Origin of the sequence: Scopulibacillus cellulosilyticus, from assembly GCF_042665295.1 — a bacterium.
Taxonomy (GTDB): Bacteria; Bacillota; Bacilli; order Bacillales; family Sporolactobacillaceae; genus Scopulibacillus_A; species Scopulibacillus_A cellulosilyticus.
On the sequence record NZ_JBHTCO010000045.1, the window covers coordinates 1 to 57,671 of the forward strand.

Here is a 57,671-nt window from a genome sequence, read left to right on the forward strand (position 1 = left end):
AGAGATCTGTTTGCTTCCCGCGCTCGACTTGCATGTATTAGGCACGCCGCCAGCGTTCGTCCTGAGCCAGGATCAAACTCTCAATAAAGTTTGGATGCGAACATCCTTATTAAAGCTGTTAAACAGCAATACTTTTAATCGTTATGATCCTTAGCTTTTATTGAAAAGTTGCCCTTTCAATCACGCTTGGCTTTTGTTTAGTTTTCAAGGTACAATCTCTTAACTCTTTAAGTTCGCCGTTCGGCAGCGACCTTTTTATTATATCAAGTTGAGAACATCTTGTCAACAACTTTTTTTGCTGTGCTTTTTTCTTTCAAAAGCGACGCTATTAATATTAACATCGTAGTTTCATAATGTCAACATCTTTTTATGTCAATTTCGTGAAGAACAATATGAAATCGACAAGATTTATAATATCACTTGTTACAAACTTCGTCAACACTTTTTATATGAATAAATAGTTGCGTCCATCCCATTATCTGAAACTCTTTTGAGTTTATCATAGTTCAAATCGCTTTATCTTATTTAGAAATTTGATGATAATGTTCTGTAAGGTTAAATTTTCCTTTAATAAATTCATTTGATCAAAGGTGTCTTATTTTGTCATAATAGTGATGTTGGTAAAATTTAAGTACGATGCTTTCATTATTTAACTGCGTACTGCTTTTAATGAAAAGAGTGAAGGGAGATATGATATGAAAATAAAGACAGCCAAATTACCCGGCATTGGCTATAAAATATCTATGATAACCGCCGAAGACAGTATGTTGGTTCTTATTGTCCACCATAACGGCAAACGCGATCTGTATATGTTCGAAGATGCCGATAATGATGAACCTGATTTCTATATTAATTTAACAGCGGATGAAACCCGGGAAATTGGGGCTCAATTACTTGGTGCTATTTATCAGCCCGTTGATGTTGATAAAGCCAAGATGTTTAGAAAACAAATTCAAATTGAATGGATTGAACTGTCTAAAGAGTCCCAGCTTGTCGGCAAAACAATTGGAGATTCAGAAATTCGCCCGCTTACAGGTGCAACTGTTATAGGAATTGTAAAAGGAGAAGATCTCATCGCAACACCAGACATCGATGTTGTTTTGCAAGCAGGCGATGTCATTATCGCAATTGGAAAACAAGAACAAATCGAAGAACTGGCGCTGTTATGCGGTGAAGGGGAACATCATTAATGCATGATACTCCATTTTACCTCGTATCAGGAATCATTATTCTTCTCCTTTTCCTTTTTGGCTTTATAGGGAGAAAAATTCATATACCAGGGGTTATTCTTTATATTGTTTTAGGGATTATCCTGGGTGGATTCATTTCCGACAACGCTATTCTTGAAATCGCAAGTAAAATCGGAATCATTCTTATGTTCTTCCTCCTTGGTTTGGAATTTCCAATAAGCAAACTTGGGGAAACAGCTAAAAAAGTTTGGTCAAGCGGATTATTAGATATCGCTTTGAATTTTGGTATCCCTTTTCTCATTTGTTCCTTATTCGGACTTAACTTTTTAATATCGTTTCTCATTAGCGGTGCAGTATATGCAACAAGCTCATCTATTACCGCGAAGTTGCTGGAGAGCACCAAAAGAATGGCAAACGTTGAAGGTGAGTATATTCTCGGACTCCTTATATTTGAAGATTTAGTTTCCCCTATTTTAGTAGCAATTCTGATCGGTTTAACGTCCGGTCAAAAAGTGACAGCCGGAGAGCTTGGGCTGCTTGTTTTAAAAATAGCCGTTTTGGCGCTTGTTGCTATCCTAATTGGCAGATTTGTTTTCAGTAAACTAAGTAATTTTATTGAGCGTATTAATGATGAAGATATTTTTATATTGTTTACGGTGGGTATTGCTGTCGCCTACGGCGGTTTAGCCGTATATCTTGGTTTATCAGAAGTTCTCGGCGCTTTTCTTGCCGGGATGATGCTGGCAGAAACAAATGAAATTCAAGAAATTGAAATAACAACCATTCCAGTCAGGGATTTGCTTCTCCCGCTGTTCTTCCTTTCATTCGGTTCAACTATTGATTTAAGCCACGGTGTACCAATGATCGGTCTATTGATTGTTATGGTTATCTGGAGCCTGATCGCCAAAATACTTGTCGGTGTTATCGGGGGCAGATTATATGGACTTTCAAAACGTGTCTCGTTGAGGGCAGGTCTTTCAATAACATCACGAGGGGAGTTCTCCGTTGTTATCGCAAGCCTTGCGACAGGTACAACAAAAGTATTTTCAGGCATATATATTTTGATTGCCGCTGTGATTGGCATTGTCCTCTTTATATTCGCACCAAAAATCACACGAAAGATTTACGGCAGTCCAAAAAAACCGAAGAAAAACATCAAAGTTCCAGGGGTCTAACTCAGCAAGTGCCGAAACGGCACTTGCTTTTGTTTTTATACATAAATGATACTGAAACCACAAATGATAAGGATAAGGATAATTATAGGTAAGGAGTAGATAAAATGCCGAAGCAAACAAACAGCCGTGAAAAAATCGAAGCGCTTGAAGATAGAATTGAAAACACTGAACAAGCCATTCAAGACAGTCAGCAAGTATTAGAATCAGCACCAGATGCTGAACAGCGCGGTGCTATTGAAGCAAAAAACAAACGGAGAATGGAAGCAATTAATACGGCCAAACAAAGAATTGAGGATGAATGAAGGAATCCTGCATTGCTTTAATAAGCGATGCAGGATTTTTAGTCTCAATTTTAATAAGACCCAAGTCTTATTCCAAAATGCACCTCTGGTGCGTTTTGGAAAATATTTATTTTCCGTAAACTGTAGATAACAAAGGAAGGAGGGAAAAACATGAGCTTAAATTTTAAAAGTCTTGTCGGGATTATTTTACTTTTAATAGGCGCTGTTGCTTTCTTAGGGATGCTTGGCATCCATATCGGCGGATTAATCCCCTTCGCACTTTCGGTCATTCTTATCTATTACGGAGGAAAAAAATTAAAAACTTCATCAACAGGCGGTCAAAAAGCTATTGGTGTTACGGCATTGATTATCGGCATTTTAATGTTTGTCGGTCTTCTGCCGTTACTCGTTACACTAGCAATCTCAGCCGTACTTATCTATTTCGGCTGGAAACTTATTAAAGACACCAAAGAACCCGCTCCAACGTTATCTGGAGAAACGGTTAATAACTATAAAAATGTTAAATTTGAAAGCAGTTTTGATACTGAATGGAAAGATTTTTTAAAACGGCACAAAGATAATTAATAAAGAGGAGGCATTCTTATGGTATTAAAAAGAATAAAAAATATGATCACTGCAACTATTAATGAAGGTTTGGATAAAATGGAAAACCCGCAGGTCATGCTTAAGCAATATTTGCGGGATATGGATGGGGAAATTGCTAAGGCAAAACATACAATAATCAAACAGCAAGCGATTGAAAAAAGCTTTTACATGAAAAAAGAAGAAGCGGAAAAATTAGCAAACAAGCGTAAAGAACAAGCACAACTTGCATTTGATGCCGGTGAAGAGGATTTGGCCCGTAAAGCTCTTCAAGAAATGAAACATTTCGAGGCAAAAGCAGAAAAATATTGCGAGCTATACGAAAAAGCAGGCGAACAAGTTAAAGATCTTAAGATACAACTAAGCCAACTTGAGGAAAAATTTCAAGATCTGAAAGATAAAAAGAATGCCTTAATTGCCCGGGCTAATGCTGCAAAGGCAAAGGAACACATTCACACTTCTATCAACCGGATTGATTCAGAAAGCACATATAAAGAATTTAAGCGTCTTGAAGAACGTATTAATGAAATGGAAATCAAAGCTGACACCTATGCCAGTGCCAGTTTTATAAGTGATGCTAATCAGTGGAGAAAATTTGAATATGCTGATGAAGCCGAAAAAGAACTTGAAAAAATGCGCCAAGCCAAACTTGGCTAACGCCAAATGAATGATCAGCATCTTAAATTAAGGTGGGTGCCAATAAGGCGCCCTATCTTAATAGTTGTTTTATAATAAAGTGAAACTTCCATCAGTGGGGGTTTTGTTCATCCCCACTGATGGTTAGTTGAACTTATCGGGGTGTTAGCGTCCGTTAACTCCCGCCTAAACTTTAATGATGATTTACTTAAGTTATGAGGCGGGAGTCTTACGGACGGTTGCACCGGGATAAAGTGAGACTTCATTATAAGGGGCGATCCGATGAAAAAAATGATCGGTATTCTGTTTATCTTTTTCGGTGTTTTAATACTTCTTGGCTTATTTGTAAACAGTAACATCGGCAACCGCTTTACATCATCTAATCAGCATGAATCCGCTGATTTATCAGGAATAAAAACAATAGATGTAGACTCATCAAGCGCGTATGTTCATGTCATCCCTTCTAAAAGAAATGATTTGGAAGCTGCATTAAATGGACACAAATTCCGTATGACTGTTAACCATGAGGGTGACACAATTAAGGTAGACATTAAACACAAATGGTTGAACTTTTTGCCATTCTGGAAACCTTCGACTTTGAACATATATATTCCAGAAGATTACAATAAAAATATGGACCTTTCAACCGGCTCAGGAAATGTAAAATTCAACGGTGAAACAATGAATTTAAATAGATTAAAGTTAAATGTTCATTCTGGAAATATCGTTCTTAAAAATTTGCATATCAGCCATTTATATAACAATACATTATCCGGCAATTTTAATGGTGATCACTTAATAACAAAAACAACATCATTGGATATAAAATCAGGTAATATCAATTTATCCAGCTTTACAGGCGAATTAAATGGTAAAGTATTATCAGGGCATTTGAGTGCTCAATTTGATCAATTAAATGATCCGATTCATTTGGATGTTAAATCAGGTGACGCAACACTGAAGTTTCCTAAGAACGCCGATTTCACTCTTAACGCGCACACCATCAGCGGCAAAGTTAATTGCGATATACCGCTTCAAAAAGCTAAAGTGAATGACGATAACATTGTTAACGGTTCTTACGGTACTGGAAAATATCCAGTAAAACTTAATGTCACCAGCGGAAAGATTAATATATACTAACAGTTTCAAATGTCTTATAAAGGAGGCGAACCTCATTGAAGCAGTTAATCGGATACGGTGCAGTCCTTATCGGTATTATCATACTTTTAGGGATTATTGGTCTCGACCTCCTTGTTGGCCCTTTAATCTTTGCAGCAGCCGGTATTTATTTTCTTAAAAAAAGGCATCGATGGATTGCGTATATTTGTTTTACTTTCGCGGTAATCGTGCTGTTTGAGTCTGTTTTGCATATTCATATTGCCGGTATTTTAATTGCATTGCTGTTTATTTACATTGGTTATCGATTGTTTAACAACGGCAAAAAAACTGCGAAAAGCAAAAAGACATCGGTTAATAAAAAAGATAACGTTGACGATTGGATCAATGAGGAAATTGACCATTTAGAAAAAGAAAGATATCAAACGGGACAACAAAAAGGAACTGAACAAGATGACGAACCCGTTATTATCGAAAAAACACCCGAATTCCGCGGTTCACTAATCGGTGATTTACGCCTGATTAACCATAGATATGAATTAAAAGACATGAATTTGTCTTATGGTATCGGCGATAACAAAATCGATTTATCGAAGGCAATCATTCATGAGGGTGAAAACACGATTGTTATCAGCGGACTGATTGGCGATGTCGATATTTATATTCCATACGATTTGGATGTATCAATAGCAGCATCGGTCACTATCGGAAATCTCGAGGTATTAGGATACAAAATGGGCGGTTTAAACCGGCAAATTAATCTTGAAACAAAGGGATACAAGAACGCCACCAGAAAAGTGAAAATATCCATCTCTAATTTTATCGGTGATATTGATGTGAGGTATTTATGAGAAAAAGGAGATTAACAAACATACAGTGGCGGATGACACAGTTTACCCTTTGGATTTGCCTGTTTACAGCACTTGCTTTACTTGCGATATTTTTCTTCTATTATAAATTGGATTTTCGTGTTTTATTAACCGCCGGATGGTTCCATATCCCTTTTATATTGCTGATATTAATTTTTGCCATTGTCCTCGGCATATTAACCGGTTTTATTTACGGTAATATGTTGAAAAAGAGACTGGAACTTTTGGTTGAGTCCATTTTAAAGTATGAACGCGGCAACTATGCCCACCGGGTCCCCTATCTTGGCGATGATGAAATCGGGCTGATGGCCGATCACTTAAATCAAATGGCAGATACTATTGAAAAACAGGTTGCCTCCCTGCAAAAGTTGTCAACAGAAAAAGCCGAGTGGAACGACCAATTAAAAAAATCGGTGATTTCCGAGGAACGTCAACGCCTTGCCAGAGAATTGCACGACGCTGTCAGCCAACAGCTTTTTGCTATTTCTATGATGGCTTCAGCTATTCAAGAAAATCTTGACCCTGCCAATCAGAAGCTAAAACAACAAATGGCCATGGTAGAAAAGATGGCCGGAAACGCTCAAAATGAAATGCGTGCCCTTCTTATGCATTTAAGGCCTGCCACACTTGAAGGAAAAGGGCTTAAAGAAGGGCTTGAGGAACTATTCGTGGAATTTAAAGCAAAGCAGCCTGTCGATATCCGCTGGGATATTAAAGAAATTCCCAGTCTGCCCAAAGGTATCGAGGACCATCTTTTTCGTATCGTTCAAGAAGCGATGTCTAATGTTTTTCGCCATTCACAAGCCACATCAGTCGCTGTTCGTCTTGGCGTCATGAATCGGCAGCTTCTCCTTAGAATTTTAGATAACGGCATTGGTTTTGATATGGACAAACCAAAAACATCTTCTTACGGTCTTGAGTCCATAAAAGAACGGGCTAACGAAATCGGCGGCGTCGCTGAAATCATTTCTTTCCCCGGCAAAGGTGTACAAATTGAAGTCAAGGTTCCAATTATTGATATAGAAAGGGAGCGAGAACAGTGATACGCGTATTGCTCGTAGATGATCATGAAATGGTGCGAATTGGACTATCCGCCTATCTTGAATCGCAGAAAGATATTGAAATTGTCGGGGAAGCCTCTGACGGCGAAAAAGGCATTCGCCTGGCTATTGAGAAAAAGCCGGATGTCATATTGATGGATTTGGTCATGGACGGGGTTGACGGCGTTGAAGCCACGAGGGAAATATGCAAAGCACTCACTGATCCAAAGATCATTATTCTAACCAGCTTCATTGATGATGATAAAGTGTACCCGGTTATTGAAGCCGGGGCATTAAGTTACTTATTGAAAACATCGAAAGCAAGTGAAATCGCTGACGCTATCCGGGCTGCAATGAAAGGAGAATCAGTCCTTGAAGCCAAGGTAACCGGCAAGGTTCTGTCAAAAATGCGTCATTCCGAACAGCCTAAACCCCACGAATCATTAACCTCCAGGGAATTTGAAATTCTTAGATTGATCGCTGACGGGAAGAGCAACCAAGAAATTGCCGATGAATTATTTATTGCCGTCAAAACTGTCAAAACCCATATTACAAATATCCTCTCAAAACTCGGCGTCGACGATCGAACTCAAGCCGCAATCTATGCTCACCGCAATAAGCTGGTTCGTTGACTTATCCACAGCCGGGGGTCAGACCCCCGGCTGTGGATAAGTAAAAAGCAGTTTAAAAAGTTAGAATTTGTGTAATAGTATATTAACATCTAATTTTAACTTGGGGGAATGGAAATGAAGCCGGTAATTCGTGAATATGATAACGAGCAAATTTTAATGAATGATATTAAAGATTTGAAAGGATCAGGTGTATATAGAAAAGACATCTACTTGCTATCCAGTGACAACAGCCGTACGAAACGCCTGGCAAAGCAAGCAGATGTCAATACCATTGGCTTGGAGGAACTTGGTTTTAACGGTACTTTAGGAAACTTGCTGAATGATAAAAATAACGAACTTATTAAAAAGATGATAGAAGTCGGCCTTTCAAAAGAAGAAACAAAAACGTATAAAGAAAAATTAAATCAAGGTAAAGTACTGTTAATTATAAACGACCATAAAGAGGTAAGAAATCTGCATCCGTAATACCGTAACTATGCACATAATTTGTACATAGGGGTCCTTCCCCTATGTTATAGTCTTTAGAATTAAGCTAATACTTATTTCTGCCTTATCTGGGGTCAGACCCTGATCTGTGGAAAGCTATGCGCCTTTAAGTTTAAAATCCACTACAATCTTTCCTATTGCATCTTTTCGCATGTTTGTGACAGCAGGTTCCTCGTATGATTTAAGATCATCCGGCCAAGATTTATTTTGATCAGCAAAACCAATATCTTTAAGTACTTTTAATCCTATGGCACTTGTTGCCCTTGCGTTACCATCCTCTACTTTTATCGCTATTCCAAGACCTTGGTCAACAAGGCCAATACATAAAACCCCTTCTGCGCCGCCTTTTGCAATAAGTTTCCCACCAAAAATCCGCATCACATCGGTATCAAAACGTTCCTTGCCGCCGATCATTTCTGGGTGTTTCATCATTGAATCACGTATTGTCTTTAATGGTAATTGATATTGTTCCTCAACATGGTGGGGTTGAGCAACTTTAGCATATCCAAATGCAACATTATAAAGCGGAATGCGATGAACTGGAACCCCGCAGCCATCTACCCCTAGTTCAATCCCCTCTTTAGCAACCTTGCACACTTCGGCAATCACCTTTAGTATCCGTTGCTGAACAGGATGCTCTATATCACGGTATGTAATTGGATCCTCCCCCATATGAACTGCTGTCGCCAACATGCCTGAGTGCTTGCCGGAACAATTGCTGAAAACTGGAGTTAATTCTTTCCCATCCCGAATCAAAGCCTTATAAATTTCCTGGTCACGCGGCGGATGTGTACCGCATTGAAGCGCATCTTCCCCTAAATTAATTTTATCTAATATATGTAATACAGTATGTCGATGAATGTCTTCACCACTATGAGAAGCACAACTGATTGCTACTTCTTTAGGTTGATAATTGAAAGCCTTCGCTGCACCTGTTTGAATAAGCGGTACTGCTTGGAATGGTTTCATTGATGAACGAGCAAAGGTTGGACGCATGGGATCTCCGTAATAATGTAACAAATTCCCTTTTGTATCAACAACCGCAATATGCACCTCATGTGTACTCTCAATATAGTTTCCTCTATAAACATAGACTGGTTTTTCGTTAACTTCCATCTTTATAATCCCCCCTTATATTTTTGTTATTTCACTATAGGATGATAAAAACTTTTCACCCTTTTGAGATATTGTTGTACCCGCCCTTCCTAAGCGAACATTAATAAGTTCTAAGTCATTCAATATCTCGAGTCTCATTCGAAGCTGTTGTTCAGAAAGATGAATACCTTTGCTTTCCAATATTTTTTTTAGTGTTACCCTGCCGTACGATACTTGTTGTTTCTTACCATCTAAAAAAACTTTTAAAATCATAATGTTTTCTTCCAAGAACCCATGCTGCTCAATCTTTTCAATAATGTCTTTAATAGGTATAGGATGTTTTTCATTAGATTGTTCTCGTACGTAATGGGGCAAAGATTCAAGAGTTATAGTCTTTTCTCCTAAACATGCACAAAATGATAGAACATTATATAACTCTCTAACATTACCAGGCCAATGATAGTTTGTTAGCGCCTCCCATGCTTCAGATGAAAAGTCAAGGTGATGATAATTAAGGTTATTTATAAACTGATGTAGCAAATGATTAAAATCAGAGCTTCGCTTTCTTAATGGCGGCATCTCTATAAAGGAAGCTGTTAATCGGAAATAAAGATCTCTCCGAAAGTTACCCTTATTTACTTGTTCATACAAATCAGTCAGGCTTGTTGTTATTAAACGCGGTTTTACAAACACCGGGTTATTACTATATTTCCTGACTACTTTATTTTTTTCTAATAAGTCTAGGAGCCTGCCTTGTAATGTCATCGGCAGCTTTGTAATCTCTTTTAATAAAACTGTCCCGTTGCCTGCAGCTTCGAATACACCTGTAATGTTCTCTATACCCTTATCAACACCAAACAATTCCTCTTCCAATAATTCTGGGGATGAGGCAGTACAATTTATGGATAAAAATTTTTCATGTCCCCGATTAGACGCTTTATGAATGGCTTCAGATATCATACTTTTACCCGTTCCAGTTTCACCCTTAATATATACTGGAAGATCATTCGAAGCTATTTTTTTTGCAATAGAAACAACCTTGGACATTGCCTGGCTTTGGGCAACAACTTCATCAAAAGTAAATAATGTTTCTTCCTTTTTATTTTCCAGATCTATTGAAGCAATATGATTTCGTTCTTGGGTCATAGAAACAAGTGATTTAATATATCTTGTTGTTAATATGTCTTGGCTTTCCCTTAATTTAAAGGCATCAGCAACATCATATAATGTTTCAATTGATAAAATTCTAGGCCCAATATCTATGACATTCGGCATCTCCAATGGAACAAGATGTTTTTCGCCAGGGGTTACAACATACTTGATATGATCAGGGAATTCCATATCTGGATAATAAGGAATAAAATGATGCTCAAACATTGTTTGGTTCAAATGTTCCACCGTTTGATCTGTGTTAATTTTATTATCATTAACAACTAAGATCTCCTGCCCCTTAGGTAAATCAATTAAAAGCTTTAAATTAACAATATTAACCGCCCTTTTACCAATAATAATTCTTACATTATTCGGTAAGAAGTTTTTAACCAATTGAATAATATAATTCCCGGATAATAGAATCGTACCGCCTGAAGGAATAATATTCCTTTTTAAATTTTTAATTGTAATAGATTGTATTTCAAGACGATCACCAAAAATATCTTCCATTTGCTTGGATATTATTGAAAGATATTCTTCTTCAATAGCTAAGATAGTTAAATGACCGTCCTTTTGACTCCCTTTTTTAATCATATAAATGACAGGCAACGACATGATCCGGATAAACTTTTTTCATTATTGGAACCTCAATTTTACAGCGATTAAATGCTTTAGGGCATCTTGTATGGAACGGACAACCAGATGGCGGATTGGCAGGACTTGGAATATCACCTTTCAATACAATCCTTTCCCTCTTTAGACGGGGGTTAGGAATAGGTACTGCTGAAATTAACGCTTGAGTATATGGATGGAGCGGTTTTTCATATAATGAATCTTTATTAGCAACCTCAACCAATTTTCCTAGATACATCACACCGATTCGATGGCTAATATGTTCAATGACACTAAGGTCATGTGCAATAAACAAATATGTCAATCCAAATTCATCTTGTAAATCCTGAAGCAAATTAACAACTTGTGACTGAATAGATACATCCAATGCTGAAACCGGTTCATCCGCAACAATCAATTTTGGATTTAACGCGAGCGCTCTGGCGATACCAATTCTTTGCCTTTGCCCCCCGCTAAATTCATGAGGGTAGCGGTCTGCATATTCCGAATGAAGCCCGACCGTCTCTAGCAGCTCACTGATACGGTGAATACGTTCTTCCTTTTTAATACCATGAATCACCATTGGTTCTTGAATAATATCGCTTACTTTTAATCTTGGGTTAAGTGACGCATACGGATCTTGAAAAACCATTTGAAAATCACGTCGTTTTTTTCGTAATTGTTCTGGAGATAATTCTGTTAAATTTATACCATTAAACCAAACTTCCCCTTCAGTCGGTTGTATTAAATTCATAATCATTCGGCCTGTTGTAGACTTTCCACAGCCGCTTTCGCCAACCAAACCAAATGTTTCTCCTTCTTTTATAGAAAATGATACCCCGTCAACTGCCTTTACAAATTGTTTACTTCTAAACCATCCCTTCTTAAAGGGAAAAAACTTTTTAACATTTTTAACTTCAACTAAGGGAGCTGCTGTCATTTTTGACTCCCTCCTTTTCTGAATCTGATTGGTAAAGCCAACATCGGCACTGGCCGTCGTTCAGCTTTTTAAGTACCGGTTCTTGTTCTAGGCAAGCCTCCATTACTTGAGAACACCGCGGTGCAAATTTGCAGCCTTTAGGTAAATTGGCGGGGCTAGGAACATTACCTGGAATAGATCCTAATCGATCTCTTTTCTCATGGAGTTTTGGTGTTGATTTTAATAACCCCCTGGTATAAGGATGTTTCGGATTCTCGAAGATGGTGTAAATATCACCCTCTTCAACTACCTTACCTGCATACATGACAACAACACGGTCACACATTTCCGCAACAACACCCAGGTCATGAGTAATTAACATAATAGCGGTTTCTTTTTTGGCCTTTAGATCCTTCATGAGTTCCAAAATTTGTGCTTGAATAGTTACATCCAAAGCTGTTGTCGGTTCGTCAGCAATCAAAAGCTTTGGCTCACAAGCCATCGCCATCGCAATCATAACCCTTTGTCGCATCCCTCCGGACAGTTGATATGGATATTCATTTACAATCTCTTCAGCTCTGGGAATACCAACAAGCTTTAACATATCTATTGTTCGTTCCATTGACTTCTTCTTAGAATATTTTAAATGCCATTCAATAGCTTCTTGAATTTGCCTGCCAATTTTATGAACCGGGTTTAAAGAGGTCATCGGTTCTTGGAAAATCATAGCGATGTCATTTCCGCGAATCTTTCTCATTTCCCGTTCAGAAAGGGACAAAAGATCCTTCCCTTCAAAGGATATAGAACCGTCTACCACTTTTCCTGAAGTATGTTTTAAAAGCCTCATGATTGATAAAGACGTAACACTTTTACCACAGCCTGATTCTCCGACTATTCCAACTGTTTCACCTTTATTGATCGTTATTGTTACACCATCAACTGCAGGTACAACATTCTCATCACCAAAAAAATATGTTTTTAATTGATTAATTTCTAATAGATGCTTACTCATGGCAAAACTCCCTTTAAACGCTTATTCTTTTATTTTAGGGTCGAGTGCGTCCCGCAATCCATCACCAAGAAGGTTAAAAACAAGAACTGTAATAAATATAGCTATCCCTGGAAAAATAGCAACTTGCGGCGCGGTACTTAAGTAATCCCTTCCATCACTAAGCATAGCGCCCCATTCTGGAGATGGCGGTTGAGCACCAAGTCCTAAAAAGCTTAAACTAGCTGCTGTTAGAATGGCGTTTCCAATTCGCATCGTAAAATACACGATAATACTTGATAAAGTGCCAGGAAAAATATGTTTCCAGATTAGCCGGCGACTTTTTGCACCCATCGATCGAGTAGCTTCTACATATAACGTCGTCTTAACTGAAAGTGTTGTACTTCGAACTATCCGCGCAAATGATGGGATACTAAAAACAGAAACTGCAATGATTACATTTCCTAAGCCGGGTCCTAAAATAGCAATAATACCAATTGCTAAAATAATTCCAGGAAACGCAAACAAAATATCACAAATTCTCATAATTAAGCTATCTATCCATTTACCATAAAAACCGCTGATTAATCCAAGAATTGTACCACCTGCCGCGCCAATAAAGACTGAAATAAAGCCAACAAATAAGGAAATTCTCGTTCCAACAATAATCCGGCTGAAAATGTCGCGCCCATAAGCGTCTGTTCCCGCCCAATGTTTGGCTGAAGGTCCTTCCAGTACCGACGAATAATCAAAAGCAGTCGGTTTATATGGAGCAATAATCGGCCCAAAAATAGCCACTAAGATTAATAAAATGACAAAGACCCCTGCAACCAATGCTAATTTTTGCTTGCGAAATTTTCTCCAAAAGTCATAAAGCGGTGAGTGGACCTTGACCTTTGCCGCTGTTTTGTTAGGGTTTGCTTGGGGCGTTATTTCTATCTGGGACATCCCGCTTCCCTCCTTTATTCATAACGAATTTGCGGATTTAAGTAACCATAAATCAGGTCTACACCTAGATTGATAATGAGAAACTTTAAGGAAAATAATAACATCTCTGCCTGGATAACTGGATAATCCCTGTATGAAACAGAATCAACTAATAAACGCCCCAGTCCCGGCCAGCTAAAAACCGTTTCAACAACAACTGAGCCGCCGAGCAAAAAACCAAACTGCAGACCAGTCATTGTGACAACCGGGATCATTGCATTTTTTAAAGCATGGTTCCAGACGACTCGTCTTTCTTTTAGCCCTTTCGCTCTTCCCGTTCGAACATAATCCTCTTTTAAAATATCCATTAAGGAAGATCTGGTAAACCTGGCTATGACCGCTGCAATACCGGCGCCTAAAGTTAGAGATGGAAGAATATAGCTTTTCCAAGAATCAAGTCCACCGGTCGGCAGCCACCCTAACTGCACAGAAAAAATTTGGATTAACATTAACCCTAACCAAAATGATGGCAGAGATATCCCTGAAACTGCGGCAAACATACCTGAATAATCTTGCCACTTATTACGTTTAGTTGCTGAGATAACGCCAATCAACAGACCAAAAACCAGCGCCCATAACAAACTCCATACACTTAACCAAAAGGTCGGCATGAATCTTTGAGCTAACATCACACTAACGGGGTCTTTCGTTCTTAACGAAGTCCCTAAATTACCATGTAATAGATTAGTCATATAAGAAATATATTGTTCAGGAAGCGGTTTATCTAACCCCAGCTCTTGGCGTACAAGTTTGATGTCTGCCATTGTTGCATCCTTCCCGGCAACAAGACGTGCCGGATCACCAGGGATTAGATGAACAAATAAAAATATAATAATTGAAATAACAAATAAAATAGGAATCATGCCTATTAATCTCTTAATAAAGTAACTAAACACTCTCATCTCCGCCCTTTAAGATATGTTATGAAGCGCCATTTTCACAGCGCTTCATGACATATCATTAATTCTAATTCTTAATTTCAGCTTGATTCACATCAAGCGAGCCATCCGGAAGTAAGTAAATGCCTTTTAAGTAACTTTGCTTGGCAAACATTGTGTTAGCTGTAGCTAGAAAAGCCCATGGTGCATCTTTCCAAATATCAGCTTGTGCCTTTTTATATGCCTCACCGCGAACTTTTGGATCCGCTGTTTGCAAAGCCTGATTAATCAATTGGTCGACTTTATCATTCTTATAATAGGCTGTGTTATAAGAATTCGGCGGGAATGATTCACCGCCCAATAAAGGTCTTATACCCCAGTCCGCATCACCGGTTGACGGTGACCAGCCGCCGTAGTAGAGTTGAATGTCGGCATCTTTAGGGTTTTGTACCGACCAAATTTTATTGTCCATTGTTCCAGATTCCATTGGGGTAACCTTTACTTTAATATTCACTAAACCTAATTGCTGTTGAATAAATTGCATTGCCTTCATTGCTTGTGAATTGTTGTCTCCCCAAAGGGTTGCGGTAAATCCATCCCCGTAGCCTGCTTCTTTTAATAGTTTCTTAGCCTTTTCAGGATCATATTTATAGACATTTTGTTTTGAATAGAATTGAACTTGTGGGGCTAGAACAGAATCTAATGGTTGTCCATAACCATTCAATACTACTTTTAGAAATGCCGGTTTATTTATCGCGTAGTTGATTGCTTGCCGGACCTTCAGATTGTTGAATGGTTTCTTCATCGTATTCATTGACATATAATCAACGACAATCGATGGTTTGCTGATCATTTCAATACCATTTTTTCCATTGATTTTTTTAGCTTCTTCAGTAGGTACAGGGTAAATAAAATCAGCTTCTCCAGTTTTTAGCATATCAATTCGCGAACCATTTTCGGGAACTGGTTTAAATGTGATGCTATTAAGCTTTGGATAACCTTTTCTCCAGTAATGAGGGTTCTTTTTAACAGTGAGGTGGTCACCTTGTTTCCAGTCGACAAATTCATAAGGACCCGTTCCAACCGGATGACGCCCAATGTCTTTTCCGTATTTTTTTATTGCTTTAGGGCTCATCATCATACCTGCTGGATGAGCAAAATTATTGATCATAGCACCGAACGGCTTCTTCAAAATCACTTCAACTGTGTAATCGTTAATAACCTTTGTTTCTTTTACAAGAGAAAATAAGCTGTAACGTTTTAATTTGTTAGCCGGATTTGATACACGATCAATGTTCACCTTAACAGCCTCTGCATTAAATGGTGTGCCATCCTGAAACTTAATCCCTTTACGAAGATAAAAGGTAAATTCTTTAGCATCATCGCTAACTTTATAACTCTTTGCCAGAACAGGAATAACCTTCATGTTCTTATCAAAGCCAAGCAAGCCCTCCATCATTGTTTTTTGTGCAGAGTAGCCCTGGGTATCGTTAGTATCTTGGGGATCCATGCTAATAAAGTTGCTCTGGACCGCTATAGTAATATCCTTTCCTTTCTTCTTAACCGAAGTGCCTGACCCTTCCTTACTGCCTGAAGCTCCCTTCGAACCGCAACCGGCCAAAACCAAACTCAAAATAATCAGAATACTAAAGATGATGAATAACCGCCTTTTCATATTTCTCCTCCCTTATTTTAAAAGACGTCATTCAAAACGGCTGAAAAATTGTCTATGTAAAAGCCCATTATTGCACTATTCCAACCTATTTCAACCTATTTTGAATTTTAATAAAAATATACACAATTTGGTGCAATTCGTCAATATTTTTTTAATATACAGAAAAAGGCTATCTCTCATACTTTGAGAGACAGCCTTTTTCTTTTTATTAAAATATTTGTTTTTTTAACTGGAATTATTTCTAGCAACTCCATCCTAAATTCTAAAAATGACCGCGATCAACTGCTGCTTCGTCAACCAAACCGCGGAACAGGCCCAGAAATTGTTTGTGACTCCGCCATAAATTCTCGGGATGCCATTGTACGGCAAGGCAGAATGAATCTCCTGTGTGCTCTATCGCTTCAGCTAACCCTTCCTCATCCCAGGCAACAGCCGTCATATTGGGTGCGATATTTTTTACTGATTGGTGGTGAAAGGAGTTAACCCTGAGACGGTCTTGATCGCCTAGTAAACCATATAGTTGACTGCCGGGTTTGATATGTACTGTATGACTTAAATGATTTCTTGGTGCCCGCTGTGCATGTTGAATCGTTCCATTCCATTCATGCGCTAAATCTTGATAGATTGTACCTCCCAGCGCTATGTTAATCACTTGCATCCCCCGGCAGATACCAAGCACCGGCTTCCCTTGTGCGCGGACAGCTTTCAGCAGCTCAATATCAATCCAGTCCCGTTCCGGGATAACCGTTCCTAATCCAAGACGGGGTTCATCATCAAAAATAGAAGGATCTACATCTACACCCCCGCTTAACAATAATCCATCGATACAATTAGCGACCTCCTGAATATTGTCTATCGTATCCAGAAAAGGGATCACAAATGGGAGGCCGCCTGCTTCAGCAATGGCGTGAGCATAATCATCAGATAAATAAACACCTTGCAAAGGGTTTCCCGGTAAAGTCATTGGAAGTTTATGACGCATTCCGGTAACGCCGATTATCGGTTTCATCATTTATCATTCCTCTATCAAATTTTATTTTCAATCACTCTTAAACCATTGACTATGTTTCCATATAAATAAGTGATTTTCCTGCCATCAACGAAAACTTGCAGAGGATCAAGCTCACAGCTGCCAAAGCAACCAAAACAATAACCTGATATACATCCTTTAAGTTTTACGACGAGAAGCGGCGCCGCTTCCTTGACTAAGCTTAGGCTTATATATTTATTCTTCCTTAAGTTTGATTTGCTGTAATTCCTTTTTCATTTCTTCAGCTTGTATTTCAAGTTCATCTGCCATTTTACTTAACTGTTCCATGGATGCTGTTTGCTCTTCGATGGAAGCCGTTATCTCTTCAGTTCCCGCCGCGGTCTCTTGACTTATTGCGGTTATGTTTTCGATATTTTTCTTTACTTTATCATTTTGATCAATCATTTCATTAATTGAAGCGGTAATCTGATCAATGAGAGAACTGTTTTTCTCTATTGTCTGATGAATAATCTTAAACGCTTTTTCAGTGTTGTTCACCATTTCATATTGCTCTTCAATAATACGGCTCGTGTCACCCGCTAATGTTACTGTTTGGTTCGTGCCATCCTGAATTTGTTTTATTAACTTAGCCACTTGTTTTAACGCATCATCTGATTGTTCCGCAAGTTTATGAACTTCGTCCGCAACAACAGCGAATCCTCTGCCATGCTCGCCTGCTCTTGCTGCTTCAATTGCTGCATTAAGTGCGAGTAAATTGGTTTGGCTTGCGATCTCAGAAATAGTTTTAACAATATCACTAACGGCATCAGAGCGTTTATTCAGTTCAAAAATACTTTCAATAATTTCGGCTGTAATCCCTGTTGTCCGTTCCGATTGACTGCGGAGCATTTTAATAGCTTCGATTCCCCGATTCGAAGCATCATTCATTTCATCCGCTTCTTTTTGCATTTGTTCGCTTTGATTTTCAATCATTAACATTTTATCCGAAAGAATATTTGATGCTTTCATGTTTTCTTCCATAAGCTCTGACTGATTAAGGACGCCAGCAGAAATCTCTTCCATCGTTGTCGCAATATCGCTGGCAGCTGCCGTATGTTCCTCCGTACTGGAGGCTAATGTTTGCGACGCATCCGTTACCGCATTGGAAACATCGACGATTTTTTTCGTCGTTTGTTGATTGTTACGGATCATAAGATTAAAGCTATTCGCCAAATCTCCAATTTCATCATGGCGATTGATATTCGTCCGAACCGTAAAATCGCCGTCTTCAACCCTTTTCATAGCCTTTTGAAGTTGTCCAATGGGTTTGGTCATCCGCCGCGTGACAATATAAGAAATAAAGATTGCTATCATCAATACAATGATAAGCGTTATAGTACTCGGGAATATCAATCCCTTAGCCTTATCGGTAAATTCCTTTACAGGAATCGTACCTGCAACTTTCCAACCTGTTGTCTTATTCGTCACAAAGGCCATGACTTTGTCCTGTCCCTTAAAGGCATAATGAACAATGCCGCTGTTACCGGCTTTCTTCATTTTTTTATAATAATCTGTATGGGATGCATTTTTTCCAAGCAGGTCTTTATGCGGTGTCGCTAAATAATCACCGCTTTGATCAAATAATACAGCGTAACCATTCTTACCAATCTTTATATCCTTTACCTGGTTAACAAGAGTTTGTATCGACAGGTCAATAGAAAATACGCCTATTAACTTATTACCTTTATAAATGGCACGACCAACACTGATAACCGGTTGACCTGTTGCTTCATCCTTATACGGTTTTGTCCATGCAACCTTGCCTTTATTTTCTACAGCATTTTTATACCATGGCTGCTTTCGGGTATCATAATGAGGCGGAAACGTGTCCCCTGTTATATCATATATTTTTCCCTTTGCTTGATCTCCCATATAAGCATATAAAATGCTTTTATCTGATTTTACAAGGTCTTTAAATTCACTTAATATTAATGACTTATTTGATTTGTAGTTTTTCAGCTCGTTTTTATTTGAAAAGAGGTTAACCGTATTTTCAGCATTCTGGAAAAAGTAATTAAAACCATCATTGACACTGACCATTTTATCGAGCATTGAATCAGTAAGTTCTTTTTTTGTTAATTGGGCGCTGAATTCGTACCCTAAAAAGGAAATGACTAATCCGGATAATATGATCAATAAAAGAAAAGGAACGAGAATCTGACCTTGAATGCCTAATCTCCTTTTTTGCTTTTTAACGTGTGTCTTTTCAGATAATTGCGTTTCACTCATTTCATCCCCTACCTCGCATTCACTAAAATACCTTATAATTGAGTAAATCTATATTAAATATCGGCCAGTGAATAAGGGATGTTTATGAAATAACTGCAATTAAATATTCATCAAGGCTTTGAAAAAGCGGGAATTCAGCGGGGGGTATAAAAGGAATTCTAAGCCGTTTTTGCTTGAATCCCTTGAAACCATTTTTGAAGTAATGAAAAATATAATTTTAACCGTCCATAGATCTCGTTTGCCAGTGTTTCATCATAGGTCAGGCCTGTCAGATTACGGTCTACAACCATTTGCAAGGCTTGTCTATTTTCGGCCACATCAAATAAACCGACTTCAAAACATGAACGAACAACACCTTTAGGTGAAAAAACATTAAGGCCTTCCACCTCATATAACATGAGCCGCGCTGCCTTACAAACGGCATCAAAGGTAAATGCAAATCGGTGAATGGATGCATCCCTTTCAATAGCAGTCGGTTCATTAATCTCCATAACTTCTTCTAATGCAAGCAGCGCTTGCCTGGCCAGACTTACTCGTTCATATAACCTCTCCATATAATACCTTCCTTCTATATTTTTTTAAGATCTTGTCTTAAATATATGATCACTTTTTAAGAAATGAGAATCCAAATTATTCATTTATGTTGCTGCTGCTTATATTTTACTCGAAAAAATAAGAAAACGGCAATAATTATTTGAAAATAACAAAAATAAAAACCGTAATGATGGAAAAATTTAATTATCACATCTTTATAAATTAATGTAATAATTAAATTAGCAAAAAAATTAATTCAGGTGATGATCATGGATAAAAACATACATCCTTCAGAAGTAGAACTTGATGCCATTTTAAAGGCATCCAATGATAATATTGTGATAACCGATGGAGACGGACAAGTATTAAAAGCCAGTCCAAACTGTGAAGAAATTTATGGCTGCAGCCGGTCATATTTGATTGGGAAGTCAGTCTTTGAATTAGAAAAAGAAAAAGTCTTTACGCCATCAGTGTCTTTAAGAGTTTTAAAAGAGAAAAAAGAAGTACAGATCATGCAAAAAACACTGACGGGCAGGGTCGTCATGGCCACCGGTATTCCGGTTTTTGATGTCAATAAAAAAATCATCAGAATCATTAGTTTTTCCCATAACCTGACCGAGATTCAAAAATTGCGGGAAGACTACGAGCAGCTGCAAACAAAAATGAAACAGTATGAATTTAAAATAAAAGAATTGCAAGAGAAGCAGTTTGGCAATGAAAATATTATTATTAACAGTAAAAAAATGCAGAAAACATGGGATTTGGTTCATCGTGTCGCTAATTCAGACGCTACGGTCCTTTTGCTCGGTGAATCAGGCGTTGGAAAAACAGTTTTTGCGCATGCTCTGCATGATATGAGCGATCGAAAAAATGAAAGCTTTGTAGAAGTCAATTGCGGTGCCATTCCCCAAAACCTTTTTGAGTCAGAGATGTTCGGCTATGAAGCAGGGGCATTTACAGGGGCCAACAAAAAAGGAAAAAAAGGTATGATTGAACTCGCAAATAACGGGACTCTATTCCTGGATGAAATCGGTGAGCTTTCACTCGATATTCAAGTGAAATTGCTTCAAGTTTTACAAAGTAAAAAGGTAACGAGAATTGGCGGAAATGGCATGAAACAAGTGAACTTCCGTTTGGTGGCAGCCACCAATCAAAATCTGGAGAATCTTGTTATGGAGAAAAAATTCCGGCAGGACCTTTATTACCGTTTGAACGTTGTTCCGATTGCAATTCCTTCTTTGCGTGAAAGAAAAGAAGATATCTATAAACTTGTTCATCATTACGTTTTAAAATTCAATGAAAAATATCAATCTCATAAAGTTTTACATTCAGCAACAATTGATGCCCTTCTCAAATATGACTGGCCGGGTAATGTACGGGAGCTGGAAAATTTAATTGAAAGGCTCGTCATTACAAGCGATACGGATACCATCTATCCAAATAGCCTGCCATTTTATGAAACAAACGATGATAATCAGTATACAAATTGGACCGAATTGGAGAGGTTTGACAGCCAGCATTTAACTCTGCAAGAAGCTTTGCAAAAAGTTGAAAAAAGTTGGCTTGAGCGCGCCTACCGTCAATATAAATCAACCTATGAAATGGCTAAATATCTTGGATTAAGCCAACCGACAGTTGTTCGCCGTCTAAAAAAATATCATATTCATTAACTCATTTTGAATCATTTCATTCAAAATGAATTAAATCTCCCCTCCTCGATTCAATTTTGAATCAAGAATCGCCTTATTACACGTCTTTTACAATAAAAAAATGTTGGCATAATGTTTGCAATGTTTACTGTTGAAAGATATTTTTTAGGAGGCTGCAACGATGTATAAACCAAAAGATTCATCTAAATCGCCACGCTTTTGCGGAACACGGACTTTTATGAGATTAGAACAAGTGAGAACTACTGATAATGTCGACTTTGTTATTGCTGGTGTTCCTTTTGATACAGCTGCTTCGAATAGAACAGGTCAACGGTACGCCCCTCAGCATATCCGGGACTTTTCTGTACTGTTACGCCCTTATAATCCTGATCAGGATATCAATATTTTCGATTATTGCTCCGGTGTGGACTACGGGGACATCGACGTTATACCAGGCAATATCCATAGAACCTATGAAAACATTGTAAGCGAGCTCGATAAAATCCTTGAAAAATCCGTCACACCTATTTTAATGGGCGGGGATCATTCGATTACGCTTGGTCATTTGCGGGCATTCGCTAAAAAGTACGGCCCTGTAGCCCTTGTTCACTTTGATTCGCATGGTGATACTTGGGATAACTATTTCGGAGAGAAGTACATGCACGGCACGCCGTTCCGAAGAGCTGTTGAAGAGGGACTTCTTGATGTCGATCATTCCATTCAAGTTGGGATGCGAGGTCCTTTATACGGTCCGGAAGATATTCAGGAGCAGAGGGATCTTGGCTTTAAAGTGATTACAATGAAGGAAGTTCGAAAGCTCGGTTATGAAAATGTTATGAAACAAATTCATGAAAGAGTCGGTGATAAACCGGTATTTGTTTCTTATGACATTGACTTTCTTGACCCGGCCTATGCTCCTGGTACGGGAACGCCTGAAGTTGGCGGTCCGACAAGCTATGAAGGTCTAGAATATGCCAGAGGATTAGACGGTTTGAACCTTGTCGGGTTTGATTTAGTTGAGGTCCTTCCTTCTTATGACAGCGGTGAAATAACCGCCATAGCTGCATCGTCTATTATATTTGAAATGATCACATTAGTAGCCTTAAAGAAACGCCGGGAACAAGAAAAAGATATCAAAACAAATAAAGAAAACTTGCCGATTGGCAAGCATTAAAAAGGCGAAGACAGAGGCCTAGTACTCCAGAGCACAAGTTTCGCTAACTCACTGCGTTCGAAGTCTCTCTTTGTTGCGTTTATACTATCAACCTTATCTTGGTAACTGCGCCGAACCGGCATCTATGTTGCCAAGATATACTTTCTGATAGTATGAAAAATTAATTAAGCACAAAGAACCTTTTCGATTGGTATCTTAACGATACCAATCGAAGAATAAGTATGCCCTCTTTGAAAGTATCTGATATTTGGGCAAATTTGTTTTTGATTTAACTTGGTGAGATTTTATTCATCGAATAAAAGGAGTCATTTATTATGAAAAAGGTAAATATCGCATTGGCACAACTCATTTGTGAAGACGGGAAGGTTGAAAACAATCTTAATCGTTTGGATAATGTCGTTGATAAATATGGTCATTCTCATGATCTCATTTTATTTCCTGAAGCATTTATTGCGGGATTTCCTTCTTCAGAGGCTTGCCGCACATTAGCCGAGCCATTAAATGGTCCTATTGTTAAACATTTAGAACGTAAAGCGAGAGAAGCTAATACCTCAATTGTTGTTGGTTTATATGAAAAAGACGGAGAAAACATTTATAACACAACTGTTCTGGTAGGACCGGCAGGATTGCTGCTCTCTTATCGCAAAACCCATTTGTGGGTAGACGAAGCTGACGCAGTTAAAGCCGGAAATTGTTTTCGGAGCTGCAGCTGGCAAGACACAAAAGTCGGACTGCTCATTTGCTACGATATAGAATTTCCGGAAACAGCACGTGCAGTTGCCAGTATGGGAACAGAGATATTGTTGGTGACAGATGGAAATATGGATGGTCCGGTACACCGTGTTGCCATTCAAGCAAGAGCCCAAGAGAATCAAATATTTGTCGCGATGGCAAATAGACTTGGACAGATAGAGGACACTACGTTCGTTGGAGAGAGCGTTGTTGTTGATCCATATGGCCGGATCATTGCTGAAGCGGGGCATGAAGAAGAGGTGTTATCAGCATCGATAGATTTGTCGCTTGTTCAGGAGAGCAGACAGCATTATCACTATCTGAAGGATCGCAGAGTGCTAATTCATACTCCTTCAAAGGAAATTGGTAAGGAAGTTTGGGAGATTAAAATCTAAATAAGCCAGAATAAAAAACTAATTCTGAGATAAAAACTGTAAAAGTATGGGCATGGAGGAATGGGTATGAATAATAAAAAATCACCATCTCTTAAACGGTCCCTTTCTTTAAAATATGTCGTATTTTTTGGTTTAACCTTTATGGCTCCTACAACTTTGTATTCAACATATGGCGTAGCTGTTCATGAAACGAACGGGATGATTTCATCTGCTTATATCGTTGCTCTAGTCGTTATGTTATTCACAGCCTTTAGTTATGCACAAATGGTAAAGGCATTTCCAAATGCGGGTGCTGCCTATACGTTTACACAAAAATCACTAAGTCCGCACATGGGTTTTCTCGTTGGTTGGACAATATTACTGGATTATGTGTTCAGTCCAATGATCAGCTCTTTATTTTTAGGAATAGCAATGAAGGCATATTTTCCTTCGATTCCTATGTACATTGGGATTATTCTTTTTATCATTACGATTACCGTCATAAATATACTTGGCATAACTGTAGCAGCTAAGTTTAATACAGCCATCCTGCTTCTTCAATTTGGGACGTTCACACTCTTCACTGTCTTTTCAATTAAGGGGCTTCTCAATGGTCAAGGTGCAGCTACACTTTTTTCTGCACTGCCGTTTTTGGATTCAAATGTAAAAATGTCAAATTTCATATCTGTGATCCCTGTTTTATGCTTCTCCTTTTTAGGATTTGATGCGGTAACAACCCTTTCTGAAGAAACGAAAAACCCTCGAAGGACATTACCAAGGGCTATATATCTTATTACAATGATTGGCGGGGCATTATATATTATCGGTTCGTATTTTTTACAGCTTGACTGGCCAAACTACCAATCTTTTAAAGAACCTGATTCTGCATATATGGAAATAGCAAAGTATATCGGAGGTAACTTTTTGACAAGTTATGTTCTTGCCGAAGGAACCATGACCTGTATTGCATCAGCTATTGCATCGGGGGCCAGTGCTTCACGTATTTTATATGCCATGGGAAGAGAAAATGTATTGCCGAAAAAAATCTTTGGCTATCTGTCTCCGAAATTCCGTACGCCGGTCATCAATATTTTAATTATTGGTGCCGTTGCATTATGCGCCCTTTTCTTAAATCTGGATACAGCCGTATCTTTTATTAACTTTGGAGCGTTGTTTGCCTTTTTCTTTGTGAATCTTTCGGTTATTTCTTACTTCTATATCCGAAAGAAGCAAAGGTCCATGACTGGGACAATCAAATATTTTGTTATTCCATTAATAGGTGCCCTGCTTGTAGGATTATTTTGGGTAAAGCTTGACATTCATTCACTTATACTTGGAGGGGTTTGGCTTGGATTGGGATTTTTGTACCTTTTAAACCTTACAAAAATGTTTAGACAAGCTCCTCCTGAATTTAGCATTGAAGAAACTCATTGAAAAAAAGTTAATAAAAATAAAGAAAGATTTGATTGATAATGAGTCAACAAATGACTGGAGGTGTCTGATATTTTAACAGATTTTGATTTCGTCATTATTTTTGCTTATTTTGCGGTACTCATTGGCGTGGGTGTGTTTAGTTCCAGAAGAATTAAGAGCAAGTCAGACTTTCTAGTGGCCGGGAAAAGGCTTGGATACGGCCTTTACGTCCCTGCTATGTCCGCTGTCGTTCTCGGTGGTGCTTCTACATTCGGAAGTACAGCGTTAGGCTACCAATACGGTATTTCCGGTATGTGGTTAGTTGGCATGATCGGACTGGGAATTTTAGGAATGGGCATATTCTTTTCAAAAAAGCTCAGTGATTTAAATGTTTTTAGTGTCAGCGAATTATTAGCTACACGGTTTGGAAAAAGCAGCCGTCTATATAGCGCGCTGATCATGGCCGTTTACGATATGATGGTCGCTGTCGTTGCCATTATCGCAATGGGAGAAATGTTTTCATCAATGTTCCATTGGAATAAAGTGATTTCAATCATCATTGGCGGCGCTATCGTCATATTTTACACAATGCTGGGCGGCATGTGGGCAGTCACATTAACGGATGTTATCCAATTCTGGGTGATGACCATTGGACTCTTGCTGATCTTATTGCCTCTGAGCATTTTTCACGCAGGCGGCATTGAAAGCGCTGTCCATCATCTCAAACCAGGTGCTCTTGATGTGACAAGGATTGGCGGCAAAGCGGTTTTCTCATATTTCTTACTGTACTTCTTTGGCATGATGATCGGTCAAGACGTTTGGCAGCGGGCTTTCACAAGCAAAAACAAATCTGTCATGAGAAATGGGACAGTTATGGCCGGTCTGTATTGCATTATTTACGGCATTGCCGGAGCTGTTATCGGTATGATGGCAAGTCTTTTGCTCCCGCACTTGCATGATCCGCAAAAAGCCCTCCCTGATCTTATTTTAAATATTTTACCGACAGGGCTGATAGGGTTAGTGATTGCCGCTATCGCCTCGGCTATTATGTCAACAGCTTCAGGAACGATCATGGCCTCGTCTACGATCATCGTCAACGATTTTATTTTGCCATTCAGAAAATCAAAAACAGGTGATTTAAAAGAAGTTAAATTAGTTCGTTTAATGAACTTAATCGTTGGTGCCGTTGCTATTTTAATAGCTGCTGCATTGCAAAATGTTGTCGATGCCTTAAACGTTGCTTATGCCTTATTAACAGGCAGTATCCTTCTCCCGGTAATTGCTGCTCTATTTTGGAAAAGTGTTTCTAAAAAGGTCATTATGGCTTCTATGGTTATTAGTTCTTTGATCGTTGTTTTAGATTTAATTATTGAAGGTATCTCATCTTTAAATCCTATTATTTATGGATTAATCTCAGGAATAATTGTGATGATTATAGGCGTGCTTTTCGTTAAAAAAGATGTTAAAGAGGATGCCATTCAAGAAGCTAATGTCCAGGATAAAAAAATAATGTAAAAGGTCAAAAAGCAGCCGTTGATGATAAAATCAACGGCTTGTTTTTTGCTTAATTATGCTATAACCTTTTCATCTTTAACAACGGCTTCCCCGTCAACGCTAAGCTCCGGTTTTAATACAACACAGTCAATATGAACGCCCGCTTCAACCGTTCCTCCGAAAGTAATATTTGTGCCAAAGGCAACATGAATCGTTCCATAGACTTTTTCATCTTCTAAAATGTTGCCGGTGACTCGTGCAGCAGGGTTTGTGCCGATGCCAAGTTCTCCGACAGAACGGCCAAGACCTGATCCAAGCATCTCAAGCAGCTTTTTACCCTCTTCCCCGGTCGCATCTTCAAGACGGCCATCCTTAACCGTAAGCAATACCGGTTCAGAAAGCTTGCCGATACCAGAAATAGATCCGTTAATCAAGATTTGACCATTCGTTGTTCCCTCTACAGGGGCCAGATAGCTTTCTCCGGAAGGCAGGTTTCCGGATTCGCCCGGGTTTTGGAAGATCCCTGTGCTGTCAATGCTTTTCCTTCCGTCAATACTTAATTCCAGTTGATATTCTTTATTTTCGCCGGTGAGTATCGTTACAGATTTACCCGGATTAAGCTTTTCAGAAACGGTTTGGCATAAGTGTTTAACTTCTGCATAATCGGCTGTTAAAGCGCCTTCTGTTAACATATCCATCGTCACGCCCGGCATTGTTGCTACTCTTGCGCCGCGTTTAGATGCCTCTTTTCTTGCATTCGTATGAGTCAGTGAATGCTCAGTGATACAAAGAACAATATCAGCATGCTTCATGGCTTCTGAAACAAGTACCGGCGGTTCTTCACCTGACTTTGTCCGCGGCGCCATCACTAGCAGCTGTGCTTCACTTGCAAGTGCTTGTCCCGCTTCAAAGAAAACTTGGGCAATGTCTGTTCTCGTTGTATCCGTTACAACAAGCACAGTTTCTTGTGATTGAAGGTTAAGATTTGTTTTTAATAACTGTTTCGCAATTTCAACTAATTCTTGAAAGTTTTCCATGGATAAACCCCTTTCAAAGATCTTTTTATAATATTCCTTTTGACGGGAAAAAGCATGAAAGACATCCCTTTCATGCTTAAAATAATCAAAATAATCACCCGGCGGCCAGTTCTCCCGCTACCTTGGCCACAATGCTGCGGGATAAGATGACCGGCACCCCGCTTACTTTGCGGACAAGTGATTGATGGTCAAAAGTATAGCCCATGCAATCCAGCACAATAAGGTCGGCTTGTTGTTCCCTTAGTTCCTTGGCTGCTTCGGAAAAATCAGCCGGTTCATACGGCGAGGCTGAAGCAAATTTGATATCTAAGCCGGATCCTCCCCATTTCTCTTTTGTTAGATCTAACTGTTCCGCTAACGGCATAATAATTCCTAATGTTCCTTTTTGCAAAACTGCTTGGACAACAGATGCTAACACCTTATCAGGAAACAACAACGGTTTTTCATGTTGAAATGGCGGAAAGCTTCCTGTACAAGCCAAGATTGTAGAAGAAACGCCAGCTGCCTCTAATTGTTTAATTTTATCTTGAAGCTTTGGAAGCAAGGCTTGTTTTGAAAGCTTAATGGAACCGCCGTCCTTAAGACGGGAGACATAGGTTAAGTCCCCGGGAACAGGCGCAAGTTCCTTAAGCTCTTCACCAGACATCCCGTCAATCGCTCCCATTTCAACCAGTTCAATTTGTTCTCCCAAAAACATTTTCATTTCAGGAGTCATATCGACCCGCGGAGACTGTCCAATTGTTAATAAGCCGACTTTCTGTTTCATATTATTCTTCCTTACCTTTTGTTTGCAAAACGTTCATTGGTCCATATAAAGATAAAAGTCTTTCAAATTCTTGTTCATCATAGAACTTTGTGATGCCAGCTGTAAATTCTTTAGCAACCTCTACTGAATAACGTGCCGCATCAGCAATATCAACTTCATGGCTTGCACCTGTGCCGCAGCCGGGAACGATAGATTCAGAGGTAATGGCAAGCCCAACGACTGGTGCATCCGTTGCAACCGCAGGCTGTAAAATGCTGTTAATATGGTAAACATCATTTCCATAAGGTGTAATATCCTGCATGGTAACCGGGAAAGTCGCCGGCAGTTTGCCTGTCGTCATTTCCATGATGCGAAGCAAATCATCATTGACCCTTAAAATATACCCTTCTTTAACAGTTGGCGAAATGGCGATGCCTTTATGGTTGATGACGCGATTGCCTTTTGTTGTATCAATAGATAAAATAGCTTCCATTTCTGAATAAACTTCGTTTTGGTTCATTGTTAAAATATCTACCGGCGATCCCATAAATTCTACAGGTTCATGAGGGATAGTAGGAGCGGTCGGGCAAATATGCGTTGAGACAATGACATCCCCTTTTAAACGGTCGCCTCTTTGGCTGCTTTCTGCCAATTTAATCGCTGCAGCCAATGCCGCCGCTGCGCCGTCGCCGTCAGATACCATGCCGATACGCTTTGGACGGGCACCGACACCTCCCAAACGGCCGACAATGCCAAAGGTTGGTGCATCTCCGCCATTGCTTTTCCCTTCGGTACCGGAGATGACAATTTTCACGAAATCTGTTGAGCCTTTTTCACCTTCTACTGTCTTAGAGGTTGCTTCAACATGAGGATAATCAGAAAAAAGTGCAATAATTTTTTCACCTGTTGCATTAGCATCATCCAGCAAATCTATTACAGTTAATGTTTGTTTTAATGTCATGATAATCTCTCCTTTAATATTATAACAAAGTTAGATGCAGACAGACGTGCTACAATGACACGACTTTCTTTTCAATAATAGGTTCAATGGCTTTGAGAAGCTTTGAATTTTTCATTGTCGTACTTAGTAATAAATGTTCTTTTGGCACATGAATAACAGTCAGATGCTGCCCTTTCTGAACTTCAGCGGTCACCACCGGTTTTCCTGTTCTTGTATCTAATGTCATAATCAAGTCCGGGAATGTGCCTAACCTTTCCTCGTCTTTTTCTGCCGTCATATATTCATTCCAAAACGATAGTTCATAATCTGATAATCGGACCGTGCCTACATCAAATCCGCCCTTTGTTTCTAAGCGGGCATCTGTCACCTCTTCAGACGTTAATATACGCCCGTTTAATTTGGAAACAACCTCTTGAATGATCGACTCCCCGCTTGCATGAGAAAGATAAGACCGGCCGATTTCAATCGCCTGTTGAATCGCTCCCGGTGCCCCGTTTTCTTTGACATGTCCTACAGAGACAGGGTTACGGGCAACAGCAACGACGCCGCCGGCTTGAATGGAGAGATAGCGAACAACCGAGGATACTTTATCAAGGTTTCCTGAAACAACACTTTCTACATAGCGATCGCCTTTTCCGCCAACAGCAGCTTGATGAGACACATAGTCATCTAATTCTGTTAGATTCAAAGAACCCATTGTTCCGGTTGGATGAGCACGGCCGTTGCAAGGCGCATCAACGACCGTAAGCCCCGTCAATGCCGATTGAATCCATCCGTTGATTGTCGTTCCCCCGCCGTTTTCATTTGTAATAATACCGGCAATGTTCCCGCCTGCTTTTTCCGACAACAACTGAATGGCTCGAACATAATGACTTGGTTTTACGTACTGATCTTTGGCGGCAGGTGCACCGACAAGAGCAACAGAAACAACGATGTCTTCATCATTAAGCTCACCTGCAGCAACTAACTTAGGATCGCCTAATTCCAATGCCAAACGGCCGTTTTCTAACCCTTCAGAAATCCAGCCGCCGCCTCCGCCGCCTAATACAGCGCCGCCGTAGACAGCCGCTTTTACCGTCTCTTGATCTAAAGAAATAACGTTCATATCGAATCTCCTCTCCTACTTTATGCGTGCCTGAAAAATAGAACTGAAAAAGCTGTATAGTGCATCCCCTGCGATAAATCCCGCTGCTGTTGTATACATGACGGATTCTGCTTCTTTCCCTTTCCATTTCAAAATGAATACGCGAATCAGAATACCGGCTATAACAGCCCAACCAGCTAATGGATTAACAATTAATAATCCAGTTGCAAACATAATGCCTAATTGACGTTTCGGACCGCCGATAAGTTGGATCAATGCGCCAGGAATTGCCCAAAGCAGCAGTTGAAGTCCGACACCGCCGGAAAGACCCGCTTTAATTGTTGTTGCATAGACGCGGTCTACAGGCGGCACTAAATTTTGGCTGAAAAAGTTATGATGAAAAAGAGCAACCATAATAATAGCGACAATAAACCCGATAAAGCCGGCTTTTAATTGTAACTTACGCCCTTTCAGTTCAAGGGCAATTTGACTGCGGTCGCGAATAAGGAAACCGCTTTTAAAATCGTAACCTAAATCGGCAAAGGCCGGTCCCGTTGCGGATGTATAACCGACTAAGAGCGCCAGCGCCAGCGGCGGAAAGCCGATAAGCATGCCGATGATTAAGGAAATTAAGCTGACCGCAAATGCTGGAAACCATCCCGAATGCATGGCCGCAATCCCAACGATGACTTCATGAGCCAATCCGGCTAAAGCAGCGAAAAGCATAAACAAAATCAATTGAGGGACTGACATGGAACTAAAGAGACCGCCGAATAATGCGGTAAGTAAAATTCCGACGAAAAACGCTAAAAAGCCGAAACTAAAAGCTTTTTTAACATCTTGATCGGTACGGGTTGACGTTTGTTTATCAGCTTGTAAAGCTGCCGCAGCTTCTTCATTGGCAGGGTTCTTTTTATGTTTAAATAGTGTGGCAATAAATTGGATTAATGCTATTAACCCCGCACCGATCATCATGCCGTGCGGTATATAATGCGCATCAAGATTGACACCAAACAACGGTTTAGCGTATCCCTCAAGTAACAAACCGGCGCCAAACATCGTCAGCGCCCAAATATTGCCGATAAATGCAACCCCGAGAGCGGACATTGGAATGCCTATCCATGAGCCAATAAGTCCGGCAAGAATGCCGATACCTAAAAATCCGGCCCGCTTTCCGCCTTCGTCACCTGCTTTTAGAGATTCCGCTGTTGCAATTCCAGGCGGCCAAGCCTCCTCAGCAGGAAACAGTTTGGAATCAAAAACCTTATACAAAATAAGTGCATCGACAATTAATGCAAATGCCGAACCAATAAACATCGGTAAAATCAAATCAGTACGTCCCATGGCAAACGGAATGCCAATAGGGATTAACAGACTGTTTGCAGCACCAAACGTTGCAGAAGAAATCGATGTCTGTACAAGGTTTTGCGTTTCAAGTGACTTGTACCGATAAAACATACTGATTGGGATGCGGGCAACAACCATTGCAACTAAGGCGCCGATAATAGACGTATTTGGCGTAATCCCCAGTGTTGTGACAATTTGCATACCAATAATTGCACCAAAAACGGATACAATAATACAAAAAATGATGAATGACAGATTAAAGGTTTTACCTGTTTTTGTATTCATTTAAGTCCCTCCTTTCGGCATTAAAGAAAAATTTATACTATAGTTTATAATTATTCGACAACTTCAGATTCAAATATATGACCGTTTTTTTTGAATTCTGTGTCGTTTTTTGTAAATTATAAATTCTTTTATTAAACTTCGCTATACGCAAAATGGTCAAACATTTTTTAATTCATTTGAACATTTTGGACGAAAATGCAAAAAAAAATTGGATAGAAGTTTTTCTATCCATCATTTTTAGTATCTATCTTTTTCATATATATTATTTTTAAGGCTACTTGAAGTTGGAGGCGAACCTCACTATCATCAAGATCCATCTGAATCAGCTTTTGTATTTTACCCAGCCGGTATTTAAGTGTACTCCTGTGAACAAAAAGTTCTTCCGATGTTTTTGTTATATTTCCGTTAGTGTGTAAATAGGCTTTTAATGTTTTAATAAGCTCTGACTGATGATTGTTATGGTCATAATCAAGTAAAGGTTCCAACAAACTTTTCACGTACTCCGCTGTTTCCCTATCATCTTTTAATTTAAAAAGGACACGGTAGATGCCTAGTTGATCAAAATGAGTAATTTGACCTTTCCCCCATACTTCTTCACCAATTTTTAATGCTAATTGAGCTTCGTCATAAGACTTATAAATATCTAAAAAATGAGAACGCCCCCGGCTGATACCAACTGAAAAGCCGTATTGAAACTTATGATTAACGCGTTCAATAATATTTCGGCTAACTTCCCCAATCTGACTATCAAAATCTTTTTTTGTTGGAAACGAACAAAGAATACATATGTCATGTTTTTTTAAAAAAACAATTGTTTGGTCAACAAGCGGAGACACCATAGCATGTACTTGTTGGAGTATGGCCTTTTCATCAACTCCAGGTTCATTATTTGAAGAATGATCTAAAGAGCAGTCTTTATAATTGATCATCATAAGTCCAAAAACTCGATCCAGATCAATATCAAGTTTTTTCGCTTGGTTTTCCATTTGCTCGAAGGTCATATTTCTCTTAATCAAATCATCCATAAATTTTTGTTCTAACTTATTGACATCTGAACGTTCTTGATACATTTGCTCATTCAACGGTGTTAAAATATCGACATAGGCTACCTCATTCGGAATCGTAATCAGCGGCATATTATATTGATCCGCAAGCCTGTACATTTCTTCGGGAATTTCTTCTAAAAAACGAGGCTTTAATACCAACCCGGCCCCGTTATGATTAATTAATGTTTGAAGCACGTCAATTTGCGCCTTTTTATTATCTTTAAAGGCATAAAACGTTGATATCACTAACAATCCCTCTGTCAAAAAATGGGGTGTATCGGGAACTTCTAAAACAGTGACAGATTTGATCGGACGGTTCAAGCCTCCCTTACCCGCTACTATCGTCCCTTTCCTTAACCCGCTAACCGACATAGCCTTCCGAATATCCATACTTTCACCAACTTCCAAAAATGAAAACTTGGCTTGTGCCAAAGATTTAAGGGGCATATAAATTGCTCCTGAGTTGCCAGAGCGTACTTTTTCATTTTATATAAAATCAGTATGGATATAAAGTTTAACAACTATAACAGGGTCTGCCCAAACGGAGGCAGGCCCTTCATTAAATCCATCTTAAATCTAAAGTTTCAATGAGCCGAAAAGCACAAATATCCTTTTTACTTCGCAAACTCCCCAAGCTTATGAACCACATGGCAAGTACATTTAATTCCATCTAAAAAGTTTTCTATCCCAATGTTTTCGTTAGGAGAATGGTTGGCTTCATCGGAGTTTGCATATGGCACAACAACGGATGGCACATTCAAAATTTGTGTCCACACATAGTCAGGCAGGCTGCCGCCAAGACTTGGCTGCAAAATAGGATCCTTTTGATAGGACTCTTGAACAGCTTCTTTTATGACCCCGACAACTTCAAGGTCTGCCGGTGTTCTTGAAGGCTTCATGGCCCCCAGCTTCTTAACTTCAATATCCGGGGCAACCTTTTTAACATGTGCTAATATTTTCTGATAAATATCATCCGGGTCTTGATCAACAACGAGCCGCGTGTCAATTTTCACCTTTGCAGCAGAAGGGATAATTGTTTTGGCGCCTTCTCCGGCATAGCCGCTTGAAAAGCCCGCAATATTAAATGTCGGCTCCATCGTTAATTTATGATAATACGTCTCTCCATCCATATCTAATTCTTTCAAACCAATATTTTCGGCAATTTTCTTTCGATCAAATGGCAGTTCCCTTAATAATTGTTTTTCGCTGTCCGTAGGTTTTTTTATATGATCATAAAAGCCTTCAATTAATACCCGGCCATTTTCGTCACGCATTGTTCGAAGCAAATCTATTAACTTCCAAGCCGGGTTCGGCGCAATATTCCCTTTATTCCCGGAATGATTGTCCCAATCTGCACCTTTTGCCGACAATTCAACATACAGCATTCCCCGGACGCCAAGCAAGACAAAAGGACAACCGCTGTCATGCATCGGCCCGTCAGACGTATAAACAAGATCCGCTTTTAACAGCTGTTTATTTTTCTCAACAAAAGATGCGAGATTTTCACTTCCGCTTTCTTCTTCCCCTTCAATAACAAATTTAATGTTAATCGGCAATTCGCCGAATACATCTTTATAGGTTTTAATAGCTAAAAGTTGAGCCATCATCTGGCCCTTGTTATCCCCTGCACCCCGGCAATAAATTTTCCCGTCTCTTACCGTTGGCTTAAAAGGAGGAGAAAGCCATTCATCAATGGGTTCAGGCGGCTGGACATCGTAATGACCATATATCAGCAAAGTAAAAGCCTCTGGGTCCTTAATAATCTCTCCGTAAACAACAGGATGGCCATTTGTTTCAAGAATCATCGTATTAATCCCAATGCTTTTCATGATGTTTTCTAACAATTTTGCGCACTCTTCAATGCCTTCATTTTGAGCGCTGATACTTTTTTGTCTTAACATAGTAAACAAAGTTTCTAAATATTGATCCTTCCGTTCTTCAATAACGTTAGAAATCTCAGCCAATGTCATATAATCACCTTTTCAAATAGAAAGTGTTTATTGATTAATGTTAATTATCCTACAATTATACATGAATTTAATCAACTCAAATACTTAAGATCTTAAAGATTTCTCTACAGGTCTTGATAGATTTAATATTTAAGCCCATACTAAATTTTAACGATTTTTATTATTATGGAGGCATAACATGGAACAAACGAAGCGAAAAATTATTATTGATTGTGACCCCGGTCACGATGATGCTATAGCTATTTTACTTGCAGCCGGAAGTCCGAATATCGATTTACGGGCAATTACAACCGTTGCCGGGAACGCTGAAGTTGAAAAAACGGCTATCAATGCATTGAAAGTTTGTGAAATCGCAGGTCTTAAAGACATTCCCGTCGCCCGCGGCGCTGCCGGTCCGCTGACTAGAAAAAGAGAGACAGCCCCTTCGATTCATGGTGAATCCGGTATGGAAGGCCCGTCTCTTCCAATACCCCGCCAAACATTGGTCAAAGATCATGCCGTAGACGTCATCATAGAGGAATTGCTTTCATCAAAAGGAGATATCACACTTGTACCAGTTGGACCATTAACTAACATTGCCTTAGCCATGCGAAAAGAACCGCTCATTATTCCCAAGATAAAAGAAATCGTCTTAATGGGCGGAGGCATGTCAGGCAACTGGACACCGGCTGCTGAGTTTAATATTTTCGTTGATCCTGAAGCGGCAAACATTGTTTTTGAAAGCGGCGTACCTATCACAATGGCAGGACTTGAACTGACACACCAAGCCGTAACCACGCCTGAAATTATTGAACAAATTCAAGCCATTTCAAATCCCGTCTCTGAATTTGTTGTAGAATTGCTCCAATATTTTTCAAAAACATATAAAGATGAGTTTGGTTTTTCCGGTGCCCCAATTCATGATGCCTGTGCAGTCGCCTATTGCATCGATCCAACTGTATTTACAACAAAAAAACTTCGGGTTGATATTGAAACAAAAGGTGAGTTTACATCCGGAATGACTGTTATTGACATAAACGGGGTAACCGGACGGGAACCCAATGTTAATGTGGCAATGGAGCTCGATAAGGAAAAATTTTGGAACATGTTAATCAATGCCTTAAAACATTATTCACAGGCAATATAAAGGATGGCGAATATGCCATCCTTTATATTGCTCAACTTCTAATATCAAAATCCCCTTTATTAACCCTTTTTGCCTTCCTTATTAACCGATTAACAATAAAAGCTGCTATTAACCCTAATAAAATACCAAACAAATCAAAGGTAAAAACATCTATTAAGTGCCCGGTTCTGCCTGGTATAAACGATTGGTGCCATTCATCGGATAAAGCATAAAGCAAGGAAAGCAGGAAACCGGTCATGTAAGCTATTTTACGAGATATTCTCGTTATAAGAAATACACATACCAATAAAAAGGTTAACGCTGCGTATTCAGAAATATGCCCCAGTTTTCTAATGCAAAACTCAATAAAGTCATAAGGTTGACCCGTTGTTACCAATTCTCCGTCATATCTGAACGAAAATTGAGGCAAACTATCCTTGGATAGACTGATATGTTCTCTTAAAAACGGCTTTATGTCTTGCTTTTTGTATGGTGTATTGGACGCTTGGAACATGACAGCCATCATCGCGATAATTATTACAAGTAAAATAATAAAAGCTCTTTTATTTCGAGTCATGAAACACTCCTAATGGCATTCAATTTTTTTATATTAATTATGGACCTTTTATCAAATCACTTCAACTTTAAGTTCTAAAAGATTCTTTATTTTTTACAGCGTCTGGATATATCAATGAATGACGCTAAGAATAATGAAAAGATATTTTAGAATGTTTAAAAATAAAACTTTTGTGATATAGAAAGTTGGGACACTATGACTAAAACTAAGGATGGTGATTATCATGATGAAAGCGACAAAATTTCGTTGGGTTATTATTCTTCTTTTATTTATTGTGACGGTGATTAATTATGTTGACCGTTCAGCCATTTCCTTTGCCATTCCCAAAATTTCAACGCTCTTTCATCTGAATTCGGGCCAAGCCGGACTCATTCTCGGTGCGTTTGGCATTGGTTACATGATCATGTCATTTTTCGGCGGGATATTAGCGGATCGTGTCGGAGCACGTTACACCTTGTTTTTTATGTCGATATTATGGGCAATTGCCATTGGTCTTACAGGGTTGGCTGTTGGGTTTGTGATGGTATATTTCATGAGAATTCTACTCGGGTTGGCAGAAGGACCGAACTTTCCATCGATGAATAGAGCGGTTAGCGACTGGTTATCAAAAGATGAACGGGCTATCGCCTTGTCTAACTCACTTGTCGCTGTACCAATCGCTAATGCTATCGGAGCTGTTATTGTTTCCGGATTAATTTCCCTTGTCGATTGGCGTTGGACGTTTATTATTCTTGCCATTGCGGGATTAATTTGGACGCCGCTGTGGATTATCTTCTTCCGTGACCGCCCGGAACAAAGCAAATTTGTCAATGAGGCCGAACTTCGGCATATTCATTCAGGGTTGGATAATGAAAAAGGGGATCACGAAGAACCCGCAAGCAATAAAAAGGAAGTCCAAGGATTATGGAAGTTTTTATTTACAAATCCGACTTTACTCGCCAATGATTGGGCTTTCTTTGTATTTGGTTATTATGTATTCTTTTTTATGACCTGGCTGCCAAGTTATTTGGAAAAAGTGTACGGTTTAAAATTAACATCTATCGGATTATTTAGTGTTATTCCGTGGGTGCTTGCGGCGATCTTCTTATATGCGCTTGGCTACATATCTGATGCAATCTTAAAGAAAACAGGCAGCTTGCGGAAGTCCCGTTCCCATCCGATTTGGATTACACAGTTATTAGCAGCCATTTGTATCCTTCCGGTAATATTTACGCATAGCTTAACCGTATCACTGATTTTCATTTCATTAGCGGTTGCCTTTGGTATGGGATCCAACTCAACATTTTACGCCATCAATGTTGACGTTGCCCAAGAACGTTCCGGAACAGCGCTTGGCGTCATGGATACATTCTTTGCGATTGCAGGTATTATTGCCCCGACAATAACAGGCTGGATTGTACAAACAACAGGCAATTTCACTAATGCCTTTTGGCTGCTGGCAATTTTAGCATTAACATCTGTTTTGGCAGTATTGTTCTTTCACAATCCCGACAAATCGAAACATCTCTCAGATATGGGGTCAGACCCCAAATAATTGTGGATGGCGTGGATAATGTGGATAAGTTTTAATCTCTTTGGTGATTTAATAAGCCTTTATTCACAATTAAAAATGGTAAAGCAAACAACCGGTCGCTCTGAAAAGCAACCAGTTGTTATATAACAGCATAAAAATATGTTCACCTTAATTGTGTTATTTTTTTCAAATTAACGTAATTAAGGTGCTTTTTCATTTATAAATAACGTATGAATCTTAAATTAAAGAAACTGAAAAATCTATTGAGGTGTTTAAAATGACCCAAGAGATTAATATTAATCAAATTGAATTTCTTGACGAACTGTTTAATGAATGGAGCGGATTTTTCCTAAAATACAAAATGGCATTAACTGAATTAAAAAGTGATTTCGAAATTATTGATTTGGAATGGCGAGGGAAATATGGGTATTCTCCGATTGAACATTTAAAAACAAGAATGAAAAAGCCCAGATCATTAATTAAAAAAGTTGAAGAACGACAAATTCCGTTAACACTCAAATCTATCGAGGAAAGCATTAAAGATATTGCCGGTGTCAGAATTGTAACAAGCTTTATCGATGATATATATATGCTGAAGGAGCATATTGAAAATCGCGAAGATATTCGTGTTATAAAGGTCAAGGATTATATCAATCATCCGAAGGAAAGCGGCTATAAGAGCCTGCATATCATTGTGGAAACAGAGGTTATTTTATCAAATGAGATACTCTGGGTTCCTGTTGAAATTCAGATCCGCTCATTATCAATGGACTTTTGGGCTTCAACAGAACATAAGCTTAATTACAAATACCAAGGCAAACATGTGCCGGAATCTGCAAAAAAGCGGCTAGTCGATTTATCTAACGCTGCTTTCTTATTAGATCAGAAGATGTCTGACCTTAGAAATCAATTACTAACAAATGCTCCACTGCTTTTAGATTCATCGCTTTAGTTTCTGTAATAATAGACTATCAATCAAAACAACAGCCCCTGAACACGGGGCTGTTGTTTTATCCACATTATCCACATTTTTTTGGGGTCAGACCCTTATTTTATTACCTTTAAATCAATTGGAATGAACTTTGGAAGCTTTTTACCATCAATGGCTTTGGCGGTTGCATCTATAGCCTCCTTACCAATAACCTTAGGTTCCTGGGCAATAGTGGCAGTCATTTTACCGTCTTTTACAGCTTTAATGCCATCATCCGTACCATCGAATCCGATAACAGGCACATTTTGAATATTGGCTTCTTTGAGTGCGACGATTGCTCCTAATGCCATTTCGTCATTTTGGGCGAAGACTGCATCAATATTCGGATTGCTTTGGATAATATTTTCCATGACTGACAAGCCTTTATTACGGTCAAAATCTGCCGGCTGCCTGGTTACCGTAATACCCTTTGCTTTTTTTATTTCATCGTCAAAACCTTTTCCGCGTTCGTTTGTTGCCGATTGCCCCGGAATACCTTGCAGTTCTACAATATGCCCTTTACCTTTGAGTTGATCAGTAATCATTTTCGCCGCTATTTGTCCGCCTTTCACATTGTCTGAAGCAATGTGGGTGACAACCTTGCCGCCATTCGCTTTACGGTCAACAGTAATGACAGGGATATGAGCATCATTTGCCGATTGAATGGCACCGACAACCGCATCTGAATCTGTTGGATTAACAATTAACATATCGACATGTTTTTGAATAAGGTCTTCAATATCGTTTGCCTGTTTGGCTGAGTCATCTTGAGCGCTTTCTGTTATTAACTGATAGCCTTTGGCTTTCGCTTCTTTTTGAGCACCTTCTTTTAAACTGACAAAGAACGGGTTATTCAAGGTAGAAATGGATAAGCCAATCTTCAATTTATCAGTTGATGTTTTTTTATGAGAACTAGCCGCTCCCGGCGGTTCTAAAGAAATTAAAGAACAACCTGATAACAAAAATGTACATAACAATCCAAACACAAGAATTTTGAGCCCTTTCTTCATACCGAAATCCACCTGCCCCTTCTATTTTTTAAAATTTCATCATTTATTCTCACGACGATCCAACAATACTGCAATGAGAATGACAACCCCTTTAACAACTTGCTGGAAAAATGGCGAGACATCTAATAGATTTAGCCCATTATTTAAAACACCGATGATTAGTGAACCAATAAAAGTTCCAAAAATCCAACCGCGTCCCCCTGATAAACTTGTACCGCCTATAACAACTGCTGCAATAGCATCTAATTCATAAGATGTTCCCGCATTAGGGTCCGCAGAATTCAAACGGGAAGTTAGAATCATCCCTGCAAAAGCTGATAGTATACCAGTTACCGTATAAACGAAAATCTTAATTCTATTAGCTTTGACGCCGGAAAGGATAGATGCTTCCTCATTACCGCCAACTGCATAAATACCGCGGCCAGCCGTTGTTTTCTTTAATATAAAAAGTAAAATGACAAACGCGATAAACATCCAAATAACAGGAAAAGGAATGTACCAGAAGTATCCTTTACCAATCAACTGGAAGGAAAAGCTGTTTGTTAAACCAGTCACCGGCTTTCCCTCTGTATAGACGAGTGTTAAACCGCGAAAAATTGTCATCGTTGCCAATGTTGCTATAAATGGCGCAACTTTACCTTTTGTGACAATCAGACCATTAATGGCACCCATTACACCGCCGGCAATCAGACCAAGAAGGACGGATAAAATTGGGTCCATCCCGCTTACCAGCATTTTTGCTGTAACCGCACTGCCTAATGCTAAGATTGATCCAACAGACAGGTCAATGCCACCTGTTAAAATAACAAGTGTCATACCAAAGGCAATGAGTGCATTTATAGAAACCTGACGGAGAACATTAAAAATATTGTCCATGGCCAAAAAGCTGGGACTTAAAATAGACAAAATAATGACAATAAGAATCAAACCAATGACCGGACCTAGCTTTTGCAAATTATTGACCATTTGTTTTGACATGTTTATAACCCCCTGTTGCTGCCTGCATAATATTTTCTTGATTCGCTTCAGCTTTATCCAAAATCCTGGCTACTCGTCCTTCGTGAATGACCATGATCCGATCACTCATGCCAAGAACTTCCGGCAACTCAGATGAAATCATGACAATGGCCACACCTTGAGCTGCTAATTCATTGATAATCTGATAGATTTCTTTTTTTGCACCAATATCTACACCGCGTGTTGGTTCATCAAGAATAAGAATTTTTGGGTTAATGCCAACCCATTTTCCGATAACGACCTTTTGCTGATTCCCTCCGCTTAGTGACTTTACTTGTAAATCAGCATGGTGCGTTTTTATCCGCAGCTTATTAATAAAATCCTCAGCCATTGATTTTTCAGCTTTTGCGGACATTACACCCCAATTTGATAACGGTTTCAAATTAGGCAAAGCTAAATTTTTCTTTACTGACAGTTCTAATACTAACCCTTCACTTTTTCTATCTTCGGTTACAAAGCCTATACCAGCTTTTTTAGCATCATAAGGCTTTTTAATTTTAACCTCTTTTTCATCAACAAAAATACGTCCGCCAGTTTTATGACGTGCACCGAATAATGTTTCGAAAATTTCAGAACGCCCGGCACCCATCAAACCCGCTACACCAAGAACTTCACCTTGTTTAACTGAAAAAGAAACATCTTCGAATAGGCCTGTGTTTGAAAGCCCTTCCACTCTCAGCCGTTCTTCCCCAATCTTGACTTGGCGCTCTGGGAATCGTTCGCCTAATTCTCTGCCAACCATCATTTTTACTATTTGATTAAGATCAGTTTCCTTTATATTTTCTGTTCCTACATAACTGCCATCTCTCAATACAGTAATGCGATCGCACATTTGAAAAATTTCTTCCATACGGTGAGAGATATAGACAATTGCAACCCCTTGATTTTTCAAATCCCTCATGACACCAAAAAGTGTTTCAATTTCCCTATCCGTCAGTGCAGCTGTTGGCTCGTCCATGACTAATACTTTTGTATCTGTTGCAAGTGCTTTAGCGATTTCTACCATTTGCTGCTGGCCGACTGACAAACTTCCAGCATTTTTATCAGGGTTTAACTTAACACCTAATCTCTCCAAATGTCTTTTCGTTTCATTTCGCATGGCTTTCGTATTTAAAATACCGGTTTTGCTATAAGAAATTTCTTTACCTAGAAACATATTTTCAGCGACAGTCAGATTGGGAATAATATTAAGCTCTTGATGGATAACGCTGATGCCATCTTGCTCTGCTTCTTTTGGATCCTTATAATCAACTAAGCTGCCATTCACCAGGATATCGCCTTCATCCTTTGAATAAATACCGGTTAAAATTTTCATCAGTGTTGATTTCCCGGCACCATTTTCCCCCATTAAAGCATGAATTTCTCCGGGAACAATCTCAAAAGAAACTTGTTTCAGCACTTGGTTGCCGGAAAACAACTTACTGATGTTTGTCATTTTCACAATAGGTTCCATTAGAAAATCACCCCAGCTTGTAAAATAACATTGGCGTACGGTGTTACCTCGCCGGTTCTAATAACAGCTTTTGCATCGGCTGTTTTCTTTTTCAAGTCTTCATGATTGATGAGTTCCATTTCAGTATTAACGAAAAGATTTTTCAGATCCATATGTAAAGACTGATTTTGACCTTGTATTTCCGTTGCCAATGTGACCTTTTCTATCTCCATATCATTGACTACCTCTTTTAAAACATCAAGGAAACCAGGAAATCCTTTTTTAATAGAAAGATCTATTTTCCTCACATTTTCAGGAACAGGCAACCCGCAATCTGCAATGACAATTGTATCTGTATGGCCTAGGTGAGCTAAGACAGTTGCAATATCACTATTTAAAATCCCGTTTTTTTTCATAATATTTATCCACCCCTACTTATTTAACATTAGGGGGTCTCCCCCCCCTTTTGAAAAATTATCCACAAATTCGGGGGTCTGACCCTGTGACAAAATTGTGAACATCATCAGCTTTCGGCATGCCCGATTGTGCACCGAATTTTGTTACAGATAAAGCACCGACAGCATTAGCATAGCGGATTGACTCTTCAAGCGAGGCACCCTTAGCCATTTGAACGGCCAAAGCGCCATTAAATGAATCACCTGCTCCAGTTGTATCTGTGACATCAACTTGATAACCGGGAACGTGAATTTCTTTACCTTTGTCATAAAAAACTGTACCATCGCCGCCCTTAGTAATGACCAGCTTCTCTTTTAAAGTGTCCGGATCTGCGGAGTAGTTTTTCATGAGTTCTTCATATTCATGTTCATTAGGCGTTATGACATCTGCATCATTAATGAGTTCCTCCGGCAGTTTTTGAAAAGGGGCAGGATTTAAAATAACTTTTACACCATGTTTATGAGCCATTGCCGCAGCTCTTATAACCGTTGGCATCGGGATTTCAAGTTGTAATAATACCGCATCACTGTCAGCGATGATTTTTTCATAGCGTAAAATCTTTTCTTCAGTAAGAGCATCGTTTGCTCCCGGAACAACTATGATACTGTTATCACCTTCAGCCAAAGTAATGGCCGCAATACCGGTTTGCGAATGTGTAACCGGTTCCACATTATCAATGATAATCCCTTCTGCCTCTAAGTGGTTTAAAAGCTCTTTACCAAACGCATCTTCACCGACACAGCCAATCATTGTAACTTCTCCGCCAAGACGCGCTGCTGATACAGCTTGGTTCGCTCCCTTTCCCCCAGGGATTGTAGAAAACTGTTTGCCAAGTATCGTTTCTCCGGCTCCCGGTCTTCTGTCAGCTTCCGTTACTAAATCCATATTAATACTTCCAATAACCGTTATTCTTGGTCGGTTCATGAAATGTCCTCCTTACTTTTAAATGCGCTGTTAATTGGATCCTCCCCCAAAAAACAGCAAAATTTTATCCACACTGTCCACATTATCCACAGTTTTTTGGGGTCTGACCCCTGGTAGAATTTCTTACCTTTAGCTGAACAGGGTATTCAAAATATTGATTGTTAACCCTTTTATTCTCTATTAAGTCAATCAGCATGTTCGCCGCAGTGACACCTATTTCGTAAACCGGTTGAACTATAGTGGACAATTCCGGATATGTTGTTTCACACATATCAATACCGTCGAAGCCGATAATGGCCAGTTCTTCAGGGACCTTTTTCTTTAATTCACGGGCTGCTTTTAAAGCACCGATGGCCATTAAGTCATTACCAGCAAATATACCGTCAATGTCTGGACGCTCTTTGATCAAATTCAAGGAGGCTTTATAAGCATCCTTTATCGTATAATTGCCGCTGACGACTAATTGCTCAGAATACCATTGCTGATTTTGAACGATATCAAGGTATCCCTTATATCTTTCATCAGCACTCACCACATGTTCGGGCCCGCGGATATGGGCAATCGTTTGGCAGCCGATACCGACAAGATGCTTTACAGCAACATGTGCACCATCACGATGTTGAGCAACAACTGTTGGAATTCCAGAATCAATAGGACGGTCGACCGCCACTACCGGCTTTTCTAGTGCTGCAATCTGTTCACTTGTTAAAGTATTAGTCGCAAGGATGATCCCATCGACATACTTTTGTTCAAAAATATCCAGATACTCTTTTTCTTTTTCTGAACTTTCATCAGAATTTCCCAGAATAATCGTATAACCTTTGTCATTTGTTACATCTTCTACGGCACGAGCCAGCTGGGGGAAAAATGGGTTCGTAATATCCGGGATAATTAATCCGATTGTCATAGACTGCTTCTTAAATAGACTTCTCGCCACTGCATTAGGTTTATAATTTAAAAGCTGGATTGCCTTGACGACCTTCTTCTTGGTATCTTCATTAACATATCCATTACTATTTATTACCCGGGATACCGTCGCAACCGATACACCGGCTTCTTTTGCAACATCTCTTATTGTTGGCATGGCTTGATTCTCCTTGGTTCGTAACCGTTTACAATTATTACAAAAAATCATCTTTTTGTGTAACCCGTTACAGAAATTATAAATTAAGCATTAATGACTTGTCAATGTGATAATTAAAGAAAGTTAATTTATTATCTAAATAATCCAAACATAATAAAATATGGTGAAGAAAATGGTTTCTCAGCTTAAAATTCTATAAAAATAAAATCTTAAAATCAGGGTAACATATATAGAAATAAGTCCTTTTGACTATCATTAAGTCATTTTATTTGAAATTAATTTCTTTAAGAATTATTATAATTAGGCAGCCCTAACTACTTATATTTTTTAAACGTTTATACTTACTTTATTTTCAGGAGTTAGTAGAAAGGAAAATTATTCCTTGACTCTCGCATTCCTAGTTAATTAATTTAATTAAATGAAAACGTTATATTATGTTAAGGCTTTTACAGATTAAGCTAAAGGAGGTTCTTTTTGATGTACGGGAAGACAAATAAAGGATTGATTTATTTCTTCGGGGCGCTTGGCGGTATGCTTTACGGATATGACACCGGTGTTATTTCCGGTGCGCTATTATTTATCCAAAAAGATATCCCTTTAAATAGTTTTATGCAAGGGTTTGTTGTAAGCGCCCTACTTATCGGGGCAATCGTTGGTGCCGGTTTGAGCGGTCCTCTTTCCGACCAGTGGGGACGCAGACGGGTTGTCTTACTGATCTCCATCGTATATATCATAGGGGCATTAGGGGCATCTTTTTCACCAAACGCAACAATGCTCGTCATCTCAAGGATTGTTATTGGATTAGCCGTTGGCGGATCTACTGCCCTCGTACCAGTATACTTAGCGGAAATGGCGCCAACAAATATCCGCGGTTCATTAGGTTCTTTAAATCAGCTAATGATTACCATAGGTATTCTGGTTGCCTATATTATTAACTATGCTTTCACGCCTATAGACGGATGGCGCTGGATGCTGGGACTTGCAGTCGTACCGGCTGTCGGACTTCTTATTGGCGTAGCATTTATGCCTGAAAGCCCGCGTTGGCTATTAAAGAAAAACCGTGAAAATGAAGCACGTGAAGTCATGAAACTGACACGTGAAGATAATGAAATTGAATCAGAAATTCTGGAAATCAAAGAGGCTGAAAAAGATCAGGAGAGTGCATGGTCTTTACTAAAATCACGCTGGGTGCGCCCAATGCTGATCGTCGGCATTGTTCTCGCCATTTTCCAGCAAATTATTGGGATCAACGCAATTATTTATTATGCACCAACGATCTTTAATCACGCAGGTCTGGGATCCTCTGCTTCCATCTTAGGAACAGTCGGGATCGGTGTTGTCAACGTACTATTGACCCTTGTCGCTATTGCTGTTATTGATAAACTTGGACGGAAAAAATTAATGCTTTGGGGTAACGTCGGGATGGTCATCAGCCTTGTCGTGATTGCCTGTATCCTTGCGTCAGCCGGACTATCAGCATCAACAGCATGGGTCACTGTTATTTTCCTTGGGCTTTTCATTGTGTTCTTTGCAGCTACATGGGGCCCTGCCGTATGGGTTATTCTTCCCGAGCTATTCCCATTAAAAGCCCGCGGAGCCGGAACAGGTATTACAACACTTTTCCTATCATTAGGGAACTTAGTTGTATCATTCCTCTTCCCTATCTTATTGGATGCTATCGGCATCGTACCATTATTCTTCATCTTTGCAGTGATCGGCGTCCTGGCATTTATATTCGTCGCCATTTTCGTACCGGAAACGAAAGGACGCAGCTTAGAAGAAATAGAACAAGATTTGCGTAAAAAATTTGCTTCTAAATAAAAAAAGGGTGTTTCAGCACCCTTTTTTATTTTGGGGTCTGACCCTGTGAACTTGTGGATTTTGTGGATAATGTGGATAATTAATTGATAATTCTTTCCTTGTGAACAAAAATAAAAGCCCCCATCAAAAGGGACTCTATATCATACTTCTTCTTTTTTAATAAGCTTACCATCCGCTTCACCAACAATTGGCGATGGCATCGTATTTTTTCTCCTATATCTTAAATAATAGTATAAGTAACAAGCTGTCAAGAACCCAAAACCGTAATATAGCGAGGTTCTTTGTGTAGGATCAAAAGCAATAAACACGAAAGTTGATAAACAAATGGCAATACAGAGAAATGGTATTAACGGAAAAATCGGCACCTTAAATTTTAAATCGCTCACTTTACCGCCTTCCTTAATGAATCGCCTGCGGAAGTTATATTGCGCCAATGCAATGACCATCCAAGTAATCGTTCCCGCCAAACCGCTAATAGAAAGCAGTACAGTAAACAACGTATCAGCCGCAACCACACTTGTTAACAAAGACAATAATGCAAAAGCAAGCGTTATACACAAAGCATATACCGGAACGCCTCTTTTAGTCAGTTTCTTGAGGAATGCCGGCGCCATCCCATCCACTGAAAGTGACCTAAGAATGCGCGTACTGGCAAATAAGCCAGAATTTCCCACAGAAAGAACTGCCGTTAAGATAACAAAATTCATGATATCAGCTGCATATGGGATACCCACCATATCAAATACCTTAACGAATGGACTTTCCAACAAACCAGCTTGTTTCCATGGTACAATTGCCGATAAGACAACAATAGCCAGGACATAAAATATTATTATTCGAAATACAAGGGTTTTAATCGCTTTCGGTATACTCTTTTCCGGTTTTTCCGTTTCACCCGCCGCAATACCCATGATTTCCGAACCTTGAAAGGAATAGACGACCGTCATCATCGTGACAAATATTGCACTAATTCCTTTAGGAAAGGGCCCGCCATGACCAATTAAATTTGAAAAAAATGGAGCGGATTTTCCATGTATACTAATAACGCCAAAAACAGCTAAACCGCCAATAATAATAAACATGATAACCGCCAGAACTTTAATGCCTGCAAACCAGTATTCTGTTTCAGCGAAGCCTTTTGTTGTCAATGCATTCAAGGTGAACAATAGGGCAATAAACACAACACACCATACCCAAACCGGCGTATGCGGAAACCACCTTTTCATCAGCATGCCGGCGGCAGTAAATTCTAATCCTACCGTTGTTACCCAGCTCATCCAATACAGCCAGCCTATTGCAAATCCTGTAGCCGGGCCAATAAATTTTGCAGCGTGAGCCTGGAATGAACCGGACACAGGCATGACAACCGAAAGCTCACCCAAACAAACCATAACAAGATACATGAGCAAGCCGCCAACAAGATAAGCAACAACAGCACCACCAGGTCCCGCTTGACCAATCGTCAGTCCCGACCCCAAAAAAAGCCCGGTTCCAATTACGCCTCCCAAAGACAGCATAAAAAGATGCCGGCTTTTCATGGAACGCTGCAACTGCGAGTCATCTTTCCGTTCAGATGCCATAGGTTATCCACCTATCCTTATTTTATTTAAAAGCAAACAAAACTAAGACAGCGCTTTCAAACAAATGGTGTTTTTATGCCTTTTATTCCATATTTTAATAATTGAAATGTCATTTCACTTTTGAAGCGCATAAAAACCTTGCATCGCGTCTTGCATCATCAAATGAAAATGATGGACACAGTTTTCAGTCAGTGAAAACCTTCCTTGCTTATACGCACCTGTTTCCAGCCCTTTTTGAACCTCTTCACAAATCTCGCGGTCTTCCTTGCGAACATGCTGATCAATAGCTAACAAATCTTCCTCTTCCTTGCTCATTGTCTCATTCATTAAAAATGTTGTATAAATATATTTCGTTGTTTTGTGATCAATCGGCACTGACCTGTGAATTGACAGATTGGCTGGCCCCGGGTCAAACGATAACCACATATTCGGATACAGCCAGTAATAGCGTCCGCCTCTGCCCAATGCATAATCATCGTCTGTCTCACCTTTTAACGGAACACCTTGGTACACATAATTATTAAAAATATTCACTTCATAATCATCCATATTAACCTGTTGCACTAACGACTTATGTACTAGGGGACAATGATCACACTCCAGATAGTTATCAATACCAACTTTCCAGTTAGATTTACAAACCGTTTCCACTACCCTTACTTTTTTCAGCTTGTCAAGGTGAAACTTTTTAAGACCTTCGAAAAGTCCTCCAAACACACTATCCATGCTTGGCGCATTCGGATCAAGATTGACAAAAATAAGCGATTCTTTAATTTCCAATCTTACTGTTTTTAAACAGAAGTCATCATGATTAAAATTTTCAACACCTTTCATATTCGGCGCCCTATTCAAACTGCCATCGAGATGATATGTCCAAGCATGATACGGACAGGTAAGAATACTTTTATTCCCTTCACCTTCAACCAGCTTTGCCGCTCGATGGCTGCAAACATTATAAAAAGCCCTTACCTCTCCATCATTTGCGCGAGTAATGATAAGCGGCTTATCGGCGACCTCGGTTGTAAAATAATCACCGTTCTGTTGAACTTGGCTGATATGTCCTACGTATTGCCATGTTCTGCTAAAAATCTCCTTTTTTTCAAATTCAAGCACCTCAGGATCCGTATAGAGCCAGCTTGGTAAAGTATAAGCCTCGCTTAATTTCTCACTGACTCTTACTTCAGAGTATGGCATAATCATTCCTCCTTAATATTTTCAAAATAGTAATATAGTTCTGAAATAATTATATAACATGCGGAGGGAATGATAAATGAATAGTTTTAGGAATTTTTCGATAATAAACGACTTTGAATAAGGAATTTTTTATTTGAAAAATAGTTCAAGTAACTGGACTTAATAGATTTTCCTTTTTAGGAAAGCCTAAGCTTCAGCGCTTAAACTCAAGTTTTGAGGCAGGAGTTTTACGGACGGTTGCATCGGGATAAAAATAAAGAAGCCCTTTTATTAAAGGACTCCTCTTTTCACCGCCTTAAAATGCCCGTACTTGAAATGAATGGTAATTCGGGATTTCTAATAAATTTATTTCAACTTTAACTTTTGATGAACTGTCTTTTCTTTTTTTGCTTTCCAAACTATTAACCAAACCAATACCCACACCGCTAATGTAATACCAGCAATCGTTAAAATGGTACCCCCGGCATGGAACAATAATGCAACAATCCATAGACTGCTGAGGAAAAAGTGGCCTTTCCGTAATAGTTTTCGGTTATTTTGTTGACGGGTGCGTTTTAATAACCATCCATATATAACCAATGTTATTAGGAGAACAAAGGCTGCCAGCCCTGTCTTAATATGGGGATTTTGAAAATCTTCAAGTAAAAAGTATCCCCCATGAAAAGCTATAAGGACGAAAATGGCCCACCCTGTGTATTCATGCATTTTATAAACCCATTTTCCTAATTTTTTTATAAGTTTAGATGGAGATCTCATTTGTTTTTTTATAAAGAACCATGAGAAGTTAAAGGCTCCTAAAATAATGGCAAACGTACCAAATAGTTTAAAAGAACTGGATAATTCTCTTCTTAGATGTTCCCCGCCTTTAGAAGGGTGCCCCTCACCAAAAAGCCCATGATGAGAAGCATGAGGCGCGACATATGAATACACGACAAGCAACAGGCTTATAACAGCAACTATAAAAACCGGTATAAAGATACTTTTATTTTTATTCATACTGAACTCCTGTTCGTGATAGTTTTTATAATGATTTCTCGCTTTCTATTTATAGATGTTAAAAAGACTAGATTTAAATAAGAAAAGTTCATTATCCGAGTAAAAATAATTGGAGGTTAAAACGTGAAGCTATCATTAAGATTTTCCCATTTAGAAGTGCTGTGATAAATGGCAATAAAAAATAAGCCTATTAAAAAATCAGGCTCATTTTTATTCGTCATTTAATTATTGACATCTTTGCTATAACCTATTCCAACAGCACGAAAAACAACCAAAACAGCAGCAATCATTGAGATGATCCCCGTAAAATAAAAAACATCATTTAATCCAATGCTGCCGGCGATTTTCCCTGCAATCATTGGACCTAAAAAGATTCCCAAAGCATAAAAAGATTGGTAAAAGCCCATTGCCGACATTTTTAGTTCACCTGAACTAATTTGAACAACTTGACTTAACAGCAATGGGAATATAAAGCCAAGTGCCAATCCAACAATTGCGTGCAACAAACATAATGACGCCAATGATTTCGAATAAGGAACAATGATTAAAAATATTGCTGTGATGCAGAAGCAACTGCCTAAAATCCATTTGTTGTATGTCATGTTTATTTTTATAAATACAAGGCTTAATGAAGAACAAGCATGCGGTATGAAAAAGGCACACGTTACCCATACAAAGGCTTTCTCATCTATCCCCAGATGAGCCGCATAGATTGGACTGAAACCAAATATTGTAATAAATAAAACCGCATGAGCAATCAAACAGAGAAACGTGATGATTTTTAAATTTGGTATCGATAAAGTTGCTTTTATTAAGTGTAAAAGCTTCAAAGGCTGACCGCTGTCATTTTGTTTAATTTCTTTGATATTCCAAGCGAAAAAAATACCTATGACCGATGCAACTGCGCCAACCCAAAAAGGAAATTTCCAGCCGAAGGCATTAACTAAATATCCGCAAATGGCCATGCTGATGAACTGGGCAGAGACAGTTAAAAATTGCATTGTTCCCATCGCTTGAGAGGCACGGTTTGTATTAAAATATTGGGAATATAATATCGTCGCCATGACCCACATAGATGCTGTCACCCCTGCAAGCAATCTTGCGGCCAAAATAGGCACAAAGGAATGAAAATAAATTAACAGTAAACTGCTGACGAGCGCCATGAAAAATCCAAAAATAAGCAATTGTTTCCTCAACCCTTGCAACAGGTCAGATAAGATACCAAGCGGCAGCCTTAATATTATCTGCGTGATGCCGTAACTGCCAAGTATAATCCCGATAATAGAATATGAGAATCCTATTTTTTGCAAATATACCCCAAACACAGGAGTATAAATATATGTTGCAAACCAAAAGCAGAAAACAGCTGATAAAAAAAAGATATGATCTTTCATTGATATTTCTTTTTGATTTTGCTCTTTTTTCTCCCTTATAGCTTCCAAAAAAGTGACACCCTTTCAGTGATAAAACTTATATTTTCGGGGGACTTGTCGTTTGACGAACAATTAATTCCGGCAATAAAACTACACGTTGTTTTACGGTATGATCATCTTTAATTTGTTCTATTAATAAATCGGTTACTTTTCGTCCCATATCTTGGATCGGCTGGGCGATAGTCGTTAACGGCGGGTCATTGATAGCAGCTAAGATCGTATTATCAAAGCCGACGACGGATAAGTCATCAGGAATTTTTAACCCCGCTTCTTTGGCCCCGTGGATTGCACCGATTGCCAATAAATCATTAAATGCAAACACAGCTGTAGGTCTCTCTCCGGACTCTGTCAGCATTTTCATTGACCGTTTTGCATCATCAAAAGAAAAATTGTTAACTAATAGGTTATGTCTATTGAATTCAATCCCTGCTTCTTCAAGTGCCTGCTTATAGCCGCGCAGACGTTCCCTTTCCATAACATTGTTTAAGCTTCCAGCTATAAAGGCGATATTTTTATGACCTAAACTGATTAAATGCGTTATGGCTTGATACCCTCCCAAAAAATCGTCAATTAATACCGCATTGACCGAAAGAGACGGTATATCTGTAGCAATTAAAGCTGCCGGAATCTTTTGCTCAATTAATTCTTTTAAACTGGCATCGTTTTGTGTGCCGCTTCCGAGGATGATACCGTCGACACTTTTCCGCTGCAGCCATTCGAGATATTGAGCTTCTTTTTCCGGGTTGCTGTCAGTATTGCACATGACAACGCTGAATCCAAGTTCATGCCCTCTGTCTTCAACGCTTCTCGCCATTTCGGCATGGAAAGGATTAGCGATATCAGGTATAAGGAACCCGATGGTATTTGTCTTTTTCCCGGTTAAAGCCGATGCCACAACGCTCGGCTGATATTTAATTTCTTCCATGACTTTAAGAACTTTTCGCTTTGTTTTATCGCTGATTTTCCCTGTATTATTGATTACTTTGGAAACGGTCGCAATAGAAACACCGGCTTTTTCCGCAACATCATATATCGTCGGCTTCATTTATTGCCCTTCTTTCAATACTTCTTTTGTTTCATTATATCTGCCTGTTTCTATTATTCATATAAAGAACTTATCTTTTAGTCCTGATATTAAATTAGTTAATAGAACGAGGGAGTACCCCGTATGATTAGGATGCTCCCTGACAGTTCATTTACTCTTTATAAAGCGCTTACGGACGAAAGCTTATTGGTTAAATGTTTAGTTAGTTACTTTAGCGGTTTCTAAAACTATTTTCTCTCCGCCATTTAGGAAGGACTTTGTTGCCGCCAATGCAATTTTCATATTAATTTTCGAGTCAAGCGCTGTTACTCTCGGCTCTTTATTTTCCTGCACACATTTAATAAATTCTTCTAATTCCAACAAATAAGCATCATCAAATCTCGTTTGAAAATCAGGGATAATTTCATAATTGCTGCCTTTGGCATTAAGCAGTGTGGTATTTTTATTTCCAAAGGTTCCGACAAACAATGAACCCTCTGTACCAATTATTTCTGCACGAATATCGTAACCGTGCCGTGAATTCCGGCTTGCTTCTACATCCCCTGCTGCTCCAGAGTCAAATTCTATATAAGTCATGCCTTGATCGACATCATTATATTTACTCATAAACGGATGCCGAACAACTGTACCGTGAGCTGAGACAGAAGTAATTTCCGCTCCCATCAGGTATCTGGCAATATCATAATCATGAATGGAACAATCAAGAAAAATGCCGCCGCTGTTTTTAATAAATTCCTCAGGAGGACAAGTGAAATCACGTGTGATGCCTTTAAAGTATACCGGTTTGCCAATATCTCCTGCTTCTATTCTTTTTTTCGCATCATAATAGGCAGGATCGAAACGCCTCATAAACCCAACCTGGCAAATCACATTATTTTCATTAATAACTTGAATGACCTCATCAGCTTCTTCCAATGACTGTGTTAACGGTTTTTCAACAAAAAAATGTTTCCCATGCTTCGCTGCCTTTTTAATCATCTCACCGTGTGTACTTGTAGGCGTTACAATAACAACTGCGTCAATATTAGGGTCCTGAAAAACATCATCCGGATCTTTTGACCAACTTTCAACGCCTAACTCCGCAGCAACTTTTTCAGCCTGATCTCCAAATGGATCAACAACACTAACAAGCTTGGCGCCTCTTACTTTTTCATGTAAATTTTTTGTATGGTAATAACCCAATCTTCCCAAACCAAGCGTTGCAACACGCGTTTCTTTCAACATATCTGTCACTCCTGACTTATCCATTTAATTAAGCGCTTTCCCTTTCACCCTAAAAAACCCACCACACTATAAAGCTATGACAAATAATTAAGTGTAAATTGGTACCAAAGATCACTTTAAAATAATATATATATTGGATAATTAAGTAGGTTAAGCGCTTTCCTTAGTACCTATGAATATCATTTTATATAAATTGTATATATTTTTCAATAAATATTTTAATTTTTAATATTTATCCACATTTAATGGGGTCTGACCCTGTGACATGTGGATAAATGATGAAACTATGCAAAGGAAAATTATAATCATAACATTAAAAAATTGCTAAAAAACCCCTTAGTTCAAACTTTAATAAGTTTCTCCAAGGGGCCTGATATATTATCAATGTAAAAATATCAAATATCAATTTAATATACTTGAAATCGAAACCGGTCTCCTAAAAAAAGTATTTCCACATATTCCATTACTTGGTTTTCCTCAGTAAAAACTGTGGAAATCATCAAAAATAACGGAGAACCGACCGAAGTTTTCAGAAGTTTTGCTTCCAAAGATGTAGCCCGTGTCAATTCCAGCGTTTTGCTTGAATGACCTGGTCGTGTTTGATACTTGCTTTCAAGAATTTGATATAAAGAATTATCTTCGAGATTTTCCTTTTCTATACCTGGGTAGGCTTCACTCGGTAAATAAGAGCGCTCAAGGGCGACTGGGACATTATTGGATAAGCGTAACCTAACTAATTCTACCACTTCAGATTTCTTAGGTATACGAAGCTTCTTCGAAAGCTTATCATCTGCATTAATAACTTTAACATCTATACATCTCGCTCCAGCCCTAATTCCCCGGGATTGCATACGCTCAGTAAAACTTGCGACGTTTACAAGTTTCCGTTCAATTTTTGGTTCAGCCACAAATGTCCCCTTGCCTCTTTTACGTACAAGTAAGTCATCTTGAACTAATTCATTGATTGCCTTTCTAATTGTAATCCGTGCAACACCATATTTTTCGGCAAGGTCGATCTCTGCTGGAAACCGTTCACCTACAGATATTTCTTTATTAAGAATCATTTGCCTAAACTTCTCGGCATACTGCTGATAAAGCGGTATGTTATTATTACTGTTAATTTCCATTTGATGGCCCCCGAAACATATAATTTGCGGTTAACCGAAGTCTATGTTCATTGCTCATAACATTTATACCATATATTTTCTTCTATCTTAACATTTTAATAAAAACTTAGCTGGTAACAAATCATGAAACAAAGACAACTCCCTAATGAAAAGATATCCATTCTGATAATGAAATAAAAAGAATTGCCCCATTAACTTTATAGGGACAATTCCTAAAAGTCTTTTAAATTATGGTTGTGGCACTGCATCCGAACGATAGGCTTCAGTTTTTTGCCAGTCAACTTTCTTGCCGTCATTAGTAAGAGCAACTTTATAGATATCTTTTGCGACTTCTTTCGATATTTTACCTTCAAGTACATCATTTAAAACCTCTTCTGGAGAACGCTCTATTGGATTGCCATAGCCTCCGGAACCTGGTGTACAAACACTGATTTTATCACCTTTATTTAAAGCAACATCAGAGATTTTGGAACTTAATTGTCTTCGAGCTTCACCCTTTCTTTCTAACCAAAAACTTCCCGAAGCCCCTTCTTTTCCGCCTTCTAATCCCCAAGGAGCTATTTTATGACGATCGGCTAAGCCAGAGAAAACAACATCATCATGCAACACGTGTATATCCCTTTGAATCCCTAGTCCTCCCCGATACTTGCCGGCGCCTCCAGAATCCTTACTCAATTGATACTTTTCAACTAATAAAGGATATTCTTGTTCAAGAGCTTCAACCGGTAAATTAGACGTATTTGTCATGTGCACTTGCACACCGCTTAATCCGTCCCCTTTACAATGCGCTCCTGATCCGCCGGCAACGGTCTCTAAATAGACATAGAAACGATTCGTTTTTGGATGCATCCCTGAAAAAGTCGCGGTTGTAACAGCACTGTTTGATGCGGCAATGACTTTGTCTGGAACTGCTTTAGCCATAGCACCAAAAATCACATCAACCACACGCTGACACGTGTCAATACGTTCGCCTACAGCTGAAGGCGCTTGACAATTGATAATACTTTTCTCAGGAGCATGAACTGTAAAAGCCCGGTATATCCCTTGGTTAGAGAATATACTTGGACCCATAATTGCTTTAAAGCAATAGAAAACAGTTGTAAGCAACCCATTTAACGTTACATTAATCGGTCCTTTTACTTGTGGGCTGCTGCCGGTAAAATCAAGATGCGCTGATTCATCTTCAATAGTAATCTTCACTTTAATAGGTACTGGCTGATCCAGATGAATACCGTCATCGTCTAAATAATCAACGAAATCATAAACACCATTCGGCAGTTTATGAATACCAGCCTTCATCATTGATTCCGCATAATCTAATAAAGCATCCGTACATGCATTGAAATTTTCATTTCCATATTGTTTAACTACTTCTTCTAACCGAAGAATGCCAATCTTATTTGCTGCAATTTGCGCACCCAAATCTCCGTTCCGCTCAAATGGGGTACGGCTATTCAACTGAATAAAATCGACGATATCTTGAATTAGTTTTCCATTAGAACACACTTTAGTCAATGGGATTCTGAGTCCCTCTTGAAAGACACTATTAGCATCCCCTGAAGTACTTCCGGGCACCTTGCCTCCTACATCAGCATGATGAGCAAGGTTCGCAACAAATGCAACAATTTCTCCTGAAGAAAAAACAGGTGCTGCGATTGTAATATCAGGCAAATGAGTGCCCCCGCCTGAATACGGATCGTTAGTAACAAACATATCACCAGGCTT

51 protein-coding genes and 1 rRNA gene (1 of these 52 running past the window's edge) are annotated in these 57,671 nt (G+C 39.0%); 19 read left to right on the forward strand and 33 right to left on the reverse strand.

What is annotated here, in order from left to right; genetic code table 11:
- Window positions 1-88 (reverse strand): 16S ribosomal RNA (locus ACFQRG_RS21130); the annotation flags it as partial.
- 607 nt (window positions 89-695) lie between these two features.
- Here ACFQRG_RS21130 and ACFQRG_RS21135 point away from each other — a divergent pair.
- The 10 genes from ACFQRG_RS21135 to ACFQRG_RS21180 all read left to right on the forward strand — a co-directional run bounded on the left by ACFQRG_RS21135 (window position 696) and on the right by ACFQRG_RS21180 (window position 8,007).
- Entirely contained in the window at window positions 696-1,190 is a 495-nt protein-coding gene (locus ACFQRG_RS21135; RefSeq protein ID WP_380969964.1) for a cation:proton antiporter regulatory subunit, read from the forward strand.
- Window positions 1,190-2,365, forward strand: coding sequence for a cation:proton antiporter (locus tag ACFQRG_RS21140; RefSeq protein ID WP_380969967.1), 1,176 nt, complete (start codon window positions 1,190-1,192; stop codon window positions 2,363-2,365). Before ACFQRG_RS21135 ends, ACFQRG_RS21140 begins: the two co-directional genes overlap by 1 nt.
- Before the next feature lie 104 nt (window positions 2,366-2,469).
- The gene (locus tag ACFQRG_RS21145) at window positions 2,470-2,667 is read left to right on the forward strand and encodes a hypothetical protein (RefSeq protein ID WP_380969970.1); all 198 of its coding nucleotides are present in this window, start codon (window positions 2,470-2,472) and stop codon (window positions 2,665-2,667) included.
- Window positions 2,668-2,817: 150 nt separating this feature from the next.
- Complete coding sequence (locus ACFQRG_RS21150) at window positions 2,818-3,231, forward strand: LiaF transmembrane domain-containing protein (RefSeq protein ID WP_380969973.1); 414 nt, start codon at window positions 2,818-2,820, stop codon at window positions 3,229-3,231.
- Window positions 3,232-3,249: 18 nt separating this feature from the next.
- A complete protein-coding gene (locus tag ACFQRG_RS21155; protein ID WP_380969975.1) occupies window positions 3,250-3,906 on the forward strand; it encodes a PspA/IM30 family protein in 657 nt (218 codons plus the stop codon).
- Between the two features lie 261 nt (window positions 3,907-4,167).
- Complete coding sequence (gene liaG, locus ACFQRG_RS21160) at window positions 4,168-5,025, forward strand: LiaG family protein (RefSeq protein WP_380969977.1); 858 nt, start codon at window positions 4,168-4,170, stop codon at window positions 5,023-5,025.
- Window positions 5,026-5,060: 35 nt separating this feature from the next.
- Window positions 5,061-5,852 carry a cell wall-active antibiotics response protein LiaF gene (liaF, locus tag ACFQRG_RS21165; RefSeq protein WP_380969979.1) on the forward strand — a complete coding sequence of 264 codons (792 nt, stop codon included), beginning with the start codon at window positions 5,061-5,063 and terminating at the stop codon, window positions 5,850-5,852.
- Window positions 5,849-6,913, forward strand: a complete 1,065-nt coding sequence (locus ACFQRG_RS21170; RefSeq protein WP_380969981.1) for a sensor histidine kinase — start codon at window positions 5,849-5,851, stop codon at window positions 6,911-6,913. Before liaF ends, ACFQRG_RS21170 begins: the two co-directional genes overlap by 4 nt.
- A complete protein-coding gene (locus tag ACFQRG_RS21175) occupies window positions 6,910-7,542 on the forward strand; it encodes a response regulator (RefSeq protein WP_380969983.1) in 633 nt (210 codons plus the stop codon). The genes ACFQRG_RS21170 and ACFQRG_RS21175 overlap by 4 nt, the downstream gene beginning before the upstream one ends.
- Before the next feature lie 114 nt (window positions 7,543-7,656).
- Complete coding sequence (locus tag ACFQRG_RS21180) at window positions 7,657-8,007, forward strand: YflT domain-containing protein (RefSeq protein WP_380969986.1); 351 nt, start codon at window positions 7,657-7,659, stop codon at window positions 8,005-8,007.
- A 117-nt stretch (window positions 8,008-8,124) separates the two neighbouring features.
- On the opposite strand, the gene ACFQRG_RS21185 is transcribed toward ACFQRG_RS21180, so the two are convergent.
- The 10 genes from ACFQRG_RS21185 to ACFQRG_RS21230 form a co-directional block, all read right to left on the reverse strand.
- Window positions 8,125-9,144: an asparaginase gene (locus ACFQRG_RS21185; RefSeq protein ID WP_380969989.1), complete on the reverse strand. Its 1,020-nt coding sequence runs from the start codon at window positions 9,142-9,144 to the stop codon at window positions 8,125-8,127.
- A 15-nt stretch (window positions 9,145-9,159) separates the two neighbouring features.
- Complete coding sequence (locus tag ACFQRG_RS21190; protein WP_380969991.1) at window positions 9,160-10,884, reverse strand: sigma 54-interacting transcriptional regulator; 1,725 nt, start codon at window positions 10,882-10,884, stop codon at window positions 9,160-9,162.
- The gene (locus ACFQRG_RS21195) at window positions 10,862-11,827 is read right to left on the reverse strand and encodes an ABC transporter ATP-binding protein (protein ID WP_380969994.1); all 966 of its coding nucleotides are present in this window, start codon (window positions 11,825-11,827) and stop codon (window positions 10,862-10,864) included. The genes ACFQRG_RS21190 and ACFQRG_RS21195 overlap by 23 nt, the downstream gene beginning before the upstream one ends.
- Window positions 11,805-12,818 carry an ABC transporter ATP-binding protein gene (locus tag ACFQRG_RS21200; RefSeq protein ID WP_380969997.1) on the reverse strand — a complete coding sequence of 338 codons (1,014 nt, stop codon included), beginning with the start codon at window positions 12,816-12,818 and terminating at the stop codon, window positions 11,805-11,807. The genes ACFQRG_RS21195 and ACFQRG_RS21200 overlap by 23 nt, the downstream gene beginning before the upstream one ends.
- Before the next feature lie 21 nt (window positions 12,819-12,839).
- Entirely contained in the window at window positions 12,840-13,742 is a 903-nt protein-coding gene (gene nikC, locus ACFQRG_RS21205) for a nickel transporter permease (RefSeq protein WP_380970000.1), read from the reverse strand.
- A gap of 14 nt (window positions 13,743-13,756) precedes the next feature.
- The gene (gene gsiC, locus ACFQRG_RS21210; RefSeq protein ID WP_380970002.1) at window positions 13,757-14,677 is read right to left on the reverse strand and encodes a glutathione ABC transporter permease GsiC; all 921 of its coding nucleotides are present in this window, start codon (window positions 14,675-14,677) and stop codon (window positions 13,757-13,759) included.
- A gap of 70 nt (window positions 14,678-14,747) precedes the next feature.
- Window positions 14,748-16,334: a glutathione ABC transporter substrate-binding protein gene (locus ACFQRG_RS21215; RefSeq protein ID WP_380970005.1), complete on the reverse strand. Its 1,587-nt coding sequence runs from the start codon at window positions 16,332-16,334 to the stop codon at window positions 14,748-14,750.
- 262 nt (window positions 16,335-16,596) lie between these two features.
- Window positions 16,597-17,346, reverse strand: coding sequence for a gamma-glutamyl-gamma-aminobutyrate hydrolase family protein (locus ACFQRG_RS21220; RefSeq protein ID WP_380970008.1), 750 nt, complete (start codon window positions 17,344-17,346; stop codon window positions 16,597-16,599).
- A gap of 213 nt (window positions 17,347-17,559) precedes the next feature.
- Window positions 17,560-19,593, reverse strand: coding sequence for a methyl-accepting chemotaxis protein (locus tag ACFQRG_RS21225; RefSeq protein ID WP_380970010.1), 2,034 nt, complete (start codon window positions 19,591-19,593; stop codon window positions 17,560-17,562).
- A 158-nt stretch (window positions 19,594-19,751) separates the two neighbouring features.
- Window positions 19,752-20,147: a nucleotidyltransferase substrate binding protein gene (locus ACFQRG_RS21230; protein ID WP_380970012.1), complete on the reverse strand. Its 396-nt coding sequence runs from the start codon at window positions 20,145-20,147 to the stop codon at window positions 19,752-19,754.
- A 249-nt stretch (window positions 20,148-20,396) separates the two neighbouring features.
- On the opposite strand from ACFQRG_RS21230, the gene ACFQRG_RS21235 reads away from it, so the two are divergent.
- The 5 genes from ACFQRG_RS21235 to ACFQRG_RS21255 all read left to right on the forward strand — a co-directional run bounded on the left by ACFQRG_RS21235 (window position 20,397) and on the right by ACFQRG_RS21255 (window position 26,984).
- Complete coding sequence (locus tag ACFQRG_RS21235) at window positions 20,397-21,797, forward strand: sigma-54 interaction domain-containing protein (protein WP_380970014.1); 1,401 nt, start codon at window positions 20,397-20,399, stop codon at window positions 21,795-21,797.
- A gap of 160 nt (window positions 21,798-21,957) precedes the next feature.
- A complete protein-coding gene (gene speB, locus ACFQRG_RS21240; protein ID WP_380970016.1) occupies window positions 21,958-22,950 on the forward strand; it encodes an agmatinase in 993 nt (330 codons plus the stop codon).
- 314 nt (window positions 22,951-23,264) lie between these two features.
- Window positions 23,265-24,077 carry a carbon-nitrogen hydrolase family protein gene (locus ACFQRG_RS21245; RefSeq protein ID WP_380970018.1) on the forward strand — a complete coding sequence of 271 codons (813 nt, stop codon included), beginning with the start codon at window positions 23,265-23,267 and terminating at the stop codon, window positions 24,075-24,077.
- A gap of 66 nt (window positions 24,078-24,143) precedes the next feature.
- On the forward strand, window positions 24,144-25,490 hold the full coding sequence (locus ACFQRG_RS21250) for an APC family permease (protein WP_380970021.1): 1,347 nt from the start codon (window positions 24,144-24,146) through the stop codon (window positions 25,488-25,490).
- A gap of 60 nt (window positions 25,491-25,550) precedes the next feature.
- Window positions 25,551-26,984, forward strand: a complete 1,434-nt coding sequence (locus ACFQRG_RS21255; protein WP_380970023.1) for a sodium:solute symporter family transporter — start codon at window positions 25,551-25,553, stop codon at window positions 26,982-26,984.
- 53 nt (window positions 26,985-27,037) lie between these two features.
- On the opposite strand, the gene ACFQRG_RS21260 is transcribed toward ACFQRG_RS21255, so the two are convergent.
- The 7 genes from ACFQRG_RS21260 to ACFQRG_RS21290 all read right to left on the reverse strand — a co-directional run bounded on the left by ACFQRG_RS21260 (window position 27,038) and on the right by ACFQRG_RS21290 (window position 35,438).
- Entirely contained in the window at window positions 27,038-28,000 is a 963-nt protein-coding gene (locus ACFQRG_RS21260) for an aminopeptidase (protein ID WP_380970025.1), read from the reverse strand.
- 94 nt (window positions 28,001-28,094) lie between these two features.
- Window positions 28,095-28,766: an AroM family protein gene (locus ACFQRG_RS21265; RefSeq protein WP_380970027.1), complete on the reverse strand. Its 672-nt coding sequence runs from the start codon at window positions 28,764-28,766 to the stop codon at window positions 28,095-28,097.
- Between the two features lies 1 nt (window position 28,767).
- A complete protein-coding gene (locus tag ACFQRG_RS21270) occupies window positions 28,768-29,706 on the reverse strand; it encodes a DUF1177 domain-containing protein (protein ID WP_380970030.1) in 939 nt (312 codons plus the stop codon).
- Window positions 29,707-29,755: 49 nt separating this feature from the next.
- Window positions 29,756-30,811, reverse strand: a complete 1,056-nt coding sequence (locus ACFQRG_RS21275; RefSeq protein WP_380970033.1) for a DUF917 domain-containing protein — start codon at window positions 30,809-30,811, stop codon at window positions 29,756-29,758.
- 15 nt (window positions 30,812-30,826) lie between these two features.
- Window positions 30,827-32,422 (reverse strand): OPT/YSL family transporter, encoded by a 1,596-nt coding sequence (locus tag ACFQRG_RS21280; RefSeq protein ID WP_380970035.1) that lies wholly within the window; start codon window positions 32,420-32,422, stop codon window positions 30,827-30,829.
- A gap of 224 nt (window positions 32,423-32,646) precedes the next feature.
- Complete coding sequence (locus ACFQRG_RS21285) at window positions 32,647-33,915, reverse strand: PucR family transcriptional regulator (protein WP_380970038.1); 1,269 nt, start codon at window positions 33,913-33,915, stop codon at window positions 32,647-32,649.
- Window positions 33,916-34,082: 167 nt separating this feature from the next.
- Window positions 34,083-35,438: a M20/M25/M40 family metallo-hydrolase gene (locus ACFQRG_RS21290; protein ID WP_380970041.1), complete on the reverse strand. Its 1,356-nt coding sequence runs from the start codon at window positions 35,436-35,438 to the stop codon at window positions 34,083-34,085.
- 178 nt (window positions 35,439-35,616) lie between these two features.
- On the opposite strand from ACFQRG_RS21290, the gene ACFQRG_RS21295 reads away from it, so the two are divergent.
- Window positions 35,617-36,564, forward strand: a complete 948-nt coding sequence (locus ACFQRG_RS21295) for a nucleoside hydrolase (protein ID WP_380970044.1) — start codon at window positions 35,617-35,619, stop codon at window positions 36,562-36,564.
- 31 nt (window positions 36,565-36,595) lie between these two features.
- On the opposite strand, the gene ACFQRG_RS21300 is transcribed toward ACFQRG_RS21295, so the two are convergent.
- Window positions 36,596-37,120: a VanZ family protein gene (locus tag ACFQRG_RS21300; protein ID WP_380970047.1), complete on the reverse strand. Its 525-nt coding sequence runs from the start codon at window positions 37,118-37,120 to the stop codon at window positions 36,596-36,598.
- Between the two features lie 223 nt (window positions 37,121-37,343).
- Here ACFQRG_RS21300 and ACFQRG_RS21305 point away from each other — a divergent pair, with 223 nt between their 5' ends.
- Both ACFQRG_RS21305 and ACFQRG_RS21310 read left to right on the forward strand, forming a co-directional pair.
- Window positions 37,344-38,654 carry an MFS transporter gene (locus ACFQRG_RS21305; protein WP_380970050.1) on the forward strand — a complete coding sequence of 437 codons (1,311 nt, stop codon included), beginning with the start codon at window positions 37,344-37,346 and terminating at the stop codon, window positions 38,652-38,654.
- Between the two features lie 256 nt (window positions 38,655-38,910).
- On the forward strand, window positions 38,911-39,585 hold the full coding sequence (locus ACFQRG_RS21310) for a GTP pyrophosphokinase (RefSeq protein WP_380970053.1): 675 nt from the start codon (window positions 38,911-38,913) through the stop codon (window positions 39,583-39,585).
- Window positions 39,586-39,680: 95 nt separating this feature from the next.
- Here the strand turns inward: ACFQRG_RS21310 and rbsB are convergent, their stop codons facing one another.
- From rbsB to ACFQRG_RS21340, 6 genes are all read right to left on the reverse strand, one after another.
- Complete coding sequence (gene rbsB, locus ACFQRG_RS21315; RefSeq protein ID WP_380970055.1) at window positions 39,681-40,613, reverse strand: ribose ABC transporter substrate-binding protein RbsB; 933 nt, start codon at window positions 40,611-40,613, stop codon at window positions 39,681-39,683.
- Window positions 40,614-40,652: 39 nt separating this feature from the next.
- Complete coding sequence (locus ACFQRG_RS21320; protein WP_380970058.1) at window positions 40,653-41,591, reverse strand: ABC transporter permease; 939 nt, start codon at window positions 41,589-41,591, stop codon at window positions 40,653-40,655.
- A complete protein-coding gene (locus ACFQRG_RS21325) occupies window positions 41,569-43,083 on the reverse strand; it encodes a sugar ABC transporter ATP-binding protein (protein ID WP_380970061.1) in 1,515 nt (504 codons plus the stop codon). The genes ACFQRG_RS21320 and ACFQRG_RS21325 overlap by 23 nt, the downstream gene beginning before the upstream one ends.
- The gene (gene rbsD / locus ACFQRG_RS21330) at window positions 43,083-43,478 is read right to left on the reverse strand and encodes a D-ribose pyranase (protein WP_380970064.1); all 396 of its coding nucleotides are present in this window, start codon (window positions 43,476-43,478) and stop codon (window positions 43,083-43,085) included. The genes ACFQRG_RS21325 and rbsD overlap by 1 nt, the downstream gene beginning before the upstream one ends.
- Window positions 43,479-43,536: 58 nt before the next feature.
- Complete coding sequence (rbsK, locus tag ACFQRG_RS21335) at window positions 43,537-44,442, reverse strand: ribokinase (protein ID WP_380970067.1); 906 nt, start codon at window positions 44,440-44,442, stop codon at window positions 43,537-43,539.
- 82 nt (window positions 44,443-44,524) lie between these two features.
- Entirely contained in the window at window positions 44,525-45,526 is a 1,002-nt protein-coding gene (locus ACFQRG_RS21340; RefSeq protein WP_380970070.1) for a LacI family DNA-binding transcriptional regulator, read from the reverse strand.
- A 477-nt stretch (window positions 45,527-46,003) separates the two neighbouring features.
- On the opposite strand from ACFQRG_RS21340, the gene ACFQRG_RS21345 reads away from it, so the two are divergent.
- Entirely contained in the window at window positions 46,004-47,347 is a 1,344-nt protein-coding gene (locus tag ACFQRG_RS21345; protein WP_380970072.1) for a sugar porter family MFS transporter, read from the forward strand.
- Between the two features lie 140 nt (window positions 47,348-47,487).
- On the opposite strand, the gene ACFQRG_RS21350 is transcribed toward ACFQRG_RS21345, so the two are convergent.
- From ACFQRG_RS21350 to ACFQRG_RS21385, 8 genes are all read right to left on the reverse strand, one after another.
- The gene (locus ACFQRG_RS21350; RefSeq protein ID WP_380970075.1) at window positions 47,488-48,927 is read right to left on the reverse strand and encodes an amino acid permease; all 1,440 of its coding nucleotides are present in this window, start codon (window positions 48,925-48,927) and stop codon (window positions 47,488-47,490) included.
- A 114-nt stretch (window positions 48,928-49,041) separates the two neighbouring features.
- On the reverse strand, window positions 49,042-50,121 hold the full coding sequence (locus tag ACFQRG_RS21355; RefSeq protein ID WP_380970078.1) for an aromatic ring-hydroxylating oxygenase subunit alpha: 1,080 nt from the start codon (window positions 50,119-50,121) through the stop codon (window positions 49,042-49,044).
- Window positions 50,122-50,466: 345 nt separating this feature from the next.
- Window positions 50,467-51,117 (reverse strand): hypothetical protein, encoded by a 651-nt coding sequence (locus ACFQRG_RS21360; RefSeq protein ID WP_380970081.1) that lies wholly within the window; start codon window positions 51,115-51,117, stop codon window positions 50,467-50,469.
- 221 nt (window positions 51,118-51,338) lie between these two features.
- Window positions 51,339-52,511 (reverse strand): MFS transporter, encoded by a 1,173-nt coding sequence (locus tag ACFQRG_RS21365; protein WP_380970372.1) that lies wholly within the window; start codon window positions 52,509-52,511, stop codon window positions 51,339-51,341.
- Between the two features lie 76 nt (window positions 52,512-52,587).
- Window positions 52,588-53,595: a LacI family DNA-binding transcriptional regulator gene (locus ACFQRG_RS21370; protein ID WP_380970083.1), complete on the reverse strand. Its 1,008-nt coding sequence runs from the start codon at window positions 53,593-53,595 to the stop codon at window positions 52,588-52,590.
- Window positions 53,596-53,793: 198 nt separating this feature from the next.
- Window positions 53,794-54,819, reverse strand: coding sequence for a Gfo/Idh/MocA family oxidoreductase (locus ACFQRG_RS21375; protein ID WP_380970085.1), 1,026 nt, complete (start codon window positions 54,817-54,819; stop codon window positions 53,794-53,796).
- A gap of 407 nt (window positions 54,820-55,226) precedes the next feature.
- Window positions 55,227-55,946 carry a GntR family transcriptional regulator gene (locus ACFQRG_RS21380; protein WP_380970087.1) on the reverse strand — a complete coding sequence of 240 codons (720 nt, stop codon included), beginning with the start codon at window positions 55,944-55,946 and terminating at the stop codon, window positions 55,227-55,229.
- 228 nt (window positions 55,947-56,174) lie between these two features.
- Window positions 56,175-57,671: the 3' portion of a hydantoinase B/oxoprolinase family protein gene (locus ACFQRG_RS21385; protein ID WP_380970089.1), read on the reverse strand. The gene runs 249 nt beyond the window's last position; only the last 1,497 of its 1,746 coding nucleotides appear in the window; its start codon lies beyond the right edge, outside the window; its stop codon occupies window positions 56,175-56,177.

Bases quoted from the DNA above. Each gene is read 5' to 3' on its own strand.
- ACFQRG_RS21375 (WP_380970085.1), bottom strand. From the start codon at position 54,819: ATGTTGAAAGAAACGCGTGTTGCAACGCTTGGTTTGGGAAGATTGGGT.
- ACFQRG_RS21195 (WP_380969994.1), bottom strand. From the start codon at position 11,827: ATGACAGCAGCTCCCTTAGTTGAAGTTAAAAATGTTAAAAAGTTTTTT.
- ACFQRG_RS21300 (WP_380970047.1), bottom strand. From the start codon at position 37,120: ATGACTCGAAATAAAAGAGCTTTTATTATTTTACTTGTAATAATTATC.
- ACFQRG_RS21280 (WP_380970035.1), bottom strand. From the start codon at position 32,422: ATGAATACAAAAACAGGTAAAACCTTTAATCTGTCATTCATCATTTTT.
- ACFQRG_RS21355 (WP_380970078.1), bottom strand. From the start codon at position 50,121: ATGCCATACTCTGAAGTAAGAGTCAGTGAGAAATTAAGCGAGGCTTAT.
- ACFQRG_RS21180 (WP_380969986.1), top strand. From the start codon at position 7,657: ATGAAGCCGGTAATTCGTGAATATGATAACGAGCAAATTTTAATGAAT.
- ACFQRG_RS21290 (WP_380970041.1), bottom strand. From the start codon at position 35,438: ATGACATTGGCTGAGATTTCTAACGTTATTGAAGAACGGAAGGATCAA.
- ACFQRG_RS21170 (WP_380969981.1), top strand. From the start codon at position 5,849: ATGAGAAAAAGGAGATTAACAAACATACAGTGGCGGATGACACAGTTT.
- ACFQRG_RS21230 (WP_380970012.1), bottom strand. From the start codon at position 20,147: ATGGAGAGGTTATATGAACGAGTAAGTCTGGCCAGGCAAGCGCTGCTT.
- rbsB (WP_380970055.1), bottom strand. From the start codon at position 40,613: ATGAAGAAAGGGCTCAAAATTCTTGTGTTTGGATTGTTATGTACATTT.
- ACFQRG_RS21360 (WP_380970081.1), bottom strand. From the start codon at position 51,117: ATGAATAAAAATAAAAGTATCTTTATACCGGTTTTTATAGTTGCTGTT.
- ACFQRG_RS21145 (WP_380969970.1), top strand. From the start codon at position 2,470: ATGCCGAAGCAAACAAACAGCCGTGAAAAAATCGAAGCGCTTGAAGAT.
- ACFQRG_RS21150 (WP_380969973.1), top strand. From the start codon at position 2,818: ATGAGCTTAAATTTTAAAAGTCTTGTCGGGATTATTTTACTTTTAATA.
- ACFQRG_RS21270 (WP_380970030.1), bottom strand. From the start codon at position 29,706: ATGACATTAAAACAAACATTAACTGTAATAGATTTGCTGGATGATGCT.
- ACFQRG_RS21310 (WP_380970053.1), top strand. From the start codon at position 38,911: ATGACCCAAGAGATTAATATTAATCAAATTGAATTTCTTGACGAACTG.
- ACFQRG_RS21250 (WP_380970021.1), top strand. From the start codon at position 24,144: ATGAATAATAAAAAATCACCATCTCTTAAACGGTCCCTTTCTTTAAAA.
- ACFQRG_RS21215 (WP_380970005.1), bottom strand. From the start codon at position 16,334: ATGAAAAGGCGGTTATTCATCATCTTTAGTATTCTGATTATTTTGAGT.
- ACFQRG_RS21380 (WP_380970087.1), bottom strand. From the start codon at position 55,946: ATGGAAATTAACAGTAATAATAACATACCGCTTTATCAGCAGTATGCC.
- ACFQRG_RS21370 (WP_380970083.1), bottom strand. From the start codon at position 53,595: ATGAAGCCGACGATATATGATGTTGCGGAAAAAGCCGGTGTTTCTATT.
- ACFQRG_RS21155 (WP_380969975.1), top strand. From the start codon at position 3,250: ATGGTATTAAAAAGAATAAAAAATATGATCACTGCAACTATTAATGAA.
- ACFQRG_RS21345 (WP_380970072.1), top strand. From the start codon at position 46,004: ATGTACGGGAAGACAAATAAAGGATTGATTTATTTCTTCGGGGCGCTT.
- ACFQRG_RS21135 (WP_380969964.1), top strand. From the start codon at position 696: ATGAAAATAAAGACAGCCAAATTACCCGGCATTGGCTATAAAATATCT.
- speB (WP_380970016.1), top strand. From the start codon at position 21,958: ATGTATAAACCAAAAGATTCATCTAAATCGCCACGCTTTTGCGGAACA.
- ACFQRG_RS21235 (WP_380970014.1), top strand. From the start codon at position 20,397: ATGGATAAAAACATACATCCTTCAGAAGTAGAACTTGATGCCATTTTA.
- ACFQRG_RS21285 (WP_380970038.1), bottom strand. From the start codon at position 33,915: ATGCCCCTTAAATCTTTGGCACAAGCCAAGTTTTCATTTTTGGAAGTT.
- ACFQRG_RS21140 (WP_380969967.1), top strand. From the start codon at position 1,190: ATGCATGATACTCCATTTTACCTCGTATCAGGAATCATTATTCTTCTC.
- ACFQRG_RS21365 (WP_380970372.1), bottom strand. From the start codon at position 52,511: ATGAAAGATCATATCTTTTTTTTATCAGCTGTTTTCTGCTTTTGGTTT.
- ACFQRG_RS21320 (WP_380970058.1), bottom strand. From the start codon at position 41,591: ATGTCAAAACAAATGGTCAATAATTTGCAAAAGCTAGGTCCGGTCATT.
- ACFQRG_RS21340 (WP_380970070.1), bottom strand. From the start codon at position 45,526: ATGCCAACAATAAGAGATGTTGCAAAAGAAGCCGGTGTATCGGTTGCG.
- ACFQRG_RS21295 (WP_380970044.1), top strand. From the start codon at position 35,617: ATGGAACAAACGAAGCGAAAAATTATTATTGATTGTGACCCCGGTCAC.
- ACFQRG_RS21275 (WP_380970033.1), bottom strand. From the start codon at position 30,811: ATGAACGTTATTTCTTTAGATCAAGAGACGGTAAAAGCGGCTGTCTAC.
- ACFQRG_RS21185 (WP_380969989.1), bottom strand. From the start codon at position 9,144: ATGGAAGTTAACGAAAAACCAGTCTATGTTTATAGAGGAAACTATATT.
- ACFQRG_RS21245 (WP_380970018.1), top strand. From the start codon at position 23,265: ATGAAAAAGGTAAATATCGCATTGGCACAACTCATTTGTGAAGACGGG.
- ACFQRG_RS21220 (WP_380970008.1), bottom strand. From the start codon at position 17,346: ATGATGAAACCGATAATCGGCGTTACCGGAATGCGTCATAAACTTCCA.
- rbsD (WP_380970064.1), bottom strand. From the start codon at position 43,478: ATGAAAAAAAACGGGATTTTAAATAGTGATATTGCAACTGTCTTAGCT.
- ACFQRG_RS21305 (WP_380970050.1), top strand. From the start codon at position 37,344: ATGATGAAAGCGACAAAATTTCGTTGGGTTATTATTCTTCTTTTATTT.
- ACFQRG_RS21265 (WP_380970027.1), bottom strand. From the start codon at position 28,766: ATGAAACAGAAAGTCGGCTTATTAACAATTGGACAGTCTCCGCGGGTC.
- ACFQRG_RS21225 (WP_380970010.1), bottom strand. From the start codon at position 19,593: ATGAGTGAAACGCAATTATCTGAAAAGACACACGTTAAAAAGCAAAAA.
- ACFQRG_RS21260 (WP_380970025.1), bottom strand. From the start codon at position 28,000: ATGGAAAACTTTCAAGAATTAGTTGAAATTGCGAAACAGTTATTAAAA.
- liaG (WP_380969977.1), top strand. From the start codon at position 4,168: ATGAAAAAAATGATCGGTATTCTGTTTATCTTTTTCGGTGTTTTAATA.
- ACFQRG_RS21200 (WP_380969997.1), bottom strand. From the start codon at position 12,818: ATGAGTAAGCATCTATTAGAAATTAATCAATTAAAAACATATTTTTTT.
- ACFQRG_RS21325 (WP_380970061.1), bottom strand. From the start codon at position 43,083: ATGGAACCTATTGTGAAAATGACAAACATCAGTAAGTTGTTTTCCGGC.
- ACFQRG_RS21350 (WP_380970075.1), bottom strand. From the start codon at position 48,927: ATGGCATCTGAACGGAAAGATGACTCGCAGTTGCAGCGTTCCATGAAA.
- nikC (WP_380970000.1), bottom strand. From the start codon at position 13,742: ATGTCCCAGATAGAAATAACGCCCCAAGCAAACCCTAACAAAACAGCG.
- rbsK (WP_380970067.1), bottom strand. From the start codon at position 44,442: ATGAACCGACCAAGAATAACGGTTATTGGAAGTATTAATATGGATTTA.